This is a genomic window from Microbacterium bandirmense, from assembly GCF_037204185.1.
Taxonomy (GTDB): domain Bacteria; phylum Actinomycetota; class Actinomycetes; order Actinomycetales; family Microbacteriaceae; genus Microbacterium; species Microbacterium bandirmense.
Genome location: NZ_JBBDGM010000008.1, coordinates 57,165 through 112,737 on the forward strand (window position 1 = coordinate 57,165; position 55,573 = coordinate 112,737).

Annotated in this window: 58 protein-coding genes and 1 tRNA gene (2 of these 59 only partly in view); 23 read left to right on the plus strand and 36 right to left on the minus strand. The window is 69.5% G+C overall.

Features of this window, described 5'->3' with window-relative positions; translation table 11 throughout:
- From atpE to prmC, 6 genes are all read right to left on the minus strand, one after another.
- Positions 1–22, minus strand: the 5' end (the start) of a protein-coding gene (atpE, locus tag WDU99_RS10945) for an ATP synthase F0 subunit C (RefSeq protein WP_337332498.1). It extends 215 nt beyond the left edge of the window; 22 of the gene's 237 nt are visible here — the first part of the coding sequence; the start codon lies at positions 20–22; its stop codon lies beyond the left edge, outside the window.
- Between the two features lie 45 nt (positions 23–67).
- A complete protein-coding gene (atpB, locus tag WDU99_RS10950; RefSeq protein WP_337332499.1) occupies positions 68–859 on the minus strand; it encodes a F0F1 ATP synthase subunit A in 792 nt (263 codons plus the stop codon).
- A 134-nt stretch (positions 860–993) separates the two neighbouring features.
- Positions 994–1,503: a Cg1360 family ATP-synthase-associated protein gene (locus WDU99_RS10955; RefSeq protein ID WP_337332500.1), complete on the minus strand. Its 510-nt coding sequence runs from the start codon at positions 1,501–1,503 to the stop codon at positions 994–996.
- The gene (locus WDU99_RS10960; RefSeq protein WP_337332501.1) at positions 1,500–2,684 is read right to left on the minus strand and encodes an MraY family glycosyltransferase; all 1,185 of its coding nucleotides are present in this window, start codon (positions 2,682–2,684) and stop codon (positions 1,500–1,502) included. The genes WDU99_RS10955 and WDU99_RS10960 overlap by 4 nt, the downstream gene beginning before the upstream one ends.
- Complete coding sequence (locus WDU99_RS10965) at positions 2,681–3,418, minus strand: L-threonylcarbamoyladenylate synthase (protein ID WP_337332502.1); 738 nt, start codon at positions 3,416–3,418, stop codon at positions 2,681–2,683. The genes WDU99_RS10960 and WDU99_RS10965 overlap by 4 nt, the downstream gene beginning before the upstream one ends.
- Before the next feature lie 46 nt (positions 3,419–3,464).
- Positions 3,465–4,322 (minus strand): peptide chain release factor N(5)-glutamine methyltransferase, encoded by an 858-nt coding sequence (prmC, locus tag WDU99_RS10970; protein ID WP_337332504.1) that lies wholly within the window; start codon positions 4,320–4,322, stop codon positions 3,465–3,467.
- 100 nt (positions 4,323–4,422) lie between these two features.
- Here prmC and cysK point away from each other — a divergent pair, with 100 nt between their 5' ends.
- Both cysK and epsC read left to right on the plus strand, forming a co-directional pair.
- The gene (gene cysK / locus WDU99_RS10975; RefSeq protein ID WP_337332505.1) at positions 4,423–5,361 is read left to right on the plus strand and encodes a cysteine synthase A; all 939 of its coding nucleotides are present in this window, start codon (positions 4,423–4,425) and stop codon (positions 5,359–5,361) included.
- A 13-nt stretch (positions 5,362–5,374) separates the two neighbouring features.
- Entirely contained in the window at positions 5,375–5,938 is a 564-nt protein-coding gene (epsC, locus tag WDU99_RS10980) for a serine O-acetyltransferase EpsC (protein ID WP_337332506.1), read from the plus strand.
- Between the two features lie 18 nt (positions 5,939–5,956).
- Here the strand turns inward: epsC and WDU99_RS10985 are convergent, their stop codons facing one another.
- From WDU99_RS10985 to lysA, 6 genes are all read right to left on the minus strand, one after another.
- Positions 5,957–6,364 (minus strand): hypothetical protein, encoded by a 408-nt coding sequence (locus WDU99_RS10985; protein ID WP_337332507.1) that lies wholly within the window; start codon positions 6,362–6,364, stop codon positions 5,957–5,959.
- A 29-nt stretch (positions 6,365–6,393) separates the two neighbouring features.
- Entirely contained in the window at positions 6,394–7,473 is a 1,080-nt protein-coding gene (gene prfA / locus WDU99_RS10990) for a peptide chain release factor 1 (RefSeq protein ID WP_337332508.1), read from the minus strand.
- Between the two features lie 18 nt (positions 7,474–7,491).
- A complete protein-coding gene (gene rho / locus WDU99_RS10995; RefSeq protein WP_337332509.1) occupies positions 7,492–9,651 on the minus strand; it encodes a transcription termination factor Rho in 2,160 nt (719 codons plus the stop codon).
- 165 nt (positions 9,652–9,816) lie between these two features.
- Entirely contained in the window at positions 9,817–10,779 is a 963-nt protein-coding gene (thrB, locus tag WDU99_RS11000) for a homoserine kinase (RefSeq protein WP_337332577.1), read from the minus strand.
- Positions 10,780–10,808: 29 nt separating this feature from the next.
- Positions 10,809–12,125 carry a homoserine dehydrogenase gene (locus WDU99_RS11005; RefSeq protein WP_337332510.1) on the minus strand — a complete coding sequence of 439 codons (1,317 nt, stop codon included), beginning with the start codon at positions 12,123–12,125 and terminating at the stop codon, positions 10,809–10,811.
- 60 nt (positions 12,126–12,185) lie between these two features.
- Positions 12,186–13,577: a diaminopimelate decarboxylase gene (gene lysA / locus WDU99_RS11010; protein WP_337332511.1), complete on the minus strand. Its 1,392-nt coding sequence runs from the start codon at positions 13,575–13,577 to the stop codon at positions 12,186–12,188.
- A gap of 192 nt (positions 13,578–13,769) precedes the next feature.
- Between lysA and WDU99_RS11015 the strand changes: the two genes are divergently transcribed.
- Positions 13,770–14,846 (plus strand): YhjD/YihY/BrkB family envelope integrity protein, encoded by a 1,077-nt coding sequence (locus WDU99_RS11015; RefSeq protein WP_337332512.1) that lies wholly within the window; start codon positions 13,770–13,772, stop codon positions 14,844–14,846.
- Positions 14,847–14,848: 2 nt separating this feature from the next.
- Here WDU99_RS11015 and WDU99_RS11020 read toward each other — a convergent pair whose 3' ends face one another.
- Genes WDU99_RS11020 through WDU99_RS11030 form a run of 3 tightly spaced genes read right to left on the minus strand, consistent with a single transcriptional unit; the run spans position 14,849 to position 18,314 of the window.
- Positions 14,849–15,619, minus strand: a complete 771-nt coding sequence (locus WDU99_RS11020; protein WP_337332513.1) for a DUF2993 domain-containing protein — start codon at positions 15,617–15,619, stop codon at positions 14,849–14,851.
- A 4-nt stretch (positions 15,620–15,623) separates the two neighbouring features.
- Positions 15,624–17,291, minus strand: coding sequence for an arginine--tRNA ligase (argS, locus tag WDU99_RS11025; protein ID WP_337332514.1), 1,668 nt, complete (start codon positions 17,289–17,291; stop codon positions 15,624–15,626).
- Between the two features lie 39 nt (positions 17,292–17,330).
- A complete protein-coding gene (locus tag WDU99_RS11030) occupies positions 17,331–18,314 on the minus strand; it encodes an N-acetylglucosamine kinase (protein WP_337332515.1) in 984 nt (327 codons plus the stop codon).
- A gap of 109 nt (positions 18,315–18,423) precedes the next feature.
- On the opposite strand from WDU99_RS11030, the gene WDU99_RS11035 reads away from it, so the two are divergent.
- The 6 genes from WDU99_RS11035 (at position 18,424) to WDU99_RS11060 (ending at position 24,461) form a co-directional block, all read left to right on the plus strand.
- The gene (locus WDU99_RS11035) at positions 18,424–19,362 is read left to right on the plus strand and encodes a MurR/RpiR family transcriptional regulator (RefSeq protein WP_337332516.1); all 939 of its coding nucleotides are present in this window, start codon (positions 18,424–18,426) and stop codon (positions 19,360–19,362) included.
- Positions 19,359–20,117: an SIS domain-containing protein gene (locus WDU99_RS11040; protein ID WP_337332517.1), complete on the plus strand. Its 759-nt coding sequence runs from the start codon at positions 19,359–19,361 to the stop codon at positions 20,115–20,117. The genes WDU99_RS11035 and WDU99_RS11040 overlap by 4 nt, the downstream gene beginning before the upstream one ends.
- An 82-nt stretch (positions 20,118–20,199) precedes the next feature.
- Positions 20,200–21,621: an N-acetylglucosamine/diacetylchitobiose ABC transporter substrate-binding protein gene (gene ngcE, locus WDU99_RS11045; protein ID WP_337332518.1), complete on the plus strand. Its 1,422-nt coding sequence runs from the start codon at positions 20,200–20,202 to the stop codon at positions 21,619–21,621.
- Positions 21,622–21,665: 44 nt separating this feature from the next.
- Positions 21,666–22,643, plus strand: a complete 978-nt coding sequence (locus WDU99_RS11050; RefSeq protein WP_420064007.1) for a carbohydrate ABC transporter permease — start codon at positions 21,666–21,668, stop codon at positions 22,641–22,643.
- Complete coding sequence (locus tag WDU99_RS11055; RefSeq protein ID WP_337332520.1) at positions 22,640–23,548, plus strand: carbohydrate ABC transporter permease; 909 nt, start codon at positions 22,640–22,642, stop codon at positions 23,546–23,548. The genes WDU99_RS11050 and WDU99_RS11055 overlap by 4 nt, the downstream gene beginning before the upstream one ends.
- A 118-nt stretch (positions 23,549–23,666) precedes the next feature.
- A complete protein-coding gene (locus WDU99_RS11060; protein WP_337332521.1) occupies positions 23,667–24,461 on the plus strand; it encodes an SGNH/GDSL hydrolase family protein in 795 nt (264 codons plus the stop codon).
- Between the two features lie 10 nt (positions 24,462–24,471).
- Here the strand turns inward: WDU99_RS11060 and WDU99_RS11065 are convergent, their stop codons facing one another.
- The 8 genes from WDU99_RS11065 to WDU99_RS11100 form a co-directional block, all read right to left on the minus strand.
- Complete coding sequence (locus WDU99_RS11065; protein WP_337332522.1) at positions 24,472–25,026, minus strand: DUF488 domain-containing protein; 555 nt, start codon at positions 25,024–25,026, stop codon at positions 24,472–24,474.
- Positions 25,019–25,228, minus strand: a complete 210-nt coding sequence (locus WDU99_RS11070; RefSeq protein WP_337332523.1) for a hypervirulence associated TUDOR domain-containing protein — start codon at positions 25,226–25,228, stop codon at positions 25,019–25,021. The genes WDU99_RS11065 and WDU99_RS11070 overlap by 8 nt, the downstream gene beginning before the upstream one ends.
- 3 nt (positions 25,229–25,231) lie before the next feature.
- Positions 25,232–25,304: transfer RNA gene (locus WDU99_RS11075), tRNA-Arg, on the minus strand.
- 69 nt (positions 25,305–25,373) lie between these two features.
- The gene (locus WDU99_RS11080) at positions 25,374–25,967 is read right to left on the minus strand and encodes a CueP family metal-binding protein (protein WP_337332524.1); all 594 of its coding nucleotides are present in this window, start codon (positions 25,965–25,967) and stop codon (positions 25,374–25,376) included.
- Between the two features lie 74 nt (positions 25,968–26,041).
- Positions 26,042–26,428 carry a DUF1304 domain-containing protein gene (locus tag WDU99_RS11085; protein ID WP_337332525.1) on the minus strand — a complete coding sequence of 129 codons (387 nt, stop codon included), beginning with the start codon at positions 26,426–26,428 and terminating at the stop codon, positions 26,042–26,044.
- A 16-nt stretch (positions 26,429–26,444) separates the two neighbouring features.
- Positions 26,445–27,311, minus strand: a complete 867-nt coding sequence (locus WDU99_RS11090; RefSeq protein WP_337332526.1) for a CPBP family intramembrane glutamic endopeptidase — start codon at positions 27,309–27,311, stop codon at positions 26,445–26,447.
- A complete protein-coding gene (gene trmB / locus WDU99_RS11095; protein WP_337332527.1) occupies positions 27,308–28,033 on the minus strand; it encodes a tRNA (guanosine(46)-N7)-methyltransferase TrmB in 726 nt (241 codons plus the stop codon). The genes WDU99_RS11090 and trmB overlap by 4 nt, the downstream gene beginning before the upstream one ends.
- A gap of 83 nt (positions 28,034–28,116) precedes the next feature.
- The gene (locus WDU99_RS11100) at positions 28,117–28,974 is read right to left on the minus strand and encodes a DUF3097 domain-containing protein (protein ID WP_337332528.1); all 858 of its coding nucleotides are present in this window, start codon (positions 28,972–28,974) and stop codon (positions 28,117–28,119) included.
- An 89-nt stretch (positions 28,975–29,063) separates the two neighbouring features.
- Here WDU99_RS11100 and WDU99_RS11105 point away from each other — a divergent pair, with 89 nt between their 5' ends.
- The 4 genes from WDU99_RS11105 to WDU99_RS11120 all read left to right on the plus strand — a co-directional run bounded on the left by WDU99_RS11105 (position 29,064) and on the right by WDU99_RS11120 (position 33,279).
- Complete coding sequence (locus WDU99_RS11105) at positions 29,064–31,133, plus strand: TPM domain-containing protein (protein WP_337332529.1); 2,070 nt, start codon at positions 29,064–29,066, stop codon at positions 31,131–31,133.
- 67 nt (positions 31,134–31,200) lie between these two features.
- Positions 31,201–31,941 (plus strand): PspA/IM30 family protein, encoded by a 741-nt coding sequence (locus WDU99_RS11110; protein WP_337332530.1) that lies wholly within the window; start codon positions 31,201–31,203, stop codon positions 31,939–31,941.
- Positions 31,942–31,996: 55 nt separating this feature from the next.
- Complete coding sequence (locus WDU99_RS11115; protein ID WP_337332531.1) at positions 31,997–32,800, plus strand: arginase family protein; 804 nt, start codon at positions 31,997–31,999, stop codon at positions 32,798–32,800.
- On the plus strand, positions 32,797–33,279 hold the full coding sequence (locus WDU99_RS11120; RefSeq protein WP_337332532.1) for a Fe-S oxidoreductase: 483 nt from the start codon (positions 32,797–32,799) through the stop codon (positions 33,277–33,279). Before WDU99_RS11115 ends, WDU99_RS11120 begins: the two co-directional genes overlap by 4 nt.
- Here WDU99_RS11120 and WDU99_RS11125 read toward each other — a convergent pair.
- Entirely contained in the window at positions 33,258–33,743 is a 486-nt protein-coding gene (locus WDU99_RS11125) for an SIP domain-containing protein (protein WP_337332533.1), read from the minus strand. The genes WDU99_RS11120 and WDU99_RS11125 overlap by 22 nt on opposite strands.
- A gap of 38 nt (positions 33,744–33,781) precedes the next feature.
- A complete protein-coding gene (locus WDU99_RS11130; RefSeq protein WP_337332534.1) occupies positions 33,782–34,486 on the minus strand; it encodes a tyrosine-protein phosphatase in 705 nt (234 codons plus the stop codon).
- A gap of 199 nt (positions 34,487–34,685) precedes the next feature.
- On the opposite strand from WDU99_RS11130, the gene WDU99_RS11135 reads away from it, so the two are divergent.
- The 6 genes from WDU99_RS11135 to WDU99_RS11160 are packed head-to-tail and all read left to right on the plus strand — an operon-like array spanning position 34,686 to position 40,558.
- Positions 34,686–35,591, plus strand: coding sequence for an alpha/beta fold hydrolase (locus WDU99_RS11135; RefSeq protein ID WP_337332535.1), 906 nt, complete (start codon positions 34,686–34,688; stop codon positions 35,589–35,591).
- A 41-nt stretch (positions 35,592–35,632) separates the two neighbouring features.
- A complete protein-coding gene (locus tag WDU99_RS11140) occupies positions 35,633–37,162 on the plus strand; it encodes an ABC transporter substrate-binding protein (protein ID WP_337332536.1) in 1,530 nt (509 codons plus the stop codon).
- A gap of 3 nt (positions 37,163–37,165) precedes the next feature.
- Positions 37,166–38,116 carry an ABC transporter permease gene (locus tag WDU99_RS11145; RefSeq protein ID WP_337332537.1) on the plus strand — a complete coding sequence of 317 codons (951 nt, stop codon included), beginning with the start codon at positions 37,166–37,168 and terminating at the stop codon, positions 38,114–38,116.
- A complete protein-coding gene (locus WDU99_RS11150; RefSeq protein WP_420064006.1) occupies positions 38,113–38,982 on the plus strand; it encodes an ABC transporter permease in 870 nt (289 codons plus the stop codon). The genes WDU99_RS11145 and WDU99_RS11150 overlap by 4 nt, the downstream gene beginning before the upstream one ends.
- Entirely contained in the window at positions 38,979–39,770 is a 792-nt protein-coding gene (locus tag WDU99_RS11155; protein WP_337332538.1) for an ABC transporter ATP-binding protein, read from the plus strand. The genes WDU99_RS11150 and WDU99_RS11155 overlap by 4 nt, the downstream gene beginning before the upstream one ends.
- The gene (locus WDU99_RS11160) at positions 39,767–40,558 is read left to right on the plus strand and encodes an ABC transporter ATP-binding protein (protein ID WP_337332539.1); all 792 of its coding nucleotides are present in this window, start codon (positions 39,767–39,769) and stop codon (positions 40,556–40,558) included. The genes WDU99_RS11155 and WDU99_RS11160 overlap by 4 nt, the downstream gene beginning before the upstream one ends.
- A 36-nt stretch (positions 40,559–40,594) precedes the next feature.
- Here WDU99_RS11160 and WDU99_RS11165 read toward each other — a convergent pair whose 3' ends face one another.
- From WDU99_RS11165 to WDU99_RS11175, 3 genes are read right to left on the minus strand one after another with little or no spacing between them, the layout of a single operon-like run.
- Positions 40,595–41,071: a GNAT family N-acetyltransferase gene (locus WDU99_RS11165; RefSeq protein WP_337332540.1), complete on the minus strand. Its 477-nt coding sequence runs from the start codon at positions 41,069–41,071 to the stop codon at positions 40,595–40,597.
- A 20-nt stretch (positions 41,072–41,091) separates the two neighbouring features.
- On the minus strand, positions 41,092–41,790 hold the full coding sequence (locus WDU99_RS11170) for a uracil-DNA glycosylase (protein ID WP_337332541.1): 699 nt from the start codon (positions 41,788–41,790) through the stop codon (positions 41,092–41,094).
- Entirely contained in the window at positions 41,790–42,575 is a 786-nt protein-coding gene (locus WDU99_RS11175) for an SDR family oxidoreductase (RefSeq protein WP_337332542.1), read from the minus strand. The genes WDU99_RS11170 and WDU99_RS11175 overlap by 1 nt, the downstream gene beginning before the upstream one ends.
- 157 nt (positions 42,576–42,732) lie before the next feature.
- Between WDU99_RS11175 and WDU99_RS11180 the strand changes: the two genes are divergently transcribed.
- The 3 genes from WDU99_RS11180 (at position 42,733) to metX (ending at position 46,646) form a co-directional block, all read left to right on the plus strand.
- Entirely contained in the window at positions 42,733–44,055 is a 1,323-nt protein-coding gene (locus WDU99_RS11180) for a bifunctional o-acetylhomoserine/o-acetylserine sulfhydrylase (RefSeq protein WP_337332543.1), read from the plus strand.
- 242 nt (positions 44,056–44,297) lie between these two features.
- Complete coding sequence (locus WDU99_RS11185; RefSeq protein ID WP_337332544.1) at positions 44,298–45,281, plus strand: hypothetical protein; 984 nt, start codon at positions 44,298–44,300, stop codon at positions 45,279–45,281.
- 159 nt (positions 45,282–45,440) lie between these two features.
- Entirely contained in the window at positions 45,441–46,646 is a 1,206-nt protein-coding gene (gene metX, locus WDU99_RS11190) for a homoserine O-acetyltransferase MetX (RefSeq protein WP_337332545.1), read from the plus strand.
- 10 nt (positions 46,647–46,656) lie between these two features.
- On the opposite strand, the gene WDU99_RS11195 is transcribed toward metX, so the two are convergent.
- Genes WDU99_RS11195 through WDU99_RS11215 form a run of 5 tightly spaced genes read right to left on the minus strand, consistent with a single transcriptional unit; the run spans position 46,657 to position 51,087 of the window.
- On the minus strand, positions 46,657–47,358 hold the full coding sequence (locus WDU99_RS11195) for an NUDIX hydrolase (RefSeq protein WP_337332546.1): 702 nt from the start codon (positions 47,356–47,358) through the stop codon (positions 46,657–46,659).
- Between the two features lie 37 nt (positions 47,359–47,395).
- Entirely contained in the window at positions 47,396–48,625 is a 1,230-nt protein-coding gene (locus tag WDU99_RS11200) for an MFS transporter (protein ID WP_337332547.1), read from the minus strand.
- Between the two features lie 25 nt (positions 48,626–48,650).
- Positions 48,651–48,968 (minus strand): thiamine-binding protein, encoded by a 318-nt coding sequence (locus WDU99_RS11205; protein ID WP_337332548.1) that lies wholly within the window; start codon positions 48,966–48,968, stop codon positions 48,651–48,653.
- 24 nt (positions 48,969–48,992) lie between these two features.
- Complete coding sequence (locus tag WDU99_RS11210; RefSeq protein WP_337332549.1) at positions 48,993–50,237, minus strand: hypothetical protein; 1,245 nt, start codon at positions 50,235–50,237, stop codon at positions 48,993–48,995.
- Positions 50,238–50,253: 16 nt separating this feature from the next.
- Entirely contained in the window at positions 50,254–51,087 is an 834-nt protein-coding gene (locus tag WDU99_RS11215; RefSeq protein WP_337332550.1) for an ADP-dependent NAD(P)H-hydrate dehydratase, read from the minus strand.
- 51 nt (positions 51,088–51,138) lie between these two features.
- Between WDU99_RS11215 and WDU99_RS11220 the strand changes: the two genes are divergently transcribed.
- Positions 51,139–52,206 carry an NADH:flavin oxidoreductase/NADH oxidase gene (locus tag WDU99_RS11220; RefSeq protein WP_337332551.1) on the plus strand — a complete coding sequence of 356 codons (1,068 nt, stop codon included), beginning with the start codon at positions 51,139–51,141 and terminating at the stop codon, positions 52,204–52,206.
- A gap of 102 nt (positions 52,207–52,308) precedes the next feature.
- Here WDU99_RS11220 and WDU99_RS11225 read toward each other — a convergent pair whose 3' ends face one another.
- The 3 genes from WDU99_RS11225 to WDU99_RS11235 all read right to left on the minus strand — a co-directional run.
- A complete protein-coding gene (locus WDU99_RS11225; protein ID WP_337332552.1) occupies positions 52,309–53,370 on the minus strand; it encodes a hemolysin family protein in 1,062 nt (353 codons plus the stop codon).
- Positions 53,367–54,689, minus strand: a complete 1,323-nt coding sequence (locus WDU99_RS11230) for a hemolysin family protein (protein ID WP_337332553.1) — start codon at positions 54,687–54,689, stop codon at positions 53,367–53,369. The genes WDU99_RS11225 and WDU99_RS11230 overlap by 4 nt, the downstream gene beginning before the upstream one ends.
- Before the next feature lie 230 nt (positions 54,690–54,919).
- On the minus strand, positions 54,920–55,573 hold the 3' portion of the coding sequence (locus WDU99_RS11235; RefSeq protein ID WP_337332554.1) for a hypothetical protein. Its footprint extends 327 nt past the window's final position; 654 of the gene's 981 nt are visible here — the last part of the coding sequence; its start codon lies off the right edge, out of view; the stop codon is at positions 54,920–54,922.

Genomic DNA, 55,573 nt, shown 5'->3' on the forward strand with positions numbered 1-55,573 from the left:
CGAGAACCGTAGTTGCATCCACGGGGGTGTTTCCTTTCGGTTTTGGTCAGCTGGTGGGCTGACCCGTTCAGTGCTCTTCTGCGACCGCGAGCTGGATGTAGATCGCGGTGAGGACGGTGAAGACGTAGGCCTGCAGGACGACGACCAGGATCTCGAAGATCGTGAACGCGCCGCCGAAGGCGAGGGTTCCGACACCGAGGAGGGCCCAGCCGCCACCCGCGGTGAAGAAGAAGAACTGGGTTGCGGCGAAGCACAGCACCAGGATCATGTGGCCGACGACCAGGTTCATCATCAGTCGCAGCGTGAGCGTGATCGGCCGGATGATGAACGTCGAGATGAACTCGAGCGGGGTCACGATGATGTAGACGGGCCACGGCACACCGGCCGGGAAGAGCGAGTTCTTCCAGAAGCCGAGCGGGCTCTTCTTCATACCGGCGTAGATGAACGTGACGTAGCTGATGATCGCGAGCGTCAGCGGGACGGCGATGATCGCGGTTCCCGGCATGTTCAGGAACGGGATGATGCCCGTGATGTTCATGAACAGGATCATGAAGAACATGGTCGTGAGGATCGGCAGGAAGCGGTCGCCGTCCTTGCGTCCGAGCAGGTCGTGGGCGATGCCGCCGCGGACGAATCCGAGCCCCATCTCGACCAGGCTCTGGAAGCGTCCGGGCACGACCGTCATGCGGCGGGTGCCGAGCCACAGGATCAGAACGACGGCGATGACCGACAGGAACTGGATCAGGTGGATGCGGTTCACATCGATGATCCCGAAGACCTGGAAGAGAGTCTCAGGGAAGAAATCATCCATCGACGGGCCGTAGAATTCACCGTCACCGGCGATCGGACGAAGGTTCATGGTCGCAGCGAGATTCAACAGCGCGGGCTCCAGCTTCGGGTCACCGGTCAGAACCGGGGCGACGAGGGACGGTGTGCATCACGGCGCAAGCGCTCGCAGTACGAGCGGCGGGCACCCGTAGAACACTACCAGACTCATCTTCCCTCCGACGCCGCGGGCGGGGTGCTTTCCCCCTGATCGGGGGTCTCGTCCTCGGGATTGGTCGTGGGCAGGGAGATGTCGCTGACGTTGGGCAGTCGCATGCGTGTGAGCACGATCACGTCGACGACCAGCGACATGGCGACTCCGGCGACGATCGACAGGAAGAACACCAGCGGCTCCACCCAGGGTTGGCCGCTGAGCACCATCATCACCACGAGGAAGATGCCCAGCTTGAGCAGCCATCCGCCGAGCACGATCGCGAAGAACAGCTGCACGTAGATCGGGTCGCCGAACCAGCGGTTGGCGAACAGGATGCTGCCGGCGGTGATGCCCAGGAACAGCACGGCCAGCAGTACGCCGAGCAGGCCGCTCCACAGGCCGTTCACCCCCGCGACGGCGAAGCCGATGCCGCCGGCGACGACGGCGAGCACGAGGGCTGAGATGCCCGACCACACCAGTGTGCGGCGGAGGATGGGATTGCTGGAGACGGGGCTCGGGGTCATCGGGGCTCCAAGGAGTCGTGGTCTGCGGTCGAGTGCGTGGCCGCCGCATCGGGTGCACGATGGCGCCCCGGCGGCAGAAGAGTGACGACGAGGCAGGCGGCGATGCCCAGCACGCCGAAGCCGATGCCCACCAGATACCCGCCAGGCCAGTCCTGGCGCGTGGCGATGTACATCAGCAGCACCGACAGCGAGATGACCGCCGTCCACGCGTAGAAGATGAGCACCGCGTCGCGGTCGCGGTGTCCGAGATCCAGCATCCGGTGGTGCAGGTGCTTGCGATCGGGGGCGAACGGGGACTTACCCGCCCGCATGCGCCGGAAGACCGCCAGGCCGAAGTCGAGCAGCGGCAGCATCACGATGACCAGGGGAAGCACGATCGGGATGAACGCACCCAGCAGCTGAGAGCGGCCGAACTGCTCGGGGTCGAAGGCGTTCACGTCGCCCTGCCCGGTGAGGGCGATCGCAGAGGTCGCCATCAGCAGTCCCAGCACGAGTGCGCCGGAATCGCCCATGAACAGCTTGGCCGGGCTCCAGTTCAGCGGCAGGAAGCCGAGACAGGCGCCGATCAGGACGGCGGCGAGGAAGGTCGCGAGGTTGAAGTAGGTCGTGGCGCCGGAATCTCGGGTGAGGATGTACGCGTACACGAAGAAGATGCCGTTGGCGATCAGACAGACCCCGGCGACCAGTCCGTCGAGCCCGTCGATGAAGTTCACGGCGTTCATCACGACCACGATGGCGAACATCGTGATCGAGATGCTCACCCAGCTCGATACGAGGATCATGTCGCCCACCGGCAGCGACAGGATCTGCAGTCCCCCGCCGACGGTGATGATGCCGGCGGCCAGGAACTGCGCACCGAGCTTGATCATCCAGTCCAGATCCAGCAGATCGTCGATGACCCCGATCACGGCGATCAGCAGCGCCGCGCCGAGGATCGACCACAGCGTCTGCGGCGGCACCCACATCCGTTCGAAGAACGGGTTGGCCGCCGAGATCAGGATCGCCGAGGCGATGGCGATGAACATCGCCACTCCGCCGAGCCGCGGCGTCGGGGTCTTGTGCACGTCCCGTTCACGGATGCCGGGGTAGAGCTTGAACTTCAGGCTCAGCCGCCAGACCGCCCATGACAGCACGAATGTGATCGCCGCCGTCAGGATGATCGTGAACAGATACTGCTTCACTCTTCGTCGACCGGACCTTCGCCGGCGGCGGCATCGGCCGGGACGACGTCACCGGGCTGCTCGGCCTTCTCGAGCAGATCGCCGAGCACCTCCTCGAGCTGCTCGCGGGTGACGGCTCCGTCGCGGAGGATGCGCACGAGCGGCCGGTCGTCCTCGGTCGCACCGACCAGCGAGGTGGCGTCGACGATCGTCGAGGGCACGCCGTTCTCGCTGTATCCGTACTCGAGGTAGACGGCGACGCTCTCTCCGAGCATCGCTTCGGCGTCGGACGCGATCACGGCGGCGTCACGGCCGGTGAGGTTCGCGCTGGAGACGGCCAGCGGTCCGGTCTCGGCCAGAAGCTCCAGGGCGATCCGGTGGTCGGGCATCCGCACGGCCACCGTGCCGAGCGTCTCGCCGAGATCCCAGGTCAGTGAGGGCTGAGCGGGCAGCACGATGGTGAGTCCGCCCGGCCAGAAGGCGTCCACGAGCTTCTGCACGGCCTCGGGGACCTCCTCGACCAGCGCCGCGAGCACGTCCGGCCCCGCCACCAGGACGGGTGGCGGCATCTCCCGGCCGCGGCCCTTCGCATCGAGCAGTCGCTGCACGGCGGCGGGCGTGAAGGCATCGGCGGCGAGACCGTAGACGGTGTCGGTGGGGAGCACCACCAGCTCTCCGCGGGCGATCGCCTGACGGGCGTGGCGCATGCCGGCGAGGATCTGGGAGTCGTCGCGGCAATCGAAGACAGTTGACATGGCGTGCCTATTCTACGGTGGTCGACCCGGTGACTCCGGTGAGTGCTCAGCCGCGCAGCGCGGTGGTGGCGCGGTCGCGTCGGGTGAGGTCCTGATGGGTCGCCGCGGCGCGCCAGCCGTCGGCGGAGAGGATGCCGCGGATCGCGTCACCCTGCAGCTCGCCGTGCTCGAGCACCAGCAGTCCGCCCGGGTGCAGCAGCTGCGCCGCGCGGCGGCTGATCACCCGCACCACATCGAGGCCGTCGGCTCCTCCGTACAGCGCCTGGGCTGGGTCGTGCAGACGCACCTCCGGGTCCCGCGGCACCGCGTCATCGGGGACGTACGGTGGATTGGAGATGACGACGTCGACGCCACCGCTCAGCTCATCGAACGCCGTGGCCAGATCACCGTGCACCAGGGTGAGGTTCGCCGTTCCCGCCGTATTGCGCGCCGCCCAGGCGTGCGCTTCGGCGGATCGCTCGACGGCGAAGACCCTGGCATGCGGAACCTCGGTCGCCATGGCCAGCGCGATCGCCCCGCTGCCGGTGCCGAGGTCGATCGCGACCGGTGCGGGGACCGCGCTCTCGAGCAGCGCGTCGATGGCGAACTGGACCACGGTCTCGGTCTCCGGCCTCGGTACGAACACGCCCGGCCCCACCGCAAGCTCGAGCTGCCGGAACGCGGCGACGCCGGTCAGATGCTGCAGCGGCGTGCGCGCCGCGCGCCGCTCGACCAGGCCGGCCAGCCGCGCGGCATCCGCCTCCGACAGCGCGTCCCCGCGCAGCGCGGCCGCCTGCACTCCCCCACGGCTCAGTCCGAGCACGTGCCCCAGCAGCAGCTCGGCATCGACCAGTGGGTCCGGTACGCCCGCTTCGGCCAGCTGCTGGGCGACGGCGCGCAGACGCGCGGAGATGTTCTCGGGCATCCCCTCAGCGTATTCGTTACGCGATCTCGGTCACATTCGGCCGTCCGACGCGTCCTCCACGTAGGCTGATGACGCTCCTGCCGACGACGAAAGGCCCGACATGACCGGCATCCACAACGACATCACCGCCACCTTCGGCAACACCCCGCTGGTGCGGCTGAACCGCCTCACCGAGGGTCTGGGCGCGACCGTGCTGGTCAAGCTCGAATCGTTCAACCCGGCATCGAGCGTCAAGGACCGCATCGGCATCGCGATCGTCGACGCCGCCGAGGCGTCCGGTGAGCTCAAGCCCGGCGGCACGATCGTCGAGGCGACCAGCGGCAACACCGGCATCGCGCTGGCGATGGTCGGCGCTGCACGCGGCTACAAGGTGGTGCTGACGATGCCCGCCTCGATGTCGAAGGAGCGGCGCGTGCTGCTCAAGGCGTTCGGCGCCGAGCTGGTGCTCAGTGACCCCACCAAGGGCATGAGCGGGGCCATCGAGGCGCTCCGGGAGATCATCGCGAACACGCCAGGCGCCGTTTGGGCGCGTCAATTCGAGAACGCGGCGAACCCGCAGATCCACCGCGACACCACCGCGCAGGAGATCCTGCGCGACACCGACGGAGCGGTCGACGTCTTCATCGCCGGCGTCGGAACGGGCGGCACGGTCACGGGTGCCGGTCAGGCGCTCAAGGCCGCCAAGCCCGACGTGCACGTCATCGCGGTCGAGCCCAAGGACTCCCCCCTGCTCTCCGAGGGTCGCGTCGGTCCGGCCAAGATCCAGGGCATCGGCCCGAACTTCGTTCCCGACGTGCTCGACCGCGACGTCATCGACGAGGTGCTGACGGCCGAGTTCGAGGAGTCTCTCGAGACCGCACGCGCCCTCGCCGCCAAGGAGGGCCTGCTCGTCGGCATCTCCAGCGGCGCGGCCGTCGCGCAGGCGCTGAAGGTGGCCGCGCGCCCCGAGAACGCCGGCAAGACCATCGTCGTCATCGCCCCCGACACCGGTGAGCGCTACATCTCGACGGCGCTCTTCGAGGACCTGCGCGAGGACTGACGACTCTGTGAGCATGATCGATCGGATCCGCGAGGACATCGCGGCCGCACGCCACCGCGACCCCGCTGCCCGCAGCGGGGTCGAGGTGGCTCTGCTCTACCCCGGGCTGCACGCCATCTGGGCGCACCGCCTGTGGCACGCGCTCTGGCGTCGCCGGCTGCGGTTCCCCGCGCGACTGGGTTCGCAGCTGACCCGCTGGCTGACGGGCATCGAGATCCATCCCGCCGCGCGGATCGGGCGCCGATTCTTCATCGATCACGGCATGGGTGTGGTGATCGGCGAGACCGCCGAGATCGGGGACGATGTGATGCTGTACCACGGCGTCACCCTCGGCGGCCGGTCGCACTCGCACGGCAAGCGGCACCCGACGCTCGAGGACGGCGTCGCGGTGGGTACCGGGGCGAAGATCCTCGGCCCCGTCCGCGTCGGAGCGCACAGCGTCGTCGGGGCGAACGCCGTGGTCACCAAGGACGCCCCACCGCACAGCGTGCTGGTCGGCGTGCCGGCGAAGCCACGCACCCGCCGCTCCGACGAGAGCACCAGGGCGCTGCTGGCAGCCCCCGACTACGTGATCTGACGCGCACCGTCCGAAGCGTCACTCCTTGGCGCGTCCGCCGTTCTGCACCGCACGGCGCAGGAACAGCATGGGCAGCAGCAGTGCGCCCAGCGCCGTCACGAGCCACACGATCACCGCGCCCAGCAGCCACGCCATGACGCCGTCGATGCGCAGTCCGCCGATGGGCAGCAGCACCACGACGATCAGAGCGATCAGGGTCGAGAAGATGCCGACGCCGCCCAGCAGCACCGGGGCATAGCGATGGGCGATCTTGACGACCCACGGGCTGAGCACGCTCTGCAGCACCGCGAAGACGAGCACGCAGATGACGAAGCCCCACCACTGGTCCCACAGGATGCGGAAGTCCGGCAGCAGCAGATCGGCAACCAGCAGGCCGAGGCCGGCCGAGACGACGAAGAGCACGCCGCGAATCAGCAGGTTGATCACGGGCTGAGCATAGCGCTGCCCGCGCCGGATCAGGCGTCGTCGCCGAGGGCGGCGAGCCGCGCCTCCTCGTCGGCCTGCACAGCCGATTCGATGATCGGGTCGAGTGCGCCGTCCATCACCTGGTCGAGGTTGTACGCCTTGTAGCCGGTGCGGTGGTCGGCGATGCGGTTCTCGGGGAAGTTGTAGGTGCGGATGCGCTCGGAGCGGTCCATGCCGCGGATCTGCGAGCGCCGCGCGTCGGATGCCGCGGCATCGAGTTCCTCCTGCTGCTTGGCCAGCAGTCGGGCGCGAAGCACGCGCATGCCGGCCTCGCGGTTCTGCAGCTGCGACTTCTCGTTCTGCATCGAGACGACGATCCCGCTCGGAACGTGGGTGATGCGCACGGCCGAGTCGGTGGTGTTGACCGACTGCCCACCCGGCCCGGAGGAACGGTACACGTCGATCTTCAGATCGTTCGGGTCGATCTGGATCTCCTCGGGCTCGTCGACCTCGGGGAACACCAGCACGCCAGTGGTCGAGGTGTGGATGCGCCCCTGCGACTCGGTGGCCGGCACGCGCTGCACGCGGTGCACGCCGCCCTCGTACTTGAGGTGGGCCCAGACGCCCTGCGCGGGGTCGGACGAGGAGCCCTTGATCGCGACCTGCACGTCCTTGTAGCCGCCGAGGTCGGACTCGTTGCGCTCGAGCAGCTCGGTCTTCCAGCCGCGGTGCGCCGCGTACTGGATGTACATCCGAAGCAGGTCGGCGGCGAACAGCGCCGACTCGGCACCGCCCTCGCCCGCCTTGATCTCCATGATCACGTCGCGTGCGTCGTCGGGATCACGCGGGATGAGCAGTCGTCGCAGCTTCTCCTGCGCGCCGGCGAGGCCCTCCTCGAGCGCGGGCACCTCCTCGGCGAACGCGTCGTCCTCGCGGGCGAGCTCGCGCGCCGCCTCGAGATCCTCAGAGGCCGAGGTCCACGCGTCGTACGCCGCGACGATGCGGTTCAGCTCCGCATACCGTCGGTTGACGCGCTTGGCGCGCGCCGCGTCGGCATGCACCGCCGGGTCGGAGAGCTCCTCCTGCACCCGGCGATGCTCCTCGATGAGGGACTGCACGGACTCGAACACGTCAGCCTCGAAGCCGGATCAGCGGATGCTGTTCTCGTGCGCGTGCGAGGAGCCGGTCGACGTCGGAGCCGGAATCGACTTCTGCATCTGCAGCAGGAACTCGACGTTCGAGCTGGTCTCCTTCAGCTTGCCGAGCACGACCTCCAGGGCCTGCTGCGGGTCCAGGCCCGCCAGCGCGCGGCGCAGCTTCCAGGTGATCTTCACCTCGTCCGACGAGAGCAGCATCTCCTCGCGGCGCGTGCTCGAGGCGTTCACGTCGACGGCGGGGAAGATCCGCTTGTCGGCCAGTGCCCGCGACAGGCGCAGCTCGCTGTTGCCGGTGCCCTTGAACTCCTCGAAGATCACCTCATCCATCTTCGACCCGGTCTCGACGAGCGCGGTGGCGAGGATGGTCAGCGATCCGCCGTTCTCGATGTTGCGCGCAGCGCCGAAGAAGCGCTTCGGCGGGTACAGCGCCGACGCGTCCACACCACCGGTGAGCACGCGACCCGATGCCGGTGCCGAGATGTTGTAGGCGCGGCCCAGACGCGTGATCGAGTCGAGCAGCACGACCACGTCGCGACCGAGCTCGACCAGGCGCTTGGCGCGCTCGATGGCGAGTTCGGCGACGGTCGTATGGTCTTCGGCAGGACGGTCGAACGTCGAGGCGATGACCTCGCCCTTGACCGTGCGCTGCATGTCGGTGACCTCTTCGGGACGCTCGTCGACCAGGACGACCATCAGGTGCACCTCGGGGTTGTTCTGCGCGATCGCGTTCGCGATCTGCTGCAGCACGATGGTCTTGCCGGCCTTGGGCGGCGCGACGATCAGGCCGCGCTGACCCTTGCCGATCGGCGCGACCAGGTCGATGATGCGCTGGGTCAGCTTCTCGGGTGCGGTCTCCAGGCGCAGACGCTCCTGCGGGTACAGCGGGGTGAGGCTGCCGAACTCGACGCGCTTCGCCGCGTCGTCGGCGGAGAGACCGTTGATCGAGTCGACCTTGACCAGGGCGTTGTACTTCTGGCGGCCCTGCTGCTCGCCCTCGCGCGGCTGCTTGATGGCGCCGACGATCGCGTCGCCCTTGCGCAGGTTGTACTTCTTCACCTGGCCGAGCGAGACGTAGACGTCGCTGGGACCGGCGAGGTACCCGGTGGTGCGCACGAACGCGTAGTTGTCGAGCACGTCGAGGATGCCCGCGATCGGGATCAGCACGTCGTCCTCGCCGATCTCGGTCTCGAACTCGTCGGATGCGCTGTTGCCGCCGCCGCGTCGCTTGTTGCGCTGACGCGAGCGACCGGAGGACTGCTCGTCATCCGAGCCGTCGCCGTGGCCGTTGCTGCTCTGCCCGGGGTTGCCCTGGCCGCTGTTCCCCCGGCCGCGGCTGCGACTGCGACTGCGGCTGCGGCCGCGACCGCCGCCTTCACCGTCGGACGAATCGCCGTCCGACGAGGATCCGCCGTCGGAAGAGCCGTCGCCCTTCGCGGAGTCGTCGCCGTTGTCGTCACCGCGCGACTTGTCGCCGCGCGAGCGTCCCGAGCGGGACTTGGACTTGCCGGCCTGCGGCTGGTCGTCCTCGGAACCTGCGGCGTCGCCCTCGCGCTTCTTGCCCTCATCGGACGATGCGTCGTCACCGGATGCGGGTGCGTCGGCCGACTCGGCGGCGGCTTCCGATGCGGTCTCAGCCGACTTCGCGCGACGGCTGCGCGTGGTGCGCTTGGCGGGGGCGTCGGCCGCAGCTTCCGCGCTGTCGCCGGACGACTCCGCCGGGCGCGTGTCGGTGGATGCGGTGTCTGCGGATGCCTCGGTCGCGACCGCCCCGGCGGCGGGGGTCTCGGCAGTCGCCTTTGCGCGGGACGCGCGCTTGCGCACCGGCTTGGCCGGTGCCTCGGCGTCAGCATCCGACGAAGGCGCGGACGGCGCGTCACCCACCGGCAGGTCGAGCGTCTCGGCATCGGCCTTCTTCGCACGTGAGCGGCGCGGGGCCTTCGCCTTCGGCGCCTCGGCGGCCGCAGCCTCGGAAGCGCCGCCGGTCGCGTCGGCCGACGCCGGTGCGTCCGCGGCCTCGGCCGCGGCAGCCGCCGACGCCGTGGTCGCACGACGCGGCGCCCGCTTGCGCACGGGCGCAGACTCGGTCGCGGGGGTGTCGGATGCGACCGACTCGGCCGCAGTGTCGTTCTGGGTCTCGGAGAAGTTCTCCACGAGTACTCCCTCATATGTCGTGGGAAATGAGCAATCCGGATGGCACGCGGCGAATGCCACGCGCATCACACGCGCCGACGCAGAGCGTCTTCCAGCCGGTTTCGGAATGATTCCAGGGGTCGCGTGCGGATTTCGCAGAAGCGCGATGGGGCGAGATTCACGAAGTTACGTGGAGCCCTCCGCTCTGTCCCTAACTGTACCACCCCGCACGTCGACGGCGAGCATGTGTGCATCCCAGGATGTGTCCGTCATGGCGTCGGCCACATCCACGGCGCGCTGTCTGGCACCCGGACCGTCGGCGAGCACCAGCACGCTGGGTCCCGCGCCCGAGACGACGGCCGCGAAGCCCGCGGCGCGCAGGGCCTGCACGAGACGCAGGGTCTCGGGCATGGCCGGGCCACGGTAGTCCTGGTGCAGACGGTCGGCGGTGGCGTCGAGCAGCAGCTCGGGGCTCTGCGTGAGTGCCGCGACCAGCAGCGCCGAGCGCGAGACATTGAACACCGCATCCTCACGCGAGACCTGCGGCGGCTGCAGAGAGCGCGCCAGCGAGGTCGACATCGTGAACCCGGGCACGAACACCACCGGCGCGACGCCGCGGTGCACGAGAAGCTTCTTGTGCTGAGGTCCGCGCTCACCGGTCCACGCGATCGTCAGGCCGCCGAACAGCGCCGGCGCCACGTTGTCGGGGTGCCCTTCCATCTCGGTCGCCAGGCGCAGCAGCGCGTCGTCATCGAGATCGACGTCCCCGGCGAGCAGCCCCTTCGCGATGAGGATGCCGGCCGTCACCGCGGCACCGGACGAACCAAGACCCCGGCCGTGCGGCACTCCGTTCACGGCGTGGATGCGCAGGCCGGGCACCTCGCGGCCGACATCGGCGTAGACGTGGGCGATCGAGCGGAACACCAGATTGTCGGCATCCGTCGCGATCTCCTCCGCCCCGGATCCTGCGACCTCGATCTCGAGCCGGTCGTCGTCGAAGGCCGACACCGTGAGCGTGTCGTAGACGCTCAGGGCGAGACCGAGCGTGTCGAAGCCCGGACCCAGGTTGGCACTCGTCGCGGGCACCGTCACGGTCACGCTGCGCACCGCATCGTCAGCGACGATGGGCGCCCCCACGACGGGCTCCATGTCAGCGGGAACGAGGGTGACTCCCACCGTCATTCCCCCTCGACGCGCAGCACCGAGACGACGCGCTCGACGACGTCACTGTCGGCGAGGCGCTCGACGGCGTCACGCAGCGCGCTGTCGGTGGCACGGTGGGTGCCGATGATCAGGCGTGCACTGGTGCCCTCGGAGCCGTCCTCGGCGAGGACCATGGTCTGCACGAGCGTCGCGACCGACACGTGACCGTCGCTGAGCAGTCCGGCGATCGTGGCGAGCACACCCGGTTCATCGGGGACCTCGAGGGTGATCTGGTACCGGGTCATCACGTGGCCGATCGACACGATCGGCAGGTTGGCCCTGGTCGACTCGCCGACGCCGGTGCCGCCGGCGATGTGCCGACGGGCGGCCGAGACGACGTCACCGAGCACGGCCGACGCGGTCTGCACCCCGCCGGCTCCGGCACCGTAGAACATCAGCGATCCGGCGGCCTCGGCCTCGACGAAGACCGCGTTGTTCGCACCGTGCACCGCCGCCAGCGGGTGTGAGCGCGGCACCAGTGCCGGGTAGACGCGCACCGAGATCGATTCCGTCCCGTCGCCGTCGAGTCGCTCGCACACCGCGAGCAGCTTGATGACGAATCCGGCGTCGCGCGCCTCCTCGATCATCGAGGCGGTGATCGTCGTGATGCCCTCGCAATGCACGGACTCGAGCGGAACCGTGGTGTGGAAGGCGAGGGATGCCAGGATCGCCGCCTTCTGGGCGGCGTCGTAGCCCTCCACGTCGGCGGTGGGGTCGGCCTCGGCATAGCCGAGTCGCTGAGCATCGGCGAGGACGTCCGCGAAGTCGGCGCCCTCGGTGTCCATCCGGTCGAGGATGTAGTTGGTCGTGCCGTTGACGATTCCCATGATGCGCACGACCCGGTCACCGGCGAGCGAGTCGCGCAGTGGCCGGATGATGGGGATCGCGCCCGCGGCGGCGGCCTCGTAGTAGACCGAGGCGCCCACCCGGTCGGCGGCCTCGTAGATCTCGGGCCCGTGCGTTGCCAAGAGGGCCTTGTTCGCGGTGACGACGTCGGCGCCGGATCCGAGCCCGAGCAGGATGTGCGAGCGGGCGGGCTCGATGCCGCCCATCAGCTCGATGACGATGTCGGCGCCGGTGATCAGCGTCTCGGCGTCGGTGGTGTACAGCTCGCGGGGCAGTTCGACGTCACGCGGGGCGTCGACGTCGCGCACCGCGATGCCCACCAGCTCGAGCCGTGCACCGGCGCGATCGGCGAGCTCGTCGCCGTGGCGCAGCAGCAGGGAGGCGACCTGAGAGCCCACGGCCCCGGCTCCCAGCAGCGCAACGCGAAGTCGTCGGTAGTCAGTCATCTGCGCTCCTCAGCACGTCGGTGTCTCGGGTGTGGATCGTTCGCACGGGCGCACCGCGGCTCACAGTGCGATACCCGCATCACGCGCCAGCAGGTCGCTCATGGTCTCGCCGCGCACGATCACGCGTGCGGCGCCGTCGCGGACAGCGACGATCGGTGGCCGCGCGACGTGGTTGTAGTTGCTCGAGAGCGGCGCGCAGTACGCGCCGGTCGCGGCCACCGCCAGCAGATCGCCGGGGGCGACGTCGCCGGGCAGATACTCGTGGTCGACCACGATGTCGCCTGATTCGCAGTGCTTGCCCACCACGCGCGCCAGCTGAGGCTGGGCGTCGCTGACGCGCGATGCGATGCGCGCGGAGTACTGGGCGCCGTACAGCGCGGGACGGGCGTTGTCGCTCATGCCGCCGTCGACGCTCACGTACCGCCTCGCACCGACGCCGAGCGCGACGTCCTTGATGGTGCCGACCTCGTAGAGCGTCACCCCGGCGTTGCCGATGATGGCCCTGCCTGGCTCGAACGACAGTGCGGGGATGCTGATGCCGCGCCGCTCACAGGCCTCGGCCACCGCGGCGACGATGCCCTCGGCCAGCTCGGCGATCGGCACGGGGTCGTCGACACGCGTGTAGGCGATGCCGAAGCCGCCGCCGAGGTTGAGCTGTGGGATCTCGCCCCCCTCGAGCAGCTGCTGGTGCAGGTCGAGCACGCGTGCGGCCGACTCCCGGAAACCGGCGACGCCGAAGATCTGCGAGCCGATGTGGCAGTGCAGACCGACGAAAACCAGCCCTGGCGTCTCGCGGATGCGTGCGACCGCGGCCGGCGCCTGTGCGAGGGGGAAGCCGAACTTCTGATCCTCATGCGCGGTCGCGAGGAAGTCATGCGTCTCGGCGTGCACACCGCTGTTGACGCGCAGCATGACGCGCTGCTCCGCTCCCCGCCTCGCCACGATCGTGGCGAGGCGTTCGATCTCGATCGTGCTGTCGATGATGATCGTGCCGACGCCCGCCTCGACGGCGCGCTCGAGCTCTGCCGTCGACTTGTTGTTGCCGTGGAAGCCCAGCAGTGCGGCATCCGCTCCCGCCAGCAGCGCGACCTGCAGTTCGCCGCCGGTGCAGACGTCGACGCGCAGGCCCTCTTCCAGCATCCACCGCACGATCGTCGTGTTCAGCAGCGCCTTGCCCGCGTAGTAGACGTGCGCGGTCGTGCCGTGCGCGGCTGCCGCGGCGTCGAAGGCGTCGCGCAGCGCACCGGCGCGACGGCGGACCTCGCCCTCGTCGAGCACCTGCAGGGGCGTGCCGTGAGCGCGCACCAGCTCGCCGGCGGCGACGCCGCCGATCACCAGCTCGCCATCATCGGTGCGCCGGACGGAGACCGGCCACACCCCGGATGCCAGATCGTTGGCGTCGTCGGGGGTGACCAGCCATTCAGGGGCGGGTGAGGCGGAAGCGGAATGCACGGAGCACCAATCGTCTTGCGGGATCTTCGCGGGGCCGCTGTTCGTGGGGCTTTTCGGGCCGACGACGCACGGCGAGGATGACCCCGATTCTAGGGCACTCCCGCGATCGAACCCGCGCGGAAGTCATCCACGCAGACGACGCTCAGCGCAAGCCCCCGGGACGCGACGGCGCCCCGCGTTATGGTGAGGAAGATGGGCAGTTCACCGAGTTCCCCACCTCCCCCATCCGGCTCCGGAGGGTTCGCACGAGCGCGAGCCGCCCTGATCCGCTGGCTGCTGCGCCGGCGTCTCGTGCGGGCGGCACTGCTGTACAGCAGCCGACGCGGCCCGATGCTCGCCGACGCGGTGACCTACCGAGCGCTGTTCAGCGTGTTCGCCGGTGTGCTGCTGGGTTTCTCCGTCGTGGGACTGTGGCTGTCGCAGAACGACGCCGCCTGGGACGCCGTGGTCGGGGCCGTCGACTCGGCCGTACCGGGTCTGCTCACCACCGACGACAGCGCCGGGATCGTCGACCCGGATGCCATCCGCGCGCCCGCGGGTCTGACGATCGCCGGCGCGATCTCGATGGTCGGCCTGATCGGATCGGCGCTGGGCGCGATCGGATCGCTGCGTACGGCCCTGCGCACGATCGCCGGCACCGTCGCATCCGACATCGCGTGGTACTTCATCATTCTGCGCAACCTGCTGCTGGCGGCACTGATCGGCGCCTCGTTCGCCGCCGCGGCCGCGCTCACGTTCTCGAGCGAGCTGATCGTCGGCGCCCTTGCGGACGCGCTCGGTCTGCACCGTGACTCGGCGATCGCGTTCTGGACGACGCGGGTGCTGTCGCTGCTGGTCGTACTGGCTTTGAACGCGGTGCTGGTGGCGGCGGCGTTCCGCATCCTCGCCGGCCTGCGCGTGTCGGCGCGCTCGCTGTGGGGCGGCGCGCTGCTCGGCGCGGTGGCGCTGCTGGTGCTGCAGGAGCTCTCGAGCCTGTTCGTCGGCGGCGCGCGCGCCAATCCCCTGCTGGCGTCGTTCGCCTCGCTGCTGGCGCTGCTGCTGTGGCTGAACCTCTCCGGGCAGGTGATCCTGCTGTCCGGTGCGTTCATCACGGTCTCGGCTCGCCAGGAGAGCGACCGCGTCTCGGCGAGATTCGGCGCCGACACCCTGGCCGAGGCGACCCTCAGACGGGCCGAGGAGGACGTGCAGTCCGCTACTGCGGCGCTGCGCGCGGCCCAGCAGGCGGTCGCCGAGGAGCGCGGCCCTTCGACAGGCTCAGGGGCCCGGTAGGTTCAGGGGCAGGTGCCGGGGTCGAGCAGCGTCTCGTCGACCGCGATGCGGCCGTCGGCCGTGATGTCGGCCACGACGGCCGTGCCTTCGATACGCAGCCCGGTGAGGGTGATCCCGGCGGGAAGCTGGTCGGCGATGCACACGCGCTGCGGGCCCGCGAGTGCCTCGCCGACTCCGCCCAGCAGCGCGGCGAGGCGCTGCAGGTCGACCTCGTTGCCGGCGACCTGTGCCGACACGGGGGTGAGCATCACGTCGCCGTCGTCTGCGGCCGGCGTGAGGGTGAGGGCGAGCGCGATCTCGCGCCCGAACACGGGGATGCCGCCGTGCACGGTCACATCGGGCTCGTCCAGCGTGATCTCGCTGACCGGAAGCTCGGAGCGCTCGAGCAGCGAGGCGAACTGCGACTGGTCGATCGAGATCGTGCCACCGGCTGAGCCCAGGGCTCCCCCGCGCAGCGGCACATCGGTCGCGGTGACGTCGGCCGCCCCGGTGATGCCGCCGATCGTGACGGCGTCCGACGACAGGTCGAGCCGCTCGAGGGATCCGCCGATCAGCTGGGGCAGCAGGATGCCCGATGCCTGCACGTCGAGCTGCTGATCGGCCGGCAGATCGAGCTCGTCGATCACCAGGCTGCGCACCGTGCTCGGCACGATGCTGCGTGCGATGATCTCGGCGGCCACGACCAGCACGGCAAGCAGCACGACCACGATCAGCACGACCCACGGCCAGCGGGCCCTTCGTCGTGGACGCTGCGCGGCGAGCCCGGTGGCCATCACGTCACATCCGTTCCGGTGCGGAGACGCCGAGCAGGCCGAGGCCGTTGCGCAGCACCTGTCCGGTGGCGTCGTTCAGCCACAGCCGGGTGCGGTGCACCGTCTCGAGCGGATCGTCGCCCTTGGGGATCACCCGGCAGTTGTCGTACCAGCGGTGGTACAACCCGGCGAGCTCTTCGAGGTAGCGGGCCACCCGGTGCGGTTCGCGCACCTCGGCCGCGAAGCCGACGATGCGCGGGAACTCCTGCAGCGCGCCCAGCAGCGCACTCTCGGTCTCGTGGGTGAGCAGCTCGGGGGCGAACTCCGAGCGGTCGACACCCGAGTCGGACGCGTTGCGGGCGACGTTGTGCGTGCGGGCGTGCGCGTACTGCACGTAGAACACGGGGTTGTCGTTCGTGCGCTTCTGCAGCAGCTCCGGATCGAGGTCCAGCGGCGAGTCGGCCGGCGACCGCTCCAGCGAGTACCGCAGCGCGTCGGCGCCCAGCCAGTCGAGCAGGTCGTCCATCTCGATGATGTTGCCGGCGCGCTTCGACAGCCGGGCACCGCCGATCGAGACCATCTGTCCGATCAGCACCTCGATGTTCTTCTCGGGATCCTCGCCGGCTGCACCGGCGACCGCCTTCAGTCGGTTGACGTAGCCGTGGTGGTCGGCACCGAGCAGGTAGATCTTGTTCGTGAAGCCTCGGTCGCCCTTGTTCAGGTAGTACGCGGCGTCAGCGGCGAAGTAGGTGTACTCGCCGTTCGAACGGCGGATGACGCGGTCCTTGTCGTCGGTGAAGTCGGTGGTGCGCACCCAGATCGCACCGTCCTCGTCGAAGACGTGACCCTGCTCGCGCAGGCGTCCGAGCGCACGGTCGATGAGGCTGGGGCTCCCGTCGCTGCCTGCGGCGTGCAGGGTGCGCTCTGAGAACCACACGTCGAAGGGCACGTTGAACCGCTCGAGCGAGTGCTTGATCTCGGCGAGCTGGTACTCGTACGCCTGGTCGCGGGCCACCACCAGCTGCTCGTCGGCGGGCAGCTCGAGCAGACCGGGGCGCGCCTCGAGCACCCGGCGCGCGAGCTCGGCGATGTACTCCCCCGGATATCCGCCCTCCGGCGTCGGTTCGCCCTTCGCCGCCGCCAGGACCGACCGCCCGAAGCGGTCCATCTGCACTCCGGCGTCATTGATGTAGTACTCGCGCACGGCGTGCGCACCGCTGGCCAGCAGCAGCCGCACGATCGAGTCGCCGAGGGCCGCCCAGCGGGTGTGAGCGATGTGCAGCGGACCGGTCGGGTTGGCCGAGACGAACTCGACGTTCACCGAGACTCCCGTCTGCGTGTCGTTGGTGCCGTAGGCGTCACCGGCGTCGACGATCGTCTTCGCCAGGGCGCCCGCGGCACCGGCCTCGAGACGGATGTTGAGGAAGCCGGGACCGGCGACCTCGGCCGAGGCGATGCCCTCGACGCCCGCCAGTCCGTCGGCGATCTGCTGCGCCAGTTCACGCGGGTTCACCCCCAGTCGCTTCGCGAGACGCATCGCGACGTTGGTCGCCCAGTCGCCATGATCCCGGTTGCGGGGGCGCTCGATGACGACGTCGGATGCCGTGATCGCGAGGTCCTCGTCGGGACGTCGCTCGGCCGCGATCGGGGCGAGGACGGCGAGGACGGCGGCGGAGAGGGATGCAGGACTCATATCCGCTCCAGTCTATGTCTCGCGCCCGTCGGCCGACGGTCAGCGGAAGGCGCTGATCGACACGGTGAGGCGGTCGAGGATCGCCGCGTCGGGCGTCCCGCCGGCCGCGCGCACGGCGAGCATCGCCGCGCCGACCGCACCGTCACCCACGGGTCGCAGCTCCAGGCCTTCGGCGCGCTCGCCCAGTCGGGCCAGGAACGCCTCCCGCACGGGCCCGGTGCGCGAGAGCACACTCCCCCCGACCACGAGCGGCCCTGGTCCGGCGAGCACCGCCGAGAGCGTGTCGGCGAGATGGATGCCGGCCTCGGCGAGGATGCCCGAGGCGACGGCATCCGATTCCTCGAAGGCGAGCGGGGCGAGCCCGGCGAGTTCGATCGGCGGGCTCGCGTACAGCAGGCCGACGAGACGTTCGAGTTCGTCCGGTCTGCCCTCTCGGCGCTGCACCGTGCGGGCGAGTCCGTGATGCGCGAGCACACGATCCGTCAGCGCGGTGCGGGGACCGGTGCCGTCGAGATCCTGCACCGCGGCCCGTGCGATGGAGTGCCCGATCCAGAAGCCGCTGCCGCGGTCGCCGAGCAGCCAGCCGAGGCCGTCGCCGGTGCCGTCGATGCGGCCGGCCCGCACCCGGATGACGCAGGCGCCGGTGCCCGAGACGAGCGCGTATCCGAAGTCCGCCGCGCTGCCGCTGAAGTAGGTCGCGAGCAGATCCGCTTCGAAGGACAGCACACCGGTGAAGCCCTCGGCGACCAGTCGGTCGCGCAGCCACGCGTCATCGCCGGAGGCCCGCATGCCGGCCATCGCCGCCACGACGTGCGACACCTCGCTGAGTTCACGTCCGGCGATCGCCAGAGCGGCGCGCACGGCTCCCAGCACCCCTTCGGCCGCGAGATCGGGCCCCGCGGAGATCGGATTCCCGCGCCCCCCGACCCCGTAGCCGAGGCACTGTCCCCGGTCGTCTGTGAGCAGCGCCCTGGTGGATGTCCCACCGGCATCGATGCCGATCAGGATCGGTTCGTGATTCATTTGTGATCTCGTCCTGTTTGACGTTTTCGTCGCGTGAGAATAGTTTTCATTCCAGCAGGAATCCCGGTCAAGACGGCGGGGGTCACTTCGCAAGAAGCTGGAGGCAATGGTGCCACGGACGACACACGACGGCAACGGCGGCGGCATGACGATCGCCCGCCGTATCGCGGCGGGACGCCGCGCGATGCCCGCGGCGATGAGCAAGATCGCCGACGTCGTGTCCGAGAGCCCTGCGGCGCCGGTGGAGCTGACCATCACCGAACTCGCCGAGCGCGCCGGCACCTCCCCCGCCACCGTGACCCGCTTCTGTCGGGCGCTGGGCTTCGACGGCTACACGCAGTTCCGCGTCGGCGTCGCCAGCGAGATCGGCCGCGGCGGTGCCGACCAGAGCTGGCAGGCCGACATCGGCCAGGAGTTCGGTGCGGAGGATGAGGCCGGCAAGGTGCTGCAGACGCTCGTCGCCCTGCATGTCGAGAATCTCGAGACCACCGCGGACCACCTCGACCTCGACAACGTGCTGCGCGTCGCCGATGCGATCGCGGCGAGCCGGCATGTCGACATCTACGGCGTCGGCGGCAGCGGCGTGATCGCCCGCGAGTTCCAGGCCCGGATGTACCGCATCGGCATCAACGCGCACAGCTGGTCGGATGTGCACGAGGGACTGACCAGCGCCGTCATGCAGGACGAGTCCTCGGTGGCCATCGGGATCTCGAGCACAGGTCGCACCGAGGAGACGGTGCAGATGCTCTCGCAGGCACGCGCATCGGGTGCTTTCACCGTCGCCATCACGCACGACACCGATTCGTGGCTCGCCGGGCTCGCCGACGTGTCACTCGCCACCGCCGAGCCCACGCCCTACCTGCGCCCCGACGACCTGTCGGTCAAGCACTCGCAGCTGCTCGTGCTCGACCTGCTGTATCTGCTGGTCGCCCAGCAGACCTTCGGGGTGGCCACCACGCACCTCGCTGCCAGCGCGATGGCCGTCTCGGGCCACCGCCGCGTCGCCAAGACACCGCGGACGCCCGCCCCTCAGGAGGAGAACCGATGAGCGCCACCCCGACCGATCTGCTGCGAGAGGCCACGACCCGGCTCGACCGACTCGCGAACGACGCCGAAGCCGGCGCGCTCGACGAGGCGATCGCCCTGATGGTCGGCGCCCTCGACGCCGGCGGGGTGCTGCACGCGTTCGGCACCGGCCACTCGGAGGCGTTCGCGATGGAGATCGCGGGACGTGCCGGCGGACTGATCCCCACGAGCAGGTTCAGCCTGCGCGACATCGTGATGTACGGCGATCGCGACCTCGAGGTGCTCGGCGGCGAGCCGCCACTCGAGCGCCAGCCGTGGGTCGTCGACGAGCTGATGGCCACGGTGCCGGTGCACGCGCACGATGTCTTCCTCATCGCGTCGAACTCCGGCGTGAACGGCTCGATCGTCGGCACCGCGCTGTGGGCGAAGGAGCGCGGTCACCGTGTCATCGCGGTGACGAGCCTCGAGCACACCGTACGCGTCGAGCCGAAGCATCCCAGCGGCAAGCGCCTGAGCGAGGTCGCCGATGTCGTCATCGACAACCTCGCCCCGTACGGCGACGCCACGCTCGAAGTGGCCGACGGCGTCGGCGCCGGCGCCATCTCGTCGATCACCGCCGCCTTCATCGCGCAGCTGCTGACGCTCGGCGTCGCCCGCACGATCGCGGCACGCGGCGAGACTCCTCCGATGTACATCTCCGCCAACATTCCCGGCGGCGATGAGCACAACTCCGTCCTCGAGGACCGCTATCGCGGTCGCATCCGACGGGGAGCCTGACCCCTGAACCCACCCTGGGTCCCTGCGCTCGTCGAAGGGCCCCTACCCCTACACAGATCACACAACAACGGAAGGTAATGAGATGGAACTCAACGAAGCATCCATCAGCCGTCGCAACCTGTTGCGCGGCGCGGCCGCCGCGGCGATCCTGCTGCCGTTCGGCGCCACCCTGGCGTCGTGCGCGGCACCAGGCGGAGGCGGCGGAGGCGACGACAAGCCCGCGGGCGAGGTCACCTCCGACAACCCGTTCGGCGTGGCTGCGAACGCCACGGTCGACGCGGTCATCTTCGACGGCGGCTACGGCATCGACTACGTCGAGAACGCCGCGAAGATCATGGAGGGCAACGAGGGCCTGGACGGCGTGACCGTCAAGGTCTCGGCCTCGACCAAGATCGCCCAGGAGCTGCAGCCGCGGTTCGTCGGCGGCAACCCGCCGGACCTCATCGACAACTCGGGTGCCAACTCGATCGGCTGGAACACCATCCTCGACCAGCTCGAAGACCTCACAGAGGTGCTCGAGTCGAACAACCTCGAGGGCACGAAGATCGCCGACACGCTGTTCGACGGTGTGAAGGCACCGGGCACCTTCGGCGACAAGTTCGCAGCCATCAACTATGTGTTCACCACCTACGCGCTGTGGTACTCGGGCAGCCTGTTCGAGGAGAACGGCTGGGAGGCTCCCAAGACCTGGGACGACCTCGAGACGCTCGGAGCCGCTGCCAAGGAGAAGGGCAAGTACCTGTTCCTGTGGGGCAAGGAGGCCGCGACGTACTACCAGACCTTCGTCATCGACTCCGCCGTCATCCAGTCGGGTGACGACGTGCGTCTGCCGCTGGAGAACCTGGAGGAGGGATGCTGGTCGCACCCGACCCTGCAGGCGATCCTCACCAAGTTCCACGGCATGATCCAGGCCGGTTACGTCAAGCCCGGCGGTGGTGGCACGCAGTTCACCCAGGCACAGGCGCAGTGGAGCCTCGACCAGGAGGCGCTGCTGTACCCGTCCGGCTCGTGGATCGAGAACGAGATGAAGGACACCACGGCGGAGAATTTCCAGATGAAGGGTGTGCGCGAGACGCCCCTGGATGGCAACGCCACCACCCCCGCAGGGTACATGCGCGCGGAGGCCGGTGAGCCGTTCATCGTGCCGAGCAACTCGAAGAACCCGGCCGGCGGCAAAGAGCTGCTGCGCACGATGCTGTCTCAGGAGGCCGCTGCCGCATTCTCCAAGAGCAAGCTCGCGCCGACGGTGGTCAAGGGCACCGTGCCCGACGATGGATTCGGGTCCACCGCGCTCGTGTCGCAGGTCGAGATGATCGACGCCGCCGGCGCCGGGATGTTCACGATCAAGTCGACCAACCTGTACGGCATGAACTCCGACCAGCTGCCCATCTGGAACTCGTTCCTCGCGGGTGACATGTCGGTCGCCGAGATCACCAAGCAGCTGCAGGCGCTGGTCGACAAGATCCGCAACGACAGCTCCATCGAGAAGATCGAGATCAAGTGACCTCGCAGGCCACCACTGGTGGTCCCGAGCTGCAGACCGCTGCGGTGACTGCAGCACGCACGGGGCGGCGCAAGCCGCCCCGTGCGGGGGTCCCGCGCAAACTCACGTTCGACTACGTGTCGTTCCTGATCGTGTTCCTCGGCTTGCCGCTCGCGATCTTCCTGATCTTCGTGATCTCGCCGTTCGTCCAAGCCGTCTACTACTCGATGACGAACTGGACCGGCTTCTCGCCGAACATGGACTTCATCGGCGTGCAGAATTTCGTCAAGCTCTTCCAGGACACGACCTTCCTTCAGGCGATGGGCAACAACGCCCTTCTGGCGATCGTCGTGCCGCTGATCACGCTTTCGATCGCGCTGATCTTCGCGAGCATGATCACCGTCGGCGGACCCAGCCACGGCCAGGTGCGCGGCATGAGAGCATCGAGCTTCTACCGCGTCGTGTCCTTCTTCCCGTACGTCATCCCGGCGATCGTCATCGCGATCCTGTGGAACATGATCTACACTCCGACCGGCCTGCTGAACGGACTGCTGGGGCTGATCGGCATCGATACGAACCAGTACGCCTGGCTCGGCGACGAGCGCACGGCGATGGGCGCCACGATCTTCGTGATCGTGTGGAGCATGGTCGGCTTCTACATGGTGCTCTTCGTCGCGGCGATCAAGGGCATCCCCTCGGAGACGCTGGAAGCCGCACGCATCGACGGTGCCGGTCGCTTTCGCACGGTGATCTCGATCCTGCTCCCGCAGATCCGCGACAACGTGCAGACGGCGTACATCTACCTCGGCATCCTTGCTCTCGACGCGTTCGTGTACATGGCAGGACTCAACGCCACCGGCGGTCCGGGAAACAGCACCCTGGTGATGAGCCAGTACCTGTTCCGCACGGCGTTCGAGAAGGGCCAGTTCGGTCTGGCCAGCGCCATGGGTGTCGTCCTGGCCGTGCTCACGCTGCTGTTCGCCGCCATCGTGGTCGGCCTGTTCCGCCTGATCGGCGGCAAGGATGAGGGAGGACGCGCATGAGCACCGACACGCGCGCCGCGGTCACGATTGACCGTCGTTCGGCTTCGAACAAGGACATCCGCACACCGAAGGACAGCGGCGGCGACAAGTGGGTCGGCGGCGTCTCACACGTCATCCTGGCCATCTGGTCGATCGTCGTCATCCTGCCGATGCTGTGGACCCTGATCGGCTCGTTCAAGACGACGAAGGAGATCTTCGCCTCGCCGTTCGGGCTGCCGGCGGACTGGAGCTTCGACAACTACGTCAACGCCTGGGTGAAGAACAACTTCGGCCAGATGTTCCTGAACACCGTCATCGTCGTGGGCGTCGCCCTCGTCCTGGTGATGATCCTCGGCGCGATGTGCGCGTACGTGCTCGCGCGGTTCTCGCTGCCGGGCAGCCGCGTCATCTACTACCTGATGCTCGCGGGGCTGACGTTCCCGATCTTCCTCGCCATCGTCCCGCTGTTCTTCATCCTGCAGGGTATGGGACTGCTGAACACGCTGCCGGGTCTGATCATCACGTACGTGGCGTTCGCGCTGCCGTTCACGGTGTTCTTCCTCTTCTCGTTCTTCAAGTCTCTGCCCTACGAGATCCAGGAGGCCGCGTATGTGGACGGCGCCAGCGAGTGGCGCACGTTCTTCCAGGTGATGCTGCCGATGGCCAAGCCCGGCATGGCGGCGATCGCGATCATGAACTTCCTCGGCCTGTGGAACCAGTTCCTGCTGCCGATCTCACTGAACACCAACCAGGACAACTACGTGCTGTCGCAGGGTATGGCCAGCTTCGCCTCGGCGGCCGGCTATCAGGTGGACTTCGGCGCGATGTTCGCCGCGGTCATCATCACCATCGTGCCGGTGCTGATCGTGTACATCCTGTTCCAGCGTCAGCTGCAGGGCTCGGTGTCGCAGGGCACCTCCAAGTAGCGCCCATGGCATCAGATCGGTCGCCCCTGCCCGCTTCGGCGGCGCAGGGGCGACCGGCGTCCTGCGCCGCCCCGCCCGCCGAATTCGTCAGCGCCGGATGTTGGCCTACACTCGCCCCATGACCCTGCATCCGCCGACCCGACGGCGCCGCATGGCCCTCGTGGTCGTGGGTGCGCTGGCCGTCGTCGTCGCCGTCACCCTCGGCATCACACGGCCGTGGATGCCGCCCGCGGAGATGGCGCCGATCGCCGCCGCGGAAGACGGCGTCTCCCCCGCGCCGCTGTCGCTGCCGGAGCACCCGAAAGTGCTCGTCTTCGGGGACTCGTGGACGTACGGCTCGGCGGCCACCGAGCCCACCCTCGGCTACGCGTATCTGCTGGCGGGGCTGATCGACGGCGAGACCGTCGTCAAGGGCGTTCCCGGCAGCGGCTACCAGCGGCCGGGCAGCATCGGCCCGGTGTACGGCGAGCGCGTCGCCGCGCTGGATGCCGCGATCGCCCCCGACCTGATCGTCATCCAGGGGTCGATCAACGATCGCCGCGAGGATGCTGCCGGCTACCGACCCGCGGTGAAAGCCGTCTGGGATGCTCTGACGGCGAAGTTCCCCGAGGTTCCGATCGTGGTGCTCGGTCCGGCACCGCACGAGCTTCCCGTCGGCGCGTCGACGGCGCGCATCGACCGCGATCTCGCCGCGCTGGCTGCGGCCCGCAACTGGTGGTACATCTCCCCCGTGCAGGAGAACTGGATCACCGACGACAACTACCTCGGGGTGATCGACGTCGGACCGGGCCGCAAACACCCCTCGAACGCCGGGCACGAGTACCTCGCGCAGAAGGTGGCCGATGCCCTCGCGCAGTTCGGCGATGCCCCGGTGACCGCAGCTGACGGCTCGCAGACGGAGCCCGCGAAGTAGGCGGCCGCCGCTAGGGAGCCGGATCCGCCGACGCCGGGTAGACGACCGTCCCTTCGCGCGCCTGCGCGCCCGGGGTCAGCTCAGCGGGCACGATGCGTGCGTCCGGCATGAGATGACCGACCGCGACGCCCCGCGCCAGGAGGTGGTCGGCGATGATGCGCCGGTGGCAGCGCCACCAGACGGCCTCGGAGCACATCACGGCGATGGCGGCCTCGGATGCCCGGTCCTCGCGGATCAGCTCGTCGAGACCCTGCGCGAACTCGGCGCCGAGCGCGTGATCGGCGTAGTTGTGAAAGCTCCGGTTGCGCCAGAGCCCGTTGACCGCGTCCGGCACGTCACGCGAGACGCGGCGGCGGCCGCCGAGCGATGCCGCGCGACGATAGCGGATGCCCGCGGCGGGAAGACTCGATGCGAGGGCATCCTCGTTGAACCACGGATAGCGGTTCGAACCCGGCAGGCGGCGCACGTCGACGATCGCACCGACGTCGGCTCCGCCCAGCAGCTCGACGAACTCGTCGAGCGGATGCGTCGAGTGCCCGACGGTGAGGATCATCGGATCAGTCATCGAGCCGCGTCAGGGCGCTGCCCTTGTGTGCGGCGATGTGATCGGTCTTGTCGCTCTCGATCTCGTACTGCGGATCGGACTCGCTGGCGCGGCGGGTGTGGCCCTTGTAGTCGAAGTCGGCGGTGTGCACTTTCGTGATGTGCCCGCTGACGCGACCGGCTTCAGAGTTCCAGCTGACGTGGTCTCCGACCTTGAACTGCATGTGTGCCCCCGACAGGAGTCGAACCTGCGACCTACGGTACCGGAAACCGGCGCTCTATCCACTGAGCTACGGAGGCGAACTCAACGAGCCTATCAGTTGCGCGGGCCGCTCCCGTGCATCCGACGGCGCCTCGAACGCCGTCGGATCAGGCGACCTGCAGCGTCGTGATGCACGTCGGCGACTCGGTGCCACGGGTAGTGATCTCGACGCTGCCGGTCTTGCCGTCGGCGGTGACCGTGACGGTCGCGTCGACGTCGCGCGGCAGCCAGTAGCCGATGAAGCCATTGTCGTAGGTGGTCGCCTGCTCGTCGACGTAGACCTCCCCCGAGGCCGCGTCGGTGATGGTGATGACGATCGTGGCGTGCTGCATCTCGCCGACGCACGAGTTGGGTGCGTGGAAGGTGCAGTCGTGCGTCTGCGTCGCGTACGGCGCGAAGGCGATGTAGACCTCGTCCTCCGGCATCGGCAGCACGAGGTCGTCGCCGGAGTCATCGACGAGCACGAGCTCATCAGGGCGGATGCTGGCCTGCAGGCCCTCGGCACGCTCGACGAGCGCGGTCGTGTCGAGCTGCTCGATGACCTCGCGGGCGTCGAGCCCGGCCAGTTCGGCGAGACCGCTCGCTCCGCTCTGGCTCTTCGACGTGTCCGGCTCGGCGGGGACCTCGGCGACCGAGCAGCCCGAGATCGTCAGGACGAGGGCGATGAGCCCGGCCGTGAGTGCGGCTGATCGGGTGCGCATGGGGGTCTCCTCGGTCGGCGGGCTGTCCGGAATACCGTACCCACCCATCCTATGCGCACGCCCGACGAGAGAGCTCAGCCCAGGGAGGTCACCGTGGCGATGACCGCCAGCAGCGGCAGTGTCCCCTGCAGCACCGCGGGCCGCAGCATCCGACGATCCGACAGCACGAGCACCAGGGCTGCTGCCGACATCATGCCGGTCCCCGCGAGCACGAGCGCGATGCCGACGGCATCCGATCCGACCGCGACCACGACGATGCCGATCACCGTCGTCACGGCGAGGAACAGGTTGTAGAAGCCCTGATTGAACGCGAGCTGCTTCATGGTCTCGGCATCCGCTTCACTGCGCACGCCGAAGACGCGTCGGGTGGAAGGAAGTGTCCAGCGCAGCGACTCCAGCACGAAGATGAACACGTGGAACGCTGCGGCGAACGCCGCGAGCACGAGGCCGACGATGAGCATGAGTCGATTCTGCCCCTCAGACCAGGAAGAACGGCAGCATGCCGGGATTGTGCGCGTGCACGAGAACTGCGAAGACCACTGCATCGAAGAGCAGGTGCACCGTGACGACGTAGGTCAGCGAGTGCGTGCGCACGAAGATCCATCCCTGCAGCAGCGCGAAGGGAATGGTGAGCACCGGCCCCCATTCGCGGTAGCCCAGCTCCCACAGGAACGAGACGAACACGACGGCCTGCAGCGTGTTCGCGGCGACCATCGGCATGTGCCTGCGCAGCAGTGCGAACACGGTGCAGATGAAGAACAGCTCATCCCAGATGCCGACCGCGCCCACGCCGACGAACAGCCGTGCGATGAGGTCGGGGGTGTCGACGACCGGCCAATTCTGGTAAGCACCGCTGCTGATGAAGTAGAACGGCAGGATCAGCCACCCCAGCACCAGCACGGCGACCAGCCAGATCCACTGCCAGCGCGCCCACCGCTGCCGAGTGCGCCACGGGAACGAGATCGCCCGGTCGCGGTACACGAAGCGCGACACGAGGTAGGGGACGAGCACGGCACCGCCGAGCGCGAGCGTGAAGCGCAGCATCGCCAGATCGTCGAGCTTCGCTTCCAGCGAGATCGCGTGCACGATCAGCATGCCGAGCGCGATCAGCGACAGGTCTCGGGTCAGCGAGGGCAGACGACGCTCACCGACGACCCAGCCGGGGCGGTGTCCGACCGAGATCGTCACCGCACGCGGTGATCCGCGCTCGACCAGCGCGGCGATCCCGACCCCGGCGACCAGCAGCACCCAGCCGACCCAGGTCCAGCCGAGCACGAAGAACGCCGGAGCCGCGGCGCACACCAGCGCCGCGGGCGGGATGCTGCGCCAGGCCGTCGCGGTCACGCGCGCGGGACCCGGCGGTACGTGAGGTCGCGGATCTCGCGTCCCTTCGCGATGCCCTTGCGCTCGAAGGCGGTCATGACGCGGCCGTCGAACCGCTCGGCCCACTCCCCCTCGAACGCCCGCTCGAAGTCGGGAGCTGCGTCGAGCACGTCGCGCATCTGCAGCGCGTAGTCCTCCCAGTCGGTCGCGAGGCGCAGCATCCCGCCATCGGCGAGGGCTCGCGCGGCGGTCTCGGGGAAGCCTGGACGGATCAGCCGGCGCTTGACATGGCGCTTCTTGTGCCACGGGTCCGAGAAGAAGATCCACACCTCGGACGCCGCAGCCTCCGGCAGGTAGGTCGACAGCACCTCGGGTGCGTTGGCCTCCACCAGACGCAGGTTGCGCGCGCCCGCCGTGTCGGCGTCGAGCATGGTGCGCGCCAGGCCCGCGCGGAAGACCTCCACGGCGAGGAAGTCGTCGTCCGGTCGTGCGGTCGCCGCCGATACGATGGCGTGTCCCTGCCCCGACCCGATCTCGACGATCAGCTGCGCTGTGCGCCCGTAGGCGGACGCCACGTCGAGCCGGGCGTCGGGATGCACCGAGGTGAACGCGACGTCACGCGGCACGTCGAGCAGGTAGAACGGGGCGAGCTCCTCGAACGCGCGCTCCTGACCGTCCGACATGCGGCCGCTGCGGCGCACGAACGAGACCGGCTCATCGCGGAAGGTGCGTGGTTCTGGCATCCCTCCAGGGTACCGGGGCGGGTTCGGCCGCCCAGCGCCGACCGCACGCTCGGCGCCGACCGCACGTCCTGCGCGACGTCCGCTCATCGGCCGTCCGCGCCGGCTGCGGCCGGAGCTGTGACGAAGTCGATCAGCTCCTCGACCCGGCCGAGCAGCGCCGGCTCGAGATCACGGAACGTCGTCACCCGCCCGAGGATGCGCTGCCACGCGCGGGCGATGTCCGCCTGCTCCTCAGCGGGCCAGCCGAAGGCGCGGCAGATGCCCGTCTTCCAGTCGGTGCCGCGCGGGATCTGCGGCCAGGCGCGGATGCCCATCGCCGCCGGTGTGATGCACTGCCACACGTCGATGAACGGATGCCCCACGATCTTGAGATGCGCACCGTGGGGACCCCGCATGATCTGCTCGACGATCCGCGTCTCCTTCGAGCCGGTCACCAGGTGATCGACGAGAACACCGTAGCGGCGCGTCGCCGTCGGAGGGGCCTCGGTCAGCAGCTCATCGAGCTTGTCGATGCCCTGCAGGTACTCCACGACCACGCCCTCCACGCGCAGATCCGCGCCCCAGACCTTCTCCACGAGTTCGGCGTCATGGCGCCCCTCGACGAGGATGCGACTGGGCAGCGCGACCCTGGCCCTGTCGTCGGTCACGGCGAACGATCCCGAGGCGGTGCGGCGCGGGCCGCTCGGCGCACGCGTCGGCACCACCAGTCGGACGGGCTTGCCCTCGATGAGAAAACCGCCGCCGAGCGGGAAGCTGCGTCGCCGGCCCTTCCAGTCCTCCAGCTCGACCAGGCCGGCTTCGATGCGGGTGATCGCGCCGCAGTAGCCGTCGTCGGCGACCTCGACCACGAGGTCGCGCTCAGCCGCGACCTCGACGGCCTTCACCCGTCCGCGCTCGCGCCAGCCGTCGGCGAGCACATCGGCCCCGTATCTGTCGTCCATGCCATCCAGCGTATGTGTCTGCGCTGACGGCGAACGCCGATGGCCGGCGGATGCTGTTGCGTGTCGCTCCCAATGCATAGACTCGTTCCATGGGGGCACGGCTGCCGGTCGGAGGGATCACGATGCGAACACGGTGGCTGACGTCTGCCGCTCTTCTGCTGGCCGCGGGCATGACTCTGATCGGCGCGAACGCCGCGTCGGCCACCGCTCCGGTGACACTCGACGAGGGATTCGTGACCGACGTCGCCGACGTGCTCTCCCCCGCTCAGGAGGAAGCCGCTGAGACCCGCCTGCAGGAGCTCACCGAGAACTCGACCGCCGACTTGTTCGTCGTGTTCGTCGACGAGTTCAGTTCGCCGTCCGATCGCGTCGAGTGGGCCGACACCGTCGCGACGCAGAACAACCTCGGACCCGAGCAGTACCTGCTCGCCGTGGCCGTCGAGCAGCGCGCCTATTACATCTCCGCAGCCTCGGGCGGTCCGCTCACCGACAGCCGGCTCGACGCCATCGAGGAGCGCATCCAGCCGCTGCTCGCACAGAACGACTGGAGCGGTGCGATCGCACTCGCCGCCGACGAGATCCAGGGTGACGGCGGGGCCGGAATGATGCGGATCCTGCTCGTGCTGCTGGGAATCGCGGTCGTCATCGTGATCATCTGGCTGATCGTCCGCGCCGTGCGGCGCCGCCGCCGCGAGGCCGAGATCCGCGCCCGTGGCGCGATGCCGGCCACACCCGATCCCGACGACCCGTTCTCGACCCTCACCGACGAACAGGTGCAGACACAGGCGGGGTCGTCCCTGGTGCAGGCAGACGACGCCATCACGTCGAGCCGTGAGGAGCTCGGATTCGCGATCGCCCAGTTCGGCGACCAGGCGACCGAGGGCTTCACGCAGGTCATCGAGGCTGCGCAGGCGAAGCTGTCCGAGGCGTTCGACCTCAAGCAGAAACTCGACGATGAGGTCGAGGACTCGATCCACGACCGGCGTGCCTGGCACATCCGCATCATCCAGCTGTGCGACGAGATCGAGGATGTGCTCGACGACAACACCGAGGCCTTCGATGCGCTGCGCGCGCTGCAGCAGAACGCCCCCGCCGAGCTCGAGCGCGTGCGCGGCGAGCGGGCCGCTCTCACTCCCGTGCTCGCCCAGGCCGCTCCGACGCTGGACGCGCTGCGAGCCGAGTACGACGCCGAGGCGCTGGCCACGGTCGCGGACAACCCCGCGCAGGCCCAGGAGCGAGCGACCCTCGCCGATCACGCGATCGAGTCCGCGTCCACCGCCATCACGGCGGGCAAGACCGGGCCGGCGGCATTCGGCATCCGCACCGCCGAACAGGCCGTCGCACAGGCGACGCAGCTCGTCACGGCCGTGACCGCGCTGGGCGATGAGCTGCACGCGCTCGAGAACCAGGCACGGGCCCTGATCGCCGAGCTGCAGGGTGACATCGCCACGGCGGGTGGCCTGCCCGACGCGGACGGCATGCTCGCCGCAGCCGTCGCCGCGACACAGCAGCAGCTCGATCGTGCGCAGGCGGACCTCGCGGGCACCGCGCGCAGTCCCCAGCGCGCCCTCGAGGCCCTGACGGCGGCGAACACGCAGATCGACGCGGCCATCGCGCAGACCAACGAGGCACTCGCCCAGGCCCAGCGCCAGAAGGCGCTGCTCGCGCAGACCCTGACGCAGGCGAACTCCGAGGTCCGCGCGGCCCGCGCGTTCATCGAGACGCGCCGCGGCAGCATCGGATCCACCGCCCGCACCCGGCTGTCGCAGGCCGAGGCGTCGCTGAACCAGGCGATCGGCCTGCAGCCCACCGATGAGAAGGCCGCGCTGACCGAGGCCGGACGTGCCCTCGCGCTCGCGCGCGAGGCGTCGCAGTACGCGCGCAGCGACGTCGACGCGTACACCCGGCGGAGCTCGCAGAGCGGCTGGGACAGCTGGGGCGGCGGACCCTTCGGCGGCTCCGGCGGCGGGGGCTCCGGAATCACCGGCGACATCATCGGCGGGATCATCGGCGGTCTGCTCGCCGGCGGGGGCTCATCCCGCAGCTCTTCCCGCGGGGGCGGCTGGCGCTCCAGCGGAGGCGGCGGGTTCCGCAGCTCCGGCTTCGGCGGTGGTCGCTCGGGCGGTCGCAGCGGCCGCTCCGGAGGTGGTCGCTTCTGATCCGCTCATCGTCCATCCATCTTCTGCTCGACCTCTGCCCAAGAACGGCCCCTGAAAGGAACACGCCATGACCAAGCAGTCCATCTTCGGACGCATCTCGACCCTCGTCCGCGCGAACATCAACTCGCTCCTCGACTCCGCCGAGGACCCGCAGAAGATGATCGACCAGCTCGTGCGCGACTACACCAACAACATCGCCGAGGCCGAGTCGGCCATCGCCGAGACCATCGGCAATCTGCGTCTGCTCGAGCGCGACCACCAGGAGGACGTCCAGTCCGCGAAGGACTGGGGCAACAAGGCGATCGCCGCCAGCCGCAAGGCCGATGAACTGCGCGGCTCGGGTCACCCCGCTGACGCCGACAAGTTCGACAACCTCGCCAAGATCGCGCTGCAGCGCCAGATCGGCTCCGAGCGCGAGGCCAGGGCCGCCGAGCCGCAGATCGCCACCCAGACCGAGATCGTCGACAAGCTCAAGGACGGTCTGAACGGCATGAAGGACAAGCTCGGCGAGCTGAAGACCAAGCGCAGCGAGCTGCTCGCCCGCGCCAAGGTCGCCGAGGCGCAGACCAAGGTGCAGGACGCCATCGGCTCGATCAACGTGCTCGACCCGACCAGCGAGCTCGGCCGCTTCGAGGACAAGATCCGCCGTCAGGAGGCACTCGCCCAGGGCAAGGCCGAACTCGCGGCCTCGTCGCTGGACGCGCAGTTCGAGAGCCTCGAAGATCTCGGTGAGCTGACCGAGGTCGAGGCGCGCCTGGCCGCGCTCAAGGCCGGCAGCTCGCCGCAGGCGGCCCTCGAGTCGGAGTGAACCACAGGGGCGGGTGCACCTCGGCATCCGCCCCTCCTCTCCCTCCGGAGACCCCATGACCCGCTTCATCATCACCCCGCAATGGCAGGGCTCGCCCTCTGCGCGTGCCATGCTGCTCGTCGACGGCGCCGCGGCGATCTCCGGCGATCTGCCCCGCAGGGACACGACCACGCTCGACGTGCCGCTCGAGGCGGGCGAATCACTCGGCACCGGCATCCATCGTCTGAGCTCCCTGCTGCGGGTGCGCGAACTGCTGCGCGAGGCGATCACGGTCGCTGACGAGCCGGCCGTCGTGATCGGCGGCGACTGCAGCGTCAGCGTGTTCGCGCTGTCAGCCGTCGACACCTCTGATCTCGCCGTGCTGTGGTGCGATGCGCACCCCGACCTCCACGACGCGCAGTCCTCGCGATCCGGCGCGTTCTCGGGCATGGCGCTGCGCGCGATACTCGGCGCCGGGGAGCCGCAGCTGACGCTGTCACCCGGAATCGCAACCGAGCGCGTGATCGTGCTGGGCGCACGCAGCGTCGATGCAGCCGAGGCGCCGCGACTCGACGCGCTGGCACACGTCGCGTCGAGCGAGATCGATGCGGATGCCGTCGCTGCGGCGGTTCACGCCACCGGCGCTTCGCGGGTGTGGGTGCACATCGACGTCGACGTGCTCGATCCGTCCGAGATCGCCGGCGTCTCGGATGCGGCCCCGTTCGGCGTCACGACCGCCGCGCTGGTCGCCGCCATCAAGCGCGTGCGCGAGACTGTCCCGCTGGCCGGAGCGACGATCGCCGGCTTCGCGCCGCGTGGTCCCGACGACGCCGTGCACGACATGGGCGCGATCCTGCGCCTGATCGGCGCCGTCGCGTGAGTGAGGCCTGGCGGGTCGAGGCCGAGCGGATCCTGCAGCGGGGCCGGCGCTTCGATCGCCGTATCCCCTCGTTCCTGCTGCGGTCGCCGATCAGTCGTGTCGGCTATTGGTGGGGCACGGCCGTCGGCTGGGTGTGGGGGTCACTGTGGAGCACCGGCCCTGTGGAGCGACGCGAAGGGCTCTGGGTGTTCCGCGGCCTGCCCACGTGGGCGTTCATGCGCGGCGGGGTCTGCGTCGGCGGCTGCTTCCTCACGGGTGCGGCCGAACCCTCCGATGCGGTGCTGCGTCACGAGGCGGTGCACCGGCAGCAGTGGCTGCGCTACGGGTTCCTCATGCCCGTGCTGTACCTGTTCGCCGGACGGGATCCGATGCGCAATCGCTTCGAGATCGAGGCGGGCCTGGAGGACGGCGGATACGTGCGCAGGAAGAAGCGCGGGACTCGAACGACGAGCGGGACTCAGCCGACCGGCAGACCGTAGCGCGCGGGGGCGTGGATCGCGGCCTGATCGAGCTCGTGATGCTCGCTCAGGTGATCGATGATGTCGGCGGTGCTGAGGAACCCGCCCAGCAGCGTGACCTCGGTGCGCAGCGTCGAGTCGGGGACGTCGCACAGCATCTCGTCGGACCAGGCGATGGCCGCGCGGGTGAGCGCTTCTCCTGCGGCGATCCGACGCGACGAACCGATCGCACCCGGTCGGCGCGTGCGGGGAAGCCAGGTCACCGTCATCCGCGGCGGCGCGCAGACCGTGCCGATATCGTCAGCATCCGGCACCTCGATGAACACGCGACCGACGGCGCACAGCGGCAGCGTGGCCAGCAGCACTTCGAGCTCGGCCAGCGAGTGCTCGTCGGCGGTGATGAGGTGCTGCACGCGAGGACGACGCGCCGCGCGGCGTGCAGCGCGTGGTGCGCGGGTGCCTGCGACGGTCTCGACGGTGCTCATGATGTGACGAGTCTACACGAATGTAGGCATGCCTTACCTCATTCGACGAGGGTGGCGCGCAGGGCGTCGAGCTCCGCCGATGACAGCCCGGCCTGCCGCACATACTCGGCAACCGACCCGTAGCGCTCATCGATCTCCTCGAGCAGTGCCGACATCACGGGCGCGGGCGACTCCGTGGCGAGTTGAACGGCATGACGCGAGTCCGGCATGTGCGTGCGGAAGTACTCCACGACGGCTTCGGTGCGAGCCTTCGGCAGCAGCGAGGCGGTGAGCGCGTAGTCGGCCACCACGGCCTGGCGGTCGGCTCCGACGGCGCTCAAAGCGAGTGCCACGGTCACGCCGGTGCGATCCTTGCCCACCGTGCAGTGCACCAGCGTCGGCTCCCCTTCGGCGATCACTCGCAGGGCCTGGGCGAGCCGCTCCGAGGAGTCGTAGACCAGGTGCCGGTACATACCTGCCAGATCCATGTCCTGAACGAAGAACGAGGCGGTCGAGCCGAGGAACAGCGGGATCCGGGTCGTGCGCACCTCACTGAGCGCCGAGGGCTCGGTGCGCACCTCGCTGTCGTCTCGCAGATCGACCACGCGCCGCACACGCTGCCGCAGCAGCGCATCCCCGTCCGGGGTGAGGCGCGCCAACTGCCCCGACCTCAGCAGCCGCCCACCGCGCACGCGGGAGGCGCCGACGGGAATTCCGCCGACGTCGCGCAGGTTGGCCACTCCTGGAACCTGAAGCACGGTCATCGGGTGATCGCGATTCCGCGGCACGAGCTCATGCGTCCAGCTTAAGTGAGAGAGTGGGTGACGACCGCGAGAATGCTCGAGCGCAGTTCGACAAGCAAGCTCGCAATGTGCTGTGCGAACCGCTATATGTTACGCACTTTGGCTTGTCGTTATGATCCCGCATTTCCTGGAGACCTGCGACGGATAGGAGAATATCGCCGTGGCACACGACACCGATGAGTTCCGGTACCTGCCGTCCCAAGCGCAGACGCTGGGCACGCCGCTTCCGCACGCGGAGCGGCTCACGCACACCCTCGCGGACGGGCGGATGCTGAGCGCACTCCGCTACGGCACGGACGCCCCCGAGGTGACCCTGCTGCACGGCGCCGGCCTCAACGCGCACACCTGGGACAACGTCGCCCTGCTGCTGGGCCGTCCGCTGCTCGCGATCGACCTCGCCGGACACGGTGATTCCTCCTGGCGCGACGACGCCGACTACTCCCCCGCTTCCCTCGCCGCCGATGTCGCGCACGCCATGCAGGCATGGTCGGCGCAGCACCAGGTGCTGATCGGGCACTCCCTCGGCGGTCTCACCGCCGCGGTCGTCGCCGACCGGCATCCGGAGCTCGTCGACGAGCTCGTGCTCGTCGATGTCGTCCCCGGACTCGACACCGACGCGGCACCCTCCGTGCTGCGCGAGTTCTACACGGTCACCGACTTCGACAGCCGCGACGACGCCGTGGAGCGTGCCGAGTCGTTCGGTTTCGGCGGCACCAGGGAAGACACCGAACGCGGGGTCTTCTTCAACACGCGCGTGCGCGAGGACGGCCGCGTGGAGTGGAAGCATCACTTCGCCCGGATCATCGGACACGCCTTCGATGCGCTGAACGCGGCGAATCGGGCATCCGACGGCGATCCCTGGACCCACCTCACCGGCGTGCAGGCGCCGGTGACCCTGGTGCGCGGCTCACGCGGGTTCCTGCGCGACGACGACGTCGCGGAGTTCTCCCGCAGGCTGCCCTCGGCATCCGTCATCGCCGTCGACGCCGGGCACAACGTCCAAGAGACCGCACCGGCGTTCCTCGCCGACCTCGCCACCACCGTCCTGAACCGAACACGTCGCTGACCCGCGCGACGCCTCCACAGCACCCTCCGAGAGGATCGACCTTGCCTTCCATCCCCACCCGCCGAACGGCCCGCTTCGCCGCCGTCGGCCTGCTCGCCGCCGGAGCGCTCGTGCTGAGCGCCTGCACCGGCGGCACCGCCGAGCCGACACCCACCGCCACAGGCGCGCCCGACCCCGACGCCAGCCTCACGGTGGGTCTGGTGCTCGAGCCGACGAACCTCGACATCCGTCACACCAGCGGGGCGGCCCTCGAGCAGATCCTCGTCGACAACATCTACGAGGGACTGGTCACCCGCACGCAGGACAACGAGATCACCGAGCGGCTGGCCAGCTCGTACGAGATCTCGCCCGACGGCCTCACCTACACGTTCACCCTCAACGAGGGCATCACGTTCCACGACGGCGCCGCACTCACCTCCGCCGACGTCGTCGCCTCGTATCAGACGGTGAAATCGGATGCCTCGGTGCAGGGCAACGCGCAGTTCGCCGGCGTGACGGCGATCACCGCCCCCGATCCCGCCACGGTCGTGATCACGCTCGCGCAGCCCGATCAGAACTTCCTGTTCACCCTGACCGGCCCGGCGGGACTCGTCTTCAAGAAGGACGACGGCACCGACCTGAAGACGGCCGAGAACGGCACGGGCCCCTACGTGCTGAACCGCTGGACCAAGGGCAACTCGATCACGTTCGACCGCTTCGACGAGTACTGGGGCGAGACCGCGACGCTGGGTGAGGTCGTGTTCCAGTACATCCCCGACTTCACGGCCGGCGTCAACGCCGCGCTCGACGGCACCCTCGACGTGCTGACCGCCGTCGACCCGAACCTCGTCTCGCAGCTCGAGGATGACGGCGGGTTCCTCATCACCACCGGGCGCACCACCGACAAGGCCACCCTCGCGTTCAACAACGCCAAGGCCCCGCTCGACGACGTCAAGGTGCGCGAGGCGCTGCGTCTGGCCATCGACCACGAGGCACTCGTCGAGGCGGTCGGGGCCGGCCAGACCCTGTACGGTCCGATCCCCGAACTCGACCCCGGCTACCAGGACCTGTCGGACCTGGCGCCGTACGACCCGGCGAAGGCGCAGCAGCTGCTCGAGGAGGCCGGCCACGAGAACCTCGACCTCACCCTGACCATTCCGTCGTTCTACGGCACGACCGTGGCTCAGGTGCTGATCTCGGACTTCGCGAAGGTCGGCGTCTCGCTCGAGGTCGACCGCGTGGAGTTCGCCACCTGGCTCGAAGACGTCTACACCAACCACGACTACGAGCTGAGCTTCGTGCTGCACGTCGAGCCGCGTGACTTCGGCAACTGGGCGAACCCCGACTACTACTTCGGCTACGACAACGCCGAGGTGCAGCGCCTGTACGCCGAGTCGCAGACCGAGATCGATCCCGAGCGCTCCGCCGAGCTGCTCGCCGAGGCCGCCCGCCTCGTCTCCGAGGACCACGCCGCCGACTGGCTGTACAACGGCGAGACGCTGACCGCGCTGGTCCCCGGCGTCGACGGCTTCCCCGAGGACTCGATCAACTCGCGCATCGACCTCACCGGCGTCACCAAGACCGCAGACTGACCGGTGCTCCGCTACGCGCTCACACGAGGAGCCCTGCTGATCGCAGGGCTCCTCGTGTCGAGCGTGGTGATCTTCCTCACCCTGCGGGTGCTCCCCGGCGACGTCGCGCAGCTCATCGCCGGCACGCAGGCCAGTCCTGAGACGGTCCAGGCGCTGCGCGAGTCGCTGGGACTCGACAAGCCCCTGATCACGCAGTACCTCGATTGGATCGGCGGCGTCGTGCGCGGCGACCTCGGCACCTCCCAGCTCAGCGGCGCATCGGTGTCCGAGGAGCTGCTCGAGAAGTCGCGCGTGACCGTGCCGCTGGGCATCATGGCGCTGACCATCGCCCTGCTGATCGCGGTGCCGTTCGGCATCGTCTCCGCCCTGCTGCGCGGGCGCGCCGGCGGCACCGCGATGAGCATCGGAGCCCAGGCCGTCGCCGCCGTGCCGGTGATCTGGGCCGGCATGATGCTCGTCGTCGTCTTCGCGCACTGGCTGGGCTGGCTGCCTGCGCAGGGGTTCCCCCGCAGCGGCTGGTCGACTCCGGCGCAGGCGTTCGAGGCGCTGCTGCTGCCCGCCCTGACCATCGGCCTGGTCGAAGGGGCGATGCTCATGCGCTTCGTGCGCAGCGCCACGCTGCAGGCCGCCGGCCAGGACTTCGTGCGCACCGCCGCGGCCAAAGGGCTCACGCGTCGCCAGGCTCTGGTGCGGCACGGCATCCCCGCCGTCGGGCTGTCGATCGTCACCGTCCTCGGCCTGCAGGTGGCGGGCATCATCGTCGGATCGGTCGTCGTCGAGCAGCTCTTCACCCTGCCCGGCATCGGTCGGATGCTGGTGGCCGATGTCGGCACGCGCGACCTGGTGAAGGTGCAGAGCGAGCTGCTGGTGCTCACCGGCTTCGTGCTGATCATCGGCTTCATCGTCGACCTCGTGCACCATGCCGTCGATCCCCGGCAGAGGGAGGCCGCATGATGCCCCGCTGGCTGCGTGCGCTGCTGTCCTCGGCGACGGGGGTGTTCGGCGTGGTCGTCGTGCTGCTGATCGCGCTGACCGCGCTCACGTCGCTGCTGTGGACGCCCTTCGACCCGATGCTCGCCGATGTGAGGAACCGGTGGTCGCCACCGGGCTGGCCGCATCTGCTCGGCACAGACGCCACCGGACGCGACATCCTCAGTCTGCTGATGGCCGGTGCCAGGACGACCGTCTTCGTTGCCGTCGGCGCCGGGATCGTGGCCACCGTCGTCGGCGTGCTGCTCGCCGCGCTCGGCGCGCTCACCGCCCGGTGGATGCGCGAGACGGTCGCGGTGCTCGTCGACATCCTGATCGCCTTCCCCGTGCTGATGATCGCGATGATGATCTCGGCCGTCTGGGGCGGATCGCTGTGGGTGGTGGTGTTCTCGGTCGGCATCGGCTTCGGCGTGAGCATCGCGCGAGTGACCCGCCCCGAGCTGAGACGCGTGCAGAAGAGCGACTTCGTGCTGGCGGGACGCGCCAGCGGGCTGTCCACGGGACAGAACCTGGTGCGTCACCTGCTGCCCAACGTCGCCCCGGTGTTCATCGTGCAGCTGTCATGGTCGATGGCCGTGGCCGTGCTCGCCGAGGCCGGCCTGTCGTATCTGGGCTTCGGCGCCTCTCTCACCGAGGCGTCGTGGGGCACGCTGCTGGCCGAGCTGCAGCGCTACATCGGCGTGCATCCGCTCACCGTCGTGTGGCCGGGCCTCGCGATCACCGTCACCGTGCTCGGGCTGAACCTGCTCGGCGACGCCCTGCGCGAGGCGACCGACCCCACGCTGTCGACCCGCGCAGCGCAGACCCATCTGCCGGAGGTAGTCGCATGAGTCTGCAGGTGAACGACCTGGTCGTGGAGATCCGCGGTAAGCGGGTGCTCGACGGTGTCTCCTTCGAGGTCGCCGACGGCCAGAGGCTGGGCCTCATCGGAGAGTCCGGGTCGGGCAAGTCGCTGACCGCCCTCGCCGTGCTCGGACTGCTGCCGGAGGGGGCGACCGCCCACGGCAGCATCCGATGGAACGGCACCGAGGTGCTGGGCATGCCCGATCGCGACCACGCGGCGCTCCGCGGCGATGAGATCGGCATGATCTTCCAGGAGCCGCGCACGGCCCTCAACCCGATCCGCACCGTGGGGCGCCAGATCGCCGAGGCGGTGCGCATCCACGAGCGCATCGGCCGTCGTGAGGCCCGCCAGCGGGCCGTCGCCGAGGCCGCCCGGGTGCACCTGCCCGAACCGCAGTCGATCGTCGGCCGCTACCCGCACCAGCTCTCCGGCGGGCAGCGCCAGCGGGTCGCGATCGCCATGGCGCTGGCGTGCCGGCCCCGTCTGCTGATCGCCGACGAACCCACCACCGCCCTGGATGTGACGATCCAGGCCGAGGTGCTGCGGCTGCTGCTGTCCCTGGTGGCGGAGCATGGCATGTCACTGGTGTTCATCACCCACGACCTGGCGGTGCTCTCGCAGGTGGCGACCCACGGTGTGGTGCTCGATGAGGGCAGGGTCGTCGAGTCCGCCCCGATCGAGACCCTGCTGGGAGAGCCCTCATCGCCGGTCACCCGGGCGCTGCTGCGTGACGCGACCGCCACGCTGTGGCGCCCCGACGGGAGTGCGTCATGAGTCTGATCCGCGCCGAGGCGCTCAGCCGCAGCTTTCCCGTGCCGCGGCGGCACCTGTTCGAGAAGAGCCGCACGAACACAGCGCTCCACCCGACCGACCTCGAGATCGCCGAGGGAGAGTCGCTCGGCCTGATCGGCGAATCGGGTTCGGGAAAGTCGACCCTGGTGCGGCTGCTGCTCGGTCTCGACCGTCCCACGAGCGGGCAGGTGCAGGTCGACGACCGTGCGGTGGACGCGACCGCATCCGCCCGCGAACTGCGCTGGCTGCGCCGGCAGACCGGACTGGTCTTCCAGGACCCGTACGCCTCCCTCGATCCGCGCATGACCGCGGGGCAGATCATCGCCGAGCCGCTGTGGGCACTCGACATCCCCGGTGACCGGCGCGCGCGAGTGCGCGAGGTGCTCGTGCAGGTCGGCCTGGAGGCCGATATGGCCGACCGCCACCCGCATGAGTTCTCGGGAGGGCAGCGACAGCGCATCGCCATCGCCCGCGCGATCGTGCACCGGCCGCGCATCCTGGTGGGCGACGAGCCGATGTCGGCGCTCGATGTGACGGTGCGCGCCCAGGTGCTGGCCCTGTTCGAGCAGCTGCGCGCCGAAGAGGGACTCACCCTGATCCTCGTCTCGCACGACATCGGACTGGTGCAGAACCTCAGCGACACAGTGGCCGTGATGAAGGACGGCCGCGTCGTCGAGCACGGGACGACGAATGCCGTCCTGCGCCGCCCACAGCAGGAGTACACCCGCGCGCTGCTCGCCGCGATCCCGGTGATCCCCGGCCGGGACTGAGCCCGCCGCGGCACTGAATCCAGCGCAGCGCCGAGCTCAGAGACTCTTCTGCAGCAGGTGCACGCCCAGCTCGAGGCCGAGCTTGTGCCCGACATCGGTCAGACGTCCGGCGTCGGCGAACCCGGCGCGCCGGTGCAGCGCGATCGAGGCCTCTGCACCGCGATCGGCGATCACGGCGATGACCTGACGCAGGCCCGCCTCACGACACGACTCCAGGAAGCGTGCGAGCAGCATGCCGCCGACCCCGCGGCCCGCCGCGGATGGGTCGAGGTAGATCGAGTTCTCGATCGTGCGCCGGTAGGCCGCCTTCGGCGACCACGGCTGACCGAGCGCATAGCCGCACACCACGCCGTCGGTCTCGGCGATGAGGAACGGGATGCCCGCGGCCTCGATCCTGGCGCGCTTGGCCGCCCAGTCGGCCGGCGTGGACTCCACCTCGTCGAAGGTCGCGGTGGACGCCCGCACGTAGTGGTTGTAGATCTCGCAGATCGCGGGGATGTCAACATCCGACACCGCACGGATCGTGGGCGCGCTCACGGCTCGCCGTCCACCCGCCAGTCGACCGGCTCGGCGCCCTGCTGGGCGAGGAGCGCGTTCGCGCGCGAGAACGGACGCGATCCGAAGAAACCGCGCCGCGCCGACAGCGGCGACGGATGCGCCGACTCGATCACCGGCACATCGCCCAGCAGCGGCTTGAGCCCCGCCGCATCGCGGCCCCACAGGATGGCCACCAGCGGACGGTCGCGGGCGACGAGCGCACGGATCGCGAGCTCGGTCACCGCCTCCCAGCCCCAGCCGCGATGGGATGCTGCGGCTCCTGGCCGCACGGTGAGCACCCGGTTCAGCAGCAGCACGCCCTGATCGCTCCAGGCGGTGAGATCGCCGTGCGGTGCGGGCGGGATGCCCAGATCGCTCTGGCGCTCCTGGTAGATGTTGCCGAGACTGCGCGGCAGCGGCCGCACGTGCCGATCGACGGCGAACGACAGACCGATCGGATGCCCGGGTGTGGGGTACGGATCCTGTCCGGTGATCAGCACGCGCACCTCGTCCAGGGGACGCTGGAAGGCCCGCAGCACGTGCGCGCCGTCGGGCAGGTAGCCGAGACCGGCCGCCTGCTCGGCGCGCAGCCGCTCCCCCAGTTCGGTGATGATCGGCTGCACGGGTGCGAGCGCGCGCGCCCAGCCGTCGTCGATGAGTCCGGCCTCGGCCAGTTCCGCCAGGCTGCGCGGCATCAGTCGACGTCGGTGCGCACGTGCAGCGGCCCGCGGGCCAGCAGGTGCTGCGCGGACTGCGCGACCGGTCGCATCGTCACCAGGTCGAGGTTGACGCGGCGCGGGGCGCTCAGCGCGTAGGCGATCACGTCGGCGACGTCCTCCGCCAGCAGCGGCTCGTCGACGCCGGCGTAGACGGCTTCGGCCGCGACGCTGTCGCCGCCGAGTCTGTTGAGGGTGAACTCCTCGGTGTGCACCATGCCAGGGGCGATCTCCACGACGCGGATCGGCTCGCCGTTCAGCTCCTGTCGCAGCACCTTCACCAGCATCCCCTCGGCGGCCTTCGCCGCGTTGTAGCCGGCGCCGCCGGGATAGGGCGTCTGCGCCGCGGTCGAGGTGACGAACACCGTGTCGGCGTGGCCGTCGCTCGAGGCGGCCTTGCGCAGCAGCGGCAGGATGCCCGCCACCAGGCGCTGGGTCGCGAGCACGTTCGCGTCGTACATCCACTGCCAGTCCGCGACGGAGCCCTCTTCGACGCTGTCGGTGCCGCGGGCGCCGCCGGCGACCTGCACCAGCGCGTGCACGGGGCCGGAGCGCCGCAGCTCTTCGATGAGCGCATCGACGGCAGCCTGGTCGGTGAGATCGCAGGCGATCGCCGAAGCGCCGGTCTCCTCGGCGAGCGCGGTCAGCCGCTGCTCGCGTCGCGCGACCCCGACGACATCCCAGCCCTGCGCGCGCAGCGCGCGCACGGTCGCCTCCCCGATCCCGGTGCTTGCTCCGGTCACCACGGCACGTCTGTTCACCATGTGTCCACCGTACGACCTTTCGGGCCTACACCTCGATTCAGGGACTGTTACGTAACATTTCCGATCGCTTGTTGACGCACGGGCGCATCCGTACTGTCGGTGTCAGGCATCCGCCGCACGACCTCCTACCCGAACCCTGACCCTTGGGAGAAACCTCATGTCCGCAGCTGACAACTGGCGCTTCGAGACCAAGCAGATCCACTCGGGCGCAGCCCCCGACCCGGTGACCAAGTCGCGCGCCACCCCGATCTACCAGACCACCTCCTACGTGTTCGACAACGCCGACCACGCCGCGAACCTGTTCGCCCTCGCGGAGTTCGGCAACATCTACACCCGCATCCAGAACCCCACGCAGGACGTGCTCGAGCAGCGCCTCGCCGCGCTCGAGGGCGGCACGGGAGCACTGGTGCTCTCCAGCGGCCAGGCGGCATCCACCTTCGCGATCCTGAACATCGCGCAGGCCGGCGACCACTTCGTCGCGTCCAGCTCGATCTACGGCGGCACGTACAACCTGTTCAAGTACACGCTCGCGAAGCTCGGCGTCGAGGTCACGTTCGTCGAGAACCAGGACGACATCGACGAGTGGCGCGCCGCGGTGCGACCGAGCACCAAGCTGCTGTTCGCCGAGACCATCGGCAACCCTAAGATCAACGTGCTCGACATCCGCGCCGTCGCCGATGTGGCCCACGAGAACGACGTGCCGCTGATCGTCGACAACACGATCGCCACCCCGTACCTGATCCGCCCGTTCGAGCACGGCGCCGACATCGTCATCCACTCGGTCACCAAGTTCCTCGGCGGCCATGGCACCACCATCGGCGGCGCGATCATCGACGGCGGCACCTTCAAGTGGTCCGAGCACGTCGACAAGTTCCCCGGCCTCACCGAGCCCGACCCGTCGTACCACGGCGCGAGCTACACGACCGCGGTCGGCGACGGGCTCGCGTACATCATCAAGGCGCGCGTGCAGCTGCTGCGCGACCTCGGCTCGGCCATCGCGCCGCAGAGCGCGTGGAACCTGATCCAGGGCATCGAGACCCTCTCGCTGCGCATCGAGCGTCACGTGCAGAACGCGCAGGAGATCGCCGAGTGGCTCGACAACCACGACGACGTCGCCGCGGTGAACTACTCGGGTCTGCCCTCCTCGCCCTGGTACGCCAAGGCCAACGAGTACGCGCCCAAGGGCGTCGGCGCCGTGCTGTCGTTCGAGCTGAAGGGCGGTGTCGAGGCCGGTCGCGAGTTCGTCAACAGCCTGTCGCTGTTCAGCCACCTCGCCAACATCGGCGACGTGCGCTCGCTGGTGATCCACCCGGCATCGACCACCCACTCGCAGCTCTCGCCCGAGCAGCAGCTCACGGCGGGCGTCACTCCCGGTCTGGTGCGCCTCTCGGTCGGTCTCGAGAACGTCGACGACCTCAAGGCCGACCTCGACCAGGCGCTCGCGGCCGCGCGTCGCGTCGCGGAGGCCGCGCGCGCCTGATCGCGCGTCCGGTCGCACACCAGCATCCGCCGAGGCCCCCTCTGGCCGCCGGCGCCCCCTCTGCCACACGCAGGCCAAAGGGGGCGCCGATGCGCAGAGGGGGCCTCGGCATGTGCACTCGTTGTGCACTCGTTGTGCACTCGTTGTGCACTCGCTCTGCACGATTCGGCGCGGTGCGCGAGTTGTGCACAGTTGCCGGGATCCGGACGCCACGCCGTCCGCCCAGGCGGCAGACTCCGGGGATGCCGAAATCCGTCGACCTCTCCAGCGCACGCCGGCTGCTCTTGTCGCGCGATCAGTTGATCGCGGCGGGACACAGTGAACGCGAGATACGCGAGCGCGTCTCCGGCAAGCAGCTGGTGCGCCTGCGCCGGGGGAGATACGTGGATGCCTCCGAATGGAGCGATCTGTGGAACGAGGGCAAGCACCTGCTGCACGTGCTCGCCCTCCACGACAACGCAGGCCCCACGCGTCCCGTGTTCTGGGGTCCATCGGCGGCCGTGTTGCACGGGCTTCCGCTGTACCGTCTGGCTCCGGCAAACGTCCACACGGTCATCCAGACAGCACGCCACGGTCGTTCGCGCGCCAAGGTCGTCCTCCACAACGTGCAGTGCCCCGGAGACGACATCGTCGAGGTGGACGGGATGCTCTGCACGTCACCGGATCGAACCGTCCTCGACCTCGCCTGCAGCACCGCACCCGCCACGGGGCTGTCGGCGGCGGATGCCGCGCTGCGTCGTGAAGCGGTGAGCGGCCACCATCATGATCCCGATAGCGCCGACGCGTGGCATGCCCGACTCGCGCACCGCGCCGGATCCACCAGCGTCAGGGGCATCCGCAAGGCGCGCGACATCCTCGGCTTCGCCGATGGCCGCGCGCAACTGCCGGGTGAGAGCGTGAGTCGCCTGCACCTGCGCACGCTCGGATATCGCGGCTACCGACTCCAAGAGCATGTCGTCGGTCCGATCGGCGAAGACTACTGGCTCGACTTCGCCTTTCCGAGATCGCGCATGTTCGGAGAATTCGATGGCGAGGGCAAGTATCTCAACGAGGAGATGCGCCAGGGCAAGTCCCTCGAAGACGTTCTGCTCGCTGAGAAGCATCGTGAGGATGCTGTTCGCGGAGTCACCAACTGGGGATTCGCGCGCTGGGGCTCGGAGCACGTCCGCACCGTTGATCTGTTCGCTCAGCGTCTGCGCGCGTTCGGCATCCATCCTCCCTGCTGAGTCCCGAGCCGGCGCCCCCTCGCACCGTCCGCGCCCCCTCTGAGATGCGCAGTTGCAAGGGGGCGCGGACGCGCAGAGGGGGCCTCGGCGAACGTGGGACCGGGAGACGACTCCCGTAACCTGCCGGCCGCACCCGCGGGTACGGGCGACAATGGACACATGGACTGGCAGACGACCTCTGAGGACACGGTGCCATCGGCGCCCGTGACCGAAGCCGATGTGCGTCTGCTGCGCGCCCGACCGCCCGCCACCGGCGCCTGGCGCGACGGAGATCCCGCCGGGGGCCGCCGCTTCACCTTCCTGGGCGACTTCCGCACCGAGAACGGCGACGCCCTGCCCGCCGCCCGGCTGGCCTGGGAATCGTGGGGCGAGCTGAACGCCGCCCGCGACAATGCGATCCTCATCCTGCACGCGCTCACCGGCGACAGCCATGTGCGCGGCGACGCCGGCGCCGGGCATCCGACCGCCGGCTGGTGGCACGACATCGTCGGGCCGGGCGCGGCGATCGACACCGACCGGTGGTTCGTGATCGCCCCGAACATGCTCGGCGGATGCCAGGGCTCGACCGGCCCCGCCAGCATCGCCCCCGACGGGCGCGAATGGGCCTCACGGTTCCCGTACCTGACGATCCGTGATCAGGTAGGCGCCCAGATCCGCCTCGCCGACGAGCTCGGCATCGAGCGCTGGGCGGCGGTGATCGGCGGCTCGATGGGCGGCATGCACGCCCTGGAATGGGCGGTCATGGAGCCCGATCGCGTCGAGCGGCTCGCGGTGCTCTCCTCTCCCCCTGTGACCACGGCCGACCAGCTCGCCCTGAACTTCGTGCAGCTCGAGACGGTGCGCATGGATCCGCGGTTCGCGGGCGGCGAGTACTACGACGCCGGCCTGGGTGAAGGTCCGCACCGCGGCCTCGCGCTGGCGCGGCGCATGGCGCTGCTGAACTACCGCAGCCCGATCGAGCTGAACCAGCGCTTCCAGCGCTCCTGGCAGTCGGGGGTGTCGCCGCTGGGTCGCGGAGGGCGCTTCGCTGTCGAGTCGTACCTCGACTTCCACGGCAACAAGTTCACCCGTCGCTTCGATGCGAACAGCTACATCACGGTCGTCGAGGCGATGAACTCGCACGACATCGGGCGCGACCGCGGCGGCGTCGAGCAGGCGCTGCACACCGTCACCGCGAAGACGCTGGTGCTCGGCATCGACACCGATCGGCTGTTCCCCGTCGACGGGCAGCAGCGCATCGCGCGCAGCATCCCGAATCTGATCGGCGACGAGGCGGTCGTGCTGACCAGCGACTTCGGGCACGACGGCTTCCTCATCGAGACCGACCCGGTCGGCGAGCACCTGGAGCGACTGCTCACGTCGTGACCCGCGCTGCTCAGCGTCGCTCGTACACCCACGGCAGCGCGTCCATGATCAGGCGGTGCCTGGCACCCGCGGCACCGGGGACATCGGGATAGTCCTCATCACCGGCCCACATCGCCCGCATGCCCGTCGGCGTGGCCAGCATCCGCGTCTCATAGGTCGGCACGTCGCCGGCGCCGGCGACGGCGAGCGCCTCGTCGACGGTGCGGTGCGCGAGCAGTGCATGCAGTGTCACCCAGGTCGGCGGGAAGAGCGTGAGCGCGCCCTCGGCGTGCGCATCGAAAGCGCGCCGTGGCGTCATCCAGGCCGCCTCGTCGATCTCGCCGGGATTCGGATGCACGTCATCGCCGTGTTCGCGGGCGAGGAAGAACCACGTGCGGAACCGCACCGGGGTCTCAGCCGGCGGCACCCAGCACGACAGCGGCACCAGCGAGTGCACGCGGATGCCGGCCTCCTCGCGCGTCTCGCGCACGGCGGCGTTGCGCGCAGACGCCGACTCGTCGTCGGCGCCGTCGCGGTCGGCGGGATCGACGCGTCCGCCGGGGAACACCCACGCGTTCGCGAACGAGCCGGTTGCGGGACGCCGCAGCAGCAGCGTCTCCAGACCGTCACGACCGTCGCGCAGCACGACGGCGGTGCCAGCGAGGCGGATGCCCGTGCCGGCGCCCTGGGTTCCGCTCGGTCGATCCGGCGCGGGATGCTGCGGGGTGCTCATCCCGTCACTCTACGACGGGACCGGAACCCCGGACGCGCTACGCCGCGATCGTTGCCAGGGCGCCCGCACGGCGCCCCTCGACGCGGTACGACACCACCGCGATCAGCAGACCCGCCGCCGCGAGCGCGGCCCCTACCCAGGCCGGTGCGGTGAATCCCCAGCCCAGGGCGATCACTGAGCCGCCGAGCAGCGCCCCGAGGCTGTTGCCCACGTTCAGCGCCGAGTGGTTCAGCGCCGCGGCGATCGATTGGTTGTCGCCGGAGACGTCCATCAACCGCGTCTGGATCGTCGGGCTGAGCACCGACGAGACGAGGCCGACGATCACCACCAGCAGGCCGAGGGTGAGGATCCACGGCGATACCAGTGCGAGCACCGAGAACACGATGGCCATGGTGCCCAGGCCCCACAGCAGCGTGCGCCGCAGGTCGATGTCGGCGAGATGCCCGCCGATGAGGTTGCCGATGGTCATGCCGATGCCCATCAGCACCAGCACGATCGGCACCGCCCAGTCAGCGGCACCAGCCACTTCGGTGACCAGGGGCGCGATGTAGCTGTACACCGCGAAGAACCCGCCGAATCCGATCGCTCCCACGCCGAGCGTGAACCACACCTGTCCGACGCAGAACACCCCGAGCTCCTCGCGCATCGTGCGGCCGGGCGAACCCGGATGCGCGGGCACGTAGCGGGCGATGCACAGTGTGCCGACCGCGAAGACCAGAGCGACCACGGCGAAGGCGGCGCGCCAGCCCCACTGCTGGCCGAGGAACGTGCCCAGCGGCACGCCGACCACGTTGGCGAGCGTGAGGCCCGTGAGGATGAATGCCACGCCCTTGGCGCGGTTGCCCGGACCCATCACGTCGGCGGCGACGAGCGCGCCGATGCCGAAGTACGCCCCGTGCGGCAGCCCGGCCAGCAGCCGCGAGACGGCGACCAGCTCGAAGGTCGGCAGCACCACGGTGAGGGCGTTGAACAGCGTCAGAGCGAGGGCCAGCACGATCATCACCCGATGGCGGGGGAAGCGCGCGGCGAATCCGGCGATCGTGGGAGCGCCGATCACGACGCCCAGCGCGTACAGCGAGATCAGCCAGCCGGCCCGGCTCAGCGCCTCTTCGGGGCTCGCGGCCCACAGTGCGGGCAGCAGGTCGGCGGCGATGTCGGGCAGCAGGCCCATGATGACGAATTCGGTCATGCCGATGCCGAAGCTGCCGATGGCGAGGGAGAGGAGCGCCCTCTTCGCCGCACCCCTCGAGGATGTCGAGGGAGTCACCCCACGATGCTACCGGTATCGAGACCTACCGATCTTCTGAGGCGTCGATCGCCGCCTCGAGACGGTCGATCTTGCCGGTCAGCTCTCCCTCGAAACCCGGCCGGATGTCGGCCTTGAGCACCAGTGACACCCGCGAGCCGAACGGCAGCACGGCCTCGGTGGCGCGCTTGACCACGTCCATCACGGTGTCCCAGTCGGGGCCCTCGATCTCGGTGAACATGCTGGTGGTGCGGTGTGACAGTCCGGAAGCGCGCACGACCCGGACGGCGGCGGCGACGGCGTCGTGCACCGAGGCGTCGGCATTGCCGGATCCGGACGGTGCGACGGAGAAAGCGACGAGCATGGTTCCTTCTTTCGGTTCAGCGGTTCAGCGGTTCGAGGTTCGTTGGTGTGTGGATGCGGAGCGCGCGGACAGCGGCGTCCGCGCGATGGCGCGCACGGACAGCACCAGCAGGACGATCAGCCCCGCGTTGCGCAGGGTGATCAGCGTCACCGGCAGCAGGTGCGCGTTCAGCAGACCGTCGTAGGTCAGGGGATACACGGCGAAGGTCAGTGCGCACAGCATCAGCACGAGCGCGGTCGGCGTCTGCGAGCGCGAGCGGTCGAAGACGATCCACAGGATCACCGGCGCGATCAGCCAGGTCTGGAACTGCGGCGATCCCACCTTGTTAGTCACGATCAGCGCGGTGACAAGGCCCATCGACAGTGCGGGCAGCAGACGCTGCCACGACGCCCCGCGGCGCGCGCGCCAGAAACCGAGCAGCAGCATCCCCGCGACCACCACCATCATCAGCGGGGTCAGCAGCCACGCCACCAGGTCGGCTCCGGGAGCGCGGATCTGGAAGGTGAGGATCTCGAAGCTGTAGTCGATCACCGCCGCGCCCGAGGCCGCCAGCCACAGGAACGGCGTCGCCGCGACGGCCTCGATCTGCAGTCCGCGCCCACCCTGCGTGGTCAGGAAGCCGAACAGCTCCCGGTCCGCGCCGAGCAGGAAGAACACCGCGATCAGCGCGACCGATACGCCGGCCGCGGTCAGCATCACGCGCCACGCGCGACGACCCGCGGCCACCGCTGCCAGCACGAGCGCGCCCGGCCACACCTTCACCCACGCTCCGACGGTCAGCAGCGCCGCCCCGACCGCGGGACGCCTGCCCAGCCACACGCCGCCCACGACCGCCAGCGGCACGGTGACGGCGTCGATGCGGTACGGCGCGATCGGTCCGAGCAGCAGCAGCGCTGCGGTCCAGAACCAGCCCGCGGCGCGGCGCCTGCGTGCCCGCCCCCGCCCGACCAGCACCGCGAAGGCGAGCAGGTCGCCGACCGTGATCAGCACGGCCCAGCCGATGAGATACGCGGCATCGATGCCGAGCACCGGCTCGAGGGGAACCGCCAGCAGCTGGCTGATCAGCATGGGCACGAGGGCGAGCTGCGGGTACACCCAGGTCGCGGTGATGCCCATCACCGCTCCCCCGCTCAGTGCCGCCGCCGACCACGGTTCGTACACCAGCACGACGTCGCCCATCGGCTGGTTCGGCAGCACCCAGCCGAGCCAGGCCACGAGCACGTGGGTGGCTGCGAAGGCGCTCCACAGCGCCGCCGTGCGCAGCTTCATCCGAGTCGCTCTGCGCTCACGAGAGCAGCTCCGCGATCGCCGAGGGCAGCGCCTCGGCGACGTCGAGGGCGACGATCGGATGCCCGACGGCGCCGCCCACCGCCCCGGATGCCCGCGCGGCGGCGTACCCGTGCAGCCACGCGCCCGCTGCCGCCGTCTCAGTGTGCGGTCGGTCGGGGTTCGCGGCCAGCAGCGTGCCCAGTATTCCGGCGAGCACGTCTCCGGTGCCGGCGGTGGCGAGCCAGGCTGGTGCGTCGCCGACGACGATGGACTCCGCGCCGGGACCGGCGACGACGGTGCGCGCGCCCTTCAGCAGTACGGTCGCCCGCACCCGCTCGGCCGTCTCGGCGGCGGCGGCGATCCGTGCATCCTCCGTCTCGAGATCCACATCGGGCAGGTCGAGCATGCCGCGGAGTCGGGCCAGCTCGCCCGCGTGCGGTGTGAGCACCACCGGTGCCACGGCCGCATCGGCGAGATCCAGCGCTCCGGCATCGACGACGACGGGCGCGGAACCGGCGAGGATGTGGCCCAGTGCCGCCTGTTCGTGATCGCTGCGATGCGCAGCATCCGTTCCCGATCCGATCACCCACGCACCCACGCGGGTGTCGCCGATATCGGTGCCCGCGACCGTCTCGGGACGGCGCGCGAGCACGGCGTCGACGGCGCCGCCCACGTACCGCACATAGCCGGCGCCGGTGCGCCACGCCGCCTCGACGCCCAGCACGGCGGCGCCCGGATAGGCCGCCGATCCGGTGCGCAGGGCGACCACGCCCCTGGTGTACTTGTCATCGCGCGCGGTGGGCACGGGCAGCAGGCCGACGGTGTCGTCTCGTGTCCACTCCCGCACCATGCCTCCACGCTAGCCGGTGCACCGCCGATGGCGCCGCGATAACGTCATACGGTGAGCCTGCTCTTCTCTCCCATGACCGTGCGCGAGCGCACCTTCCGCAATCGCCTGTGGGTGTCGCCCATGTGCATGTACAGCGCCGTCGACGGACTGCCGCAGAGCTGGCACCGAGGGCATCTGTCGCAGTTCGCCTCCGGCGGGGCGGGGCTCATCCTCGCCGAGGCGACCGCGGTGGCTCCGGAGGGGCGCATCTCGCCGCGCGACACCGGGCTGTGGACCGACGAGCAGCGCGACGCATGGGCTCCGATCGTCGACGAGGTGCATGACCGCGGTGCGCTGATCGGCGTGCAGCTCGCGCACGCCGGTCGAAAGGCATCGACCTGGTGGCCGTGGGCCGAGCAGCGCGGATCGGTGCCACCCGAGCAGGGCGGCTGGACGACGGTCGCGCCCTCGGCCATTGCCTTCGAGGGGTTCGCCGCACCGCGTGCACTGGACGCCGCCGGCATCGAGCGCGTCGTCACCGGTTTCGCCGAGGCCGCCCGTCGCGCCGTCGCCGCCGGGTTCGACGTGCTCGAGGTGCACGGTGCGCACGGCTACCTGCTGCACCAGTTCCTGTCGCCGCTGTCGAACCTGCGCACCGACGAGTACGGTGGCACGCTGCCCGATCGCGCTCGCCTGCTGCTGCGGGTGCTGCGCGCGGTGCGCGAGGCGGCCGGTCCCGGCATCCCGGTCTTCGTGCGCATCTCGGCCACCGATCACGCCGACGGCGGATTCACGCCCGACGAGGCGTCGCAGGTCGGGCTCTGGGCCGTCGAGGCCGGCGCCGACCTGGTGGACGTCTCCAGCGGCGGGCTGGTCGCCCATCAGCGCATCGACGTGCATCCCGGGTACCAGGTGCCGCTCGCCGCAGCGGTGCGCGCGGGCGGTGTGGTGCGCACCGGCGCGGTCGGCATGATCACGTCGGGGGCGCAGGCCGAGCAGGTGCTCGCCTCCGGCGCCGCCGACGCGGTGTTCGCCGGACGCGAGTGGCTGCGAGACCCGCATTTCGCGCTGCGCGCCGCGCACGAACTCGACGCGGACGTGGCCTGGCCGGAGCAGTACGTGCGGGCCCGCTGGCGCTGACCGGCGCGCCCCGGCATCCGAGGTCGCGCCGCGGCACCGAGGTCGCGCCGCGGGGCCGGAACCCGGCATCCGACGCTCTGCGCACTGGATGCCGGACGCGGGTCAGCGACCGTGGCCGCGGCGCGTGGCGTCCTGCACCTCTCCGACGAGTTCCTCGAGGATGTCCTCCAGGAACAGCACGGCGACCGTATCACCGTCGCTGTTGCGCACCTTCGCGAGATGGCGACCCGCCCGGCGCATGGCCGCGAGCGCGTCCTCGAGGTCGGTGTCCTCGTGCACCGGCACCATGTGATGGATCCGCTTGGCGGGCAGCGGACGGTCGACGTCGTCGGCCGCCGCCGCACCCTCGGATGCCCGCAGCACATCCTTCAGGTGCACATAGCCGACCGGGGTCTGCTCGGCGTCGACGATCACGTAGCGCGAGAAGCCGTACCGGGCCACGGCCTTCTCGACGTCATCGGGCGTCGCCGTCTCGGGGAGCGTGATCAGTTCGGAGAAGGGCACGGCGATGTCGCGCGCCTTCTTGTCGGTGAACTCCACCGCCGCAGCGACCGCACCGGATGTATCGGTCAGCACGCCCTCGCGTCGCGAGCGATCGACGATGGTCGCCACCTCCTCGATCGTGAAGGTGGACGCCGCCTCGTTCTTCGGCTCGACGCGGAAGAGCCGCAGCACGTTGTTCGCGATCCCGTTGAGCGCCCAGATCACCGGGCCGAACACCCGCGAGACGAACACCAGCGGCGGCGCGAGCACGAGCACCGCACGATCGGGAAGCGAGAACGCGAGGTTCTTCGGCACCATCTCGCCGAACACCACGTGCAGGAACGACACGAGCGCGAGCGTGATCACGAACGATGTCACCGAGACGATCGACTCGTCCCAGCCCATCGCGTACAGCGGGATCTCGAGCAGGTGGTGGATGGCCGGCTCGGAGACGTTCAGGATCAGCAGCGAGCAGATCGTGATGCCCAGCTGCGAGGTCGCCAGCATGAGCGTGGCGTGCTCCATCGCGTACAGCGCCGTCTTGGCGGCGCGGGAGCCCCGCTCGGCGTGCGGCTCGACCTGCGAGCGGCGTGCCGAGATGACGGCGAACTCGCCGCCGACGAAGAACGCGTTGCCGGCCAGCAGCACGACCAGCCAGACCAGTCCCATCCAGTCGCTCATCGCTCCGCCTCCGTCTCCGTCTCATCGGAGGTCGGGTCGGCGATGTACCTCACCCGATCGATGCGGCGGCCGTCCATGCGCACCACGGTCAGGGTGCCGTGCTCGACGCGCACCTCGTCGCCCAGCGCGGGTACGCGCTCAAGCAGACTCATCATGTAACCGCCCACCGTGTCGTAGACCTCCCCCTCGGGCACGCGGATGCCCGTGCGGGCCAACAGCTCATCGGGGCGCAGCTCACCAGGGAACGTGATCGAGTCGGCACGGCGCACGATGCCCGCACGGGACCGGTCGTGCTCGTCGGACACCTCGCCGACGATCTCCTCGACGAGGTCCTCGAGGGTGACGACGCCGGCGGTGCCGCCGTACTCATCGACCACGACCGCCATCTGGTAGCCCTTCGAGCGCAGCTCGGCGACCAGCACGTCGAGGTGCACGGTCTCTGGCACGCGCAGCGGCTCGGTACTCAGGGCGCCGACGGGCACCTCGGCCCGCTTGTCGCGCGGCACCGACACGGCGGCCTTCACATGCACGACGCCGGTGATGTCATCGAGATCGTCGTCGTACACCGGGAACCGGCTGTGACCGGTGCGGCGGGCGAGCTGGATGACGTCGTCGGCGGAGTCGCCGACGCTGATCGCGTGCATGCTGGGGCGAGGCGTCATGATGTCGTCCGCGGTGAGCCGGGCGAAGGTCAGGCTGCGGTCGAGCAGGGTCGCGGTGTCCTTCTCGAGAACTCCCTGACTGGCCGAGCGACGCACCAGCGAGGAGAGCTCCTCGGCGCTGCGCGCCCCCGACAGCTCCTCCTTCGGCTCGACTCCCATCGAGCGCAGCACGGCGTTGGCGCTGCCGTTGAGCAGCAGGATCGCCGGCTTGAAGACCGTGGTGAAAGCGGTCTGGAACGGGATGACGAGTTTCGCGGTCTGGCGCGGCAGCGCGAGCGCGAAGTTCTTCGGCACCAGTTCGCCGATGATCATCGACAGCACGGTGGCGACGAACATCGCGACGGTGACCGAGATCGGCACCGCGACCGCATCGGGAACGCCCCACGCCTCCATGAGGGGCGCGAGCAGCGTCGAGATGGCCGGCTCCATGGTGTAGCCGGTCAGCAGCGTGGTCAATGTGATGCCCAGCTGCGCGGACGAGAGATGCGTGGAGGTGATCTTCAACGCGCGGATCGTCATGCCGAGGCGGGTCTCCCCGCGGGCCTGGCGGGCTTCGAGCTCCGCACGGTCGAGGTTGACGAGCGCGAACTCACTGGCGACGAAGAGCCCCGTCCCCACGATGAGCAGGAGCCCCACGCCCAACATCAGCAGTTCCATCAGCTGAGGTCCTCGACTTCGCCGAGGAGCGGGCAGTGGGGCGAGGTACTACAAGAGGGAGGGTCGTCCATAGTGCGCATGATCTTACCGAATCCCACTGTGAGCGACGCTCGTTTCGGGCATCCGATTTCGCGGCGCTTGCGCGTTCGCATCGGCCACACTTTCCTGCATCTGCCACATCGATCGATGCGGCAGATGCAGGAAAGTGGCGCGGATGCTGGATCCGGCCATCACCGCGACTGGAACAGCGACCGCGGCGGCGGCGCGAGCGTGCTCGGCAAACCGTCTGCGATCAGGATGTCGTAAAGCTCGCGCGGCCGGCGCAGCGCCGGTGTTCGCCAGCGGGAGAGCCGCCGGACAAGACGCGCAAGGGCATCCCCTCTGTCCTTCTCGGCGATCAGAGCCTGCTCCGGCGTGCGTCCAGCGAGGAGCTTCGGATCGATGTACTTGCCCACGCCGTCGAACTCGCCGACATGATCGTGCTCCGGAAAGTAGAAATCGGTGCGCACTGTTCCGCCTGACAGCGCGAACTCCTTCTGCAGGACGGGCGTGGGAAACCCGAGCCGCCGAATCAGCACCCTGCTCTGCGACTCCCGCACCGAGTCCGACAACGATGTCGCCTCGTCGAGTGCGCGACGAATGCGCGCACTCCCCTTGGCCGAGGTTCGCTGCTCCACCAGCATCCGGATCTCATCGATGGATGCCAGCGGCCCTCCGGGCCGATTCGCCCACAGCGCCTGATCGAGCACCACGACCCCCAGCACGTGATCGCTCACGGCGGTGATGTCGATGGCGGTCTGCGCGGGAGTGGTGATCCGATGGCCACGCCACGCGACGGCATCCGCCTCATCGATGCCGATGGCGTGCCGACGGATCAGCCCCGT

What these genes read in the sequence shown, in the direction of transcription:
- atpB (WP_337332499.1), bottom strand. Translation starts at nt 859, where the DNA reads ATGAACCTTCGTCCGATCGCCGGTGACGGTGAATTCTACGGCCCGTCG.
- ngcE (WP_337332518.1), top strand. Translation starts at nt 20,200, where the DNA reads ATGGAACTCAACGAAGCATCCATCAGCCGTCGCAACCTGTTGCGCGGC.
- WDU99_RS11215 (WP_337332550.1), bottom strand. Translation starts at nt 51,087, where the DNA reads ATGGTGCGGGAGTGGACACGAGACGACACCGTCGGCCTGCTGCCCGTG.
- WDU99_RS10955 (WP_337332500.1), bottom strand. Translation starts at nt 1,503, where the DNA reads ATGACCCCGAGCCCCGTCTCCAGCAATCCCATCCTCCGCCGCACACTG.
- WDU99_RS11065 (WP_337332522.1), bottom strand. Translation starts at nt 25,026, where the DNA reads ATGACTGATCCGATGATCCTCACCGTCGGGCACTCGACGCATCCGCTC.
- WDU99_RS11040 (WP_337332517.1), top strand. Translation starts at nt 19,359, where the DNA reads ATGAGCGCCACCCCGACCGATCTGCTGCGAGAGGCCACGACCCGGCTC.
- epsC (WP_337332506.1), top strand. Translation starts at nt 5,375, where the DNA reads ATGATCGATCGGATCCGCGAGGACATCGCGGCCGCACGCCACCGCGAC.
- WDU99_RS11015 (WP_337332512.1), top strand. Translation starts at nt 13,770, where the DNA reads ATGGGCAGTTCACCGAGTTCCCCACCTCCCCCATCCGGCTCCGGAGGG.
- WDU99_RS11180 (WP_337332543.1), top strand. Translation starts at nt 42,733, where the DNA reads ATGTCCGCAGCTGACAACTGGCGCTTCGAGACCAAGCAGATCCACTCG.
- prmC (WP_337332504.1), bottom strand. Translation starts at nt 4,322, where the DNA reads ATGCCCGAGAACATCTCCGCGCGTCTGCGCGCCGTCGCCCAGCAGCTG.
- WDU99_RS11195 (WP_337332546.1), bottom strand. Translation starts at nt 47,358, where the DNA reads ATGAGCACCCCGCAGCATCCCGCGCCGGATCGACCGAGCGGAACCCAG.
- WDU99_RS11115 (WP_337332531.1), top strand. Translation starts at nt 31,997, where the DNA reads ATGACCCGCTTCATCATCACCCCGCAATGGCAGGGCTCGCCCTCTGCG.
- WDU99_RS11225 (WP_337332552.1), bottom strand. Translation starts at nt 53,370, where the DNA reads ATGAGCGACTGGATGGGACTGGTCTGGCTGGTCGTGCTGCTGGCCGGC.
- WDU99_RS11005 (WP_337332510.1), bottom strand. Translation starts at nt 12,125, where the DNA reads ATGACTGACTACCGACGACTTCGCGTTGCGCTGCTGGGAGCCGGGGCC.
- WDU99_RS11105 (WP_337332529.1), top strand. Translation starts at nt 29,064, where the DNA reads ATGGGGGCACGGCTGCCGGTCGGAGGGATCACGATGCGAACACGGTGG.
- WDU99_RS10965 (WP_337332502.1), bottom strand. Translation starts at nt 3,418, where the DNA reads ATGTCAACTGTCTTCGATTGCCGCGACGACTCCCAGATCCTCGCCGGC.
- metX (WP_337332545.1), top strand. Translation starts at nt 45,441, where the DNA reads ATGGACTGGCAGACGACCTCTGAGGACACGGTGCCATCGGCGCCCGTG.
- cysK (WP_337332505.1), top strand. Translation starts at nt 4,423, where the DNA reads ATGACCGGCATCCACAACGACATCACCGCCACCTTCGGCAACACCCCG.
- WDU99_RS11055 (WP_337332520.1), top strand. Translation starts at nt 22,640, where the DNA reads ATGAGCACCGACACGCGCGCCGCGGTCACGATTGACCGTCGTTCGGCT.
- WDU99_RS11210 (WP_337332549.1), bottom strand. Translation starts at nt 50,237, where the DNA reads ATGAAGCTGCGCACGGCGGCGCTGTGGAGCGCCTTCGCAGCCACCCAC.
- WDU99_RS11155 (WP_337332538.1), top strand. Translation starts at nt 38,979, where the DNA reads ATGAGTCTGCAGGTGAACGACCTGGTCGTGGAGATCCGCGGTAAGCGG.
- WDU99_RS11205 (WP_337332548.1), bottom strand. Translation starts at nt 48,968, where the DNA reads ATGCTCGTCGCTTTCTCCGTCGCACCGTCCGGATCCGGCAATGCCGAC.
- WDU99_RS11100 (WP_337332528.1), bottom strand. Translation starts at nt 28,974, where the DNA reads ATGGACGACAGATACGGGGCCGATGTGCTCGCCGACGGCTGGCGCGAG.
- WDU99_RS11110 (WP_337332530.1), top strand. Translation starts at nt 31,201, where the DNA reads ATGACCAAGCAGTCCATCTTCGGACGCATCTCGACCCTCGTCCGCGCG.
- thrB (WP_337332577.1), bottom strand. Translation starts at nt 10,779, where the DNA reads ATGGAGCCCGTCGTGGGGGCGCCCATCGTCGCTGACGATGCGGTGCGC.
- WDU99_RS11085 (WP_337332525.1), bottom strand. Translation starts at nt 26,428, where the DNA reads ATGCTCATCGTCGGCCTCGTGCTCGCGGCGTTCGCCGCAGCGTTCCAC.
- WDU99_RS11160 (WP_337332539.1), top strand. Translation starts at nt 39,767, where the DNA reads ATGAGTCTGATCCGCGCCGAGGCGCTCAGCCGCAGCTTTCCCGTGCCG.
- WDU99_RS11080 (WP_337332524.1), bottom strand. Translation starts at nt 25,967, where the DNA reads ATGCGCACCCGATCAGCCGCACTCACGGCCGGGCTCATCGCCCTCGTC.
- WDU99_RS11170 (WP_337332541.1), bottom strand. Translation starts at nt 41,790, where the DNA reads ATGCCGCGCAGCCTGGCGGAACTGGCCGAGGCCGGACTCATCGACGAC.
- WDU99_RS11020 (WP_337332513.1), bottom strand. Translation starts at nt 15,619, where the DNA reads ATGGCCACCGGGCTCGCCGCGCAGCGTCCACGACGAAGGGCCCGCTGG.
- WDU99_RS11030 (WP_337332515.1), bottom strand. Translation starts at nt 18,314, where the DNA reads ATGAATCACGAACCGATCCTGATCGGCATCGATGCCGGTGGGACATCC.
- WDU99_RS11185 (WP_337332544.1), top strand. Translation starts at nt 44,298, where the DNA reads ATGCCGAAATCCGTCGACCTCTCCAGCGCACGCCGGCTGCTCTTGTCG.
- WDU99_RS11070 (WP_337332523.1), bottom strand. Translation starts at nt 25,228, where the DNA reads ATGCAGTTCAAGGTCGGAGACCACGTCAGCTGGAACTCTGAAGCCGGT.
- WDU99_RS11125 (WP_337332533.1), bottom strand. Translation starts at nt 33,743, where the DNA reads ATGAGCACCGTCGAGACCGTCGCAGGCACCCGCGCACCACGCGCTGCA.
- argS (WP_337332514.1), bottom strand. Translation starts at nt 17,291, where the DNA reads ATGAGTCCTGCATCCCTCTCCGCCGCCGTCCTCGCCGTCCTCGCCCCG.
- WDU99_RS11150 (WP_420064006.1), top strand. Translation starts at nt 38,113, where the DNA reads ATGATGCCCCGCTGGCTGCGTGCGCTGCTGTCCTCGGCGACGGGGGTG.
- trmB (WP_337332527.1), bottom strand. Translation starts at nt 28,033, where the DNA reads ATGCCAGAACCACGCACCTTCCGCGATGAGCCGGTCTCGTTCGTGCGC.
- WDU99_RS11175 (WP_337332542.1), bottom strand. Translation starts at nt 42,575, where the DNA reads ATGGTGAACAGACGTGCCGTGGTGACCGGAGCAAGCACCGGGATCGGG.
- WDU99_RS11230 (WP_337332553.1), bottom strand. Translation starts at nt 54,689, where the DNA reads ATGGAACTGCTGATGTTGGGCGTGGGGCTCCTGCTCATCGTGGGGACG.
- WDU99_RS11130 (WP_337332534.1), bottom strand. Translation starts at nt 34,486, where the DNA reads ATGACCGTGCTTCAGGTTCCAGGAGTGGCCAACCTGCGCGACGTCGGC.
- WDU99_RS11060 (WP_337332521.1), top strand. Translation starts at nt 23,667, where the DNA reads ATGACCCTGCATCCGCCGACCCGACGGCGCCGCATGGCCCTCGTGGTC.